Below are 55,361 nucleotides of genomic sequence, written 5' to 3'. Positions count from 1 at the left end.
AACAGCACCACGATCTCGCCGGGAGCCACGTTCATGCTGACGTGTTGCAGGGCCGCGTAAGCTCCGTAGCGGACTTCTAGGTTTTGAATGTCTAAGGGGGGGCGAGAAGCGGTCATGCGGCTCCGTTTTGATTGTTATTTGGTGGGTTGTTGGTGGGTGGGTTGCCCGCTTGTGCCTGCTGGCCGTGTTGCCCGCCGCTGCCGTGCGTGCCGAGGTAAGCGGTAATCACCGCCGGGTTCTGGCTGACCTGCGCGGGCGTGCCCTCGGCGATGAGTTGGCCGTGATGCAGCACCATGATGTGATCGGCCAGCCCCATCACGAGGCTCATTTTGTGTTCGATCAGCGCCACCGTCAGGCCGCCTGTTACCAACTCGCGGATGAGGCGCATCAGTTTGGCGGTTTCTTCGGGGTTCAGGCCCCCGGCGGGTTCGTCGAGGAGCAAGATGCTGGGATTGGTCGCCAGAGCGCTGGCAATCGAGACCCGTTTTTGTTCTTCCTGCGACAGCGAACCGGCGATCAGGTGGGCTTTGTGGTCTAGACCCACCCGCGTCAGGGCGTAGTGGGCAGCCTTGATGCTCACGCTTTCGTCGCGCTGCTCACGGCCTGACCTTAGCAGCGCGTCCCACAGTCCGGCGCGGGTGCGGACGCGGTGGCCCAGCACGGCATTTTCCAGTGCCGAGAGGTTTTTGTAGAGGGTGGTGGTCTGAAAAGTGCGGGCCACGCCGCGCCCGACGACTTCGTGGGTAGGCCGCCCGCTGATCGGCTGTTCATCGAGTGTCACCACACCCGAGGTCGGTTTATAAAAGCCCGAGAGCATGTTGAAAAAAGTCGTCTTGCCTGCGCCGTTGGGGCCGATGATGGCGGTGATCTTACCGGGAGCCAGCGAGCCGCTGACATTGTCCACCGCTTGATTGCCGCCGAAGCGGATTCCTAAATTCTTAAACGCCAGCATCGGTCGCCTCCTGCTGTGAACGGTCGGCGGGGGGCCGGTCTATGGGCGGCTTGCGCCGAGCGAACAGGGTCTTGCTCCACAGGCCCGCGATGCCGCCGGGAGCGAACATCACCATCAAAATCAGCAGCGGCCCGAACACGATGAACTGATAATCACCGAAGTTTTTGAGTTGCTCGCCCAAAAAGAACATCAGCGCTGTGCCGATGAGTGGCCCCGCCAGCGTGCCGACGCCGCCGACCAACAAGTACAGCAGCACCACGAAAGTCTGTGCCACGCCGGTAATCGCCGCGCCCATAAAGCCGATATACACCGCGTAGAAGCCGCCCGCCAGTCCGGCGATTGCGGTGGAGAGCATCATCACCCGCAGTTGGTGGCTAAACACGTTGATGCCCAGCGTGCGGGCCAAGTCCTCGCTGCCCTGAATGGCGATCAAGGAGCGCCCGAACATCGACGACCTGACCCGCGCCACCAAAAAGACCACCACGCCCAAAGTAATCAGGCCCAAGTAAAAGAAAGCCGCGCCACGCCCGAAATCAATGCTGCCGATTTTGGGGGCTTGAATGCCGTTGAGGCCGTCATTGCCGCCGGTCAGCGCGTTCCATTTGTTGATGACCTGGGTGATGATGACGCCCACTCCCAGCGTGAAGATCGGAAAGGTCTCGCGCCCAGTGCGGAAGGCCACCAAGCCCAGCAGCAAGCCCAGCACCGCGCAGAGCGCGACCCCAGCGGGCCAGGCCAGCCAGAAACTCCAGCCCGCCTTGAGGGTCAAAATGCCTACCGTGTACGCGCCTATGCCGAAAAATCCGGCGTGAGCGAGTTGTAAAATGCCCGCGTAGCCCAGCATCACGTTCAGGCCGTAAGCGGCAATCGTCCAGATCATGATGTTGACGGCGACGTCCAGAATGTAGCGGTTGCTGGTGAACACGGGAATCAGGGCCGCCAGCGCGAACACGATCAGCCAGGGCAGGGCCGACTTGAAAGTAATCTGCGGTGTCATGCGCCGCTCCGAAACAGGCCCTGCGGCCTGAACGCCAGCACCAAGACTAAGAGAGCGAAGCCCACGATGTCGGCAAAATCAGCGCCGACGATCACGCCGCCGAAGACCTCGGCCAGGGCCAGCAAAAATGCGCCGACCACCGCGCCCGGCACGCTGCCCATCCCGCCGAGGATGATGATGGCAAAGACTTTGAGGTTCATCACCTCGCCCATCGAAGGCGAGATCAGCGCGGTGGGCGCGTAGAGGGTGGAGGCGACGGCGGCGAGGAGGCCCGAAATGCCGAAGGTCAGCATCGCCACGCCGTTAACGTTGATGCCCATCAGGCGTGCGCCCTCGCGGTTTTGGGCCATCGCCTCGATGGTGGTGCCGACCAGGGTGCGTTTGAGGAAAAAATAGAGCAGGCCCATGATGACCACCGACGCTCCGATAATCAGCAGCCGCTGGGCGGTGATGGTCACGCCGCCGAAACTCACGATGCCGCTCAGAGGCGAAGGCAACTGCAAAAAGTCAGAGCCGAACACGAACGGCAACCGGATGACGGCCTCGATAAAAAACAGCACCCCGACTGCCGCGATCATGGTGTGAACGTGCGAGGCGTGGCGCAGCGGATGAAACACTATCCGCTCCAGCCCGGCAGAGAGCAGCCCCAGCACCACTCCGCTGAGGCCCAGCGCCAGAAAATACGGCAGCCCCAGACTGGTCAGCGCGGCGTAGCTGATATACGCACCGAGCATGTAGAGCGCTCCGTGCGAGAAGTTGGGAATTTTCATGACGCCGTAAACCAGTGTCAGACCCAGCGCCACCAAGCTGTAGACGCCGCCGAGGGCCAGCGCATTGAGCAGTTGCTGAAAAAAGAGAGTGATGGTCATGGGCCTCCGGGGATGAACCGTGAATGAAGTGGTGAATGAAAAGCCGAGGGCCGCTTTGATTGGCAGCGGATCGGAGCAGTTGCTTTGTGGAGTACGCGGCCATGTTGTCAAAGTGTTGGCAGGCTGTCAATCAAAATTTGCGTTCGGGCGGCTTCATGGATTTTTTCTTGCACAATAAGCACTTTATTTCGTCTGAGAGCGCAAAAAAAGAAGGCAAGCCGCGACTCGCCTTTGCCTGTGTTGGGTTTTGTTTTGGTGGCGTTTCAGCCGTCTTCGTTATCCGGCTCGTGGCGCTTGCGGGCTTCGGGATCGTCTAAGCCGCGCAGCCGGGCGCTCATTTCGGTGGGTGATTCGTTGGCACTTTTTTCGGGTCCAGTGTCCACGCCGCTAATCAGGATTTCGCCTTCCCTCTGCCGGGTCTGTTCTGGCTGTGTCATGGCTTACTCTACGCCTTTGCACAGGTTACGGTGCTCGGTAATGGCGAGAGCTTTTAGAGCTACCACTCCGACTTAGGACAAGGTGTTGCTCCCTCCGAAAGCAGGTGTGGTGCTGGGGGTCAGACCGCCGCTCAAATGTGAAGGGCTTCACGGGCTTTCCCCCAAAGTCTTGTGATATACCCCCCAACAAGCTAGGCTAAGCCCATTCATGCGCCGCTCACTTTGGATTTTGCCTCTTCTCTGCGCTGGAGCGCTGAGCGCCTGCGGCACGTCAAGCGGTGTCAGCGGCACTCCCCAGAATGTGGCGGCGCAAATTGGCGGCTTCTGGGGGCAGGTCGCTCCCCTCAAAGCGGCGGTGCAGGCCGAGTTGTCGGGTCAAGCCAGCGCCAGTCAGTCCAGCACGCTCAGTGCAGGCAGTCTGGCTCAACTCAGCGCACTGAAGGCCAAATTGGGCGATAAAGTGCGGCAGGTGCAGGTGGCCGAGGCGGCGCAGCTCATCACGCCTGATCAAGTCCAGAACGTCACGGCCGATTTGCGCGGCGTGCTGGTGCTGAGTTTGCCCGCCGATACCTCCACCGGCTCGACGTGGGCCGCCACCCTGACGCTGGATGTCAAGGCGGGCAGCGTCCTGGCCAGCGTCGTGAATACCGATCTGGGTCAGCCGTATCACCCTGCCAGCCAGAGTTACGCGGCCCAGTCGGGCACTGCGCCGCTGCTGCGGTTTGTGGCCGGAACGCTGGGCGTCTACCCGCCGCGTATTTCGCTCGGCACGCTCAGCGGCACGGTGACGGTCTCGGCGCTGCCTGCTTTGGCCGCCAGCGACACGGCGACGGTGGCCGAATACTCGCCTACGGGCCTGCTGCTGAGCGTCAAGTAAGCCCTAAACTAGGGTATGTCTCTTTTCCCGCTGACCCCTTCCGGCGTGCTGTTCGACATGGACGGCGTGCTGATGAGCAACAACGCTTTTCACCGACAAGCCTGGCAGGAAGTCGCGCTTTCACACTTGAATCTGAGCTTGACCGAGCATGACCTCGACACCAAAGTGGATGGCGGGCGCAACCCTGAAATCATGCAGCGCCTGACTGGACGCGTTCCGACGCCAAGTGAAGCCCTGAACTTCCACAACGTCAAAGAAGAGCGTTACCGCGCCCTGGCACGCGGCGCACTGCGCGAAGTGGCGGGCCTCAGCGCTTACTTGGACGCTCTGAGGGAGCGCCAGATTCCTTATGTTCTGGTGACCAGCGCCGATAAAGTCAATGTGGAGTTTGGGCTGGAAGCTTTGGGGCTGGTCGAGCGCTTTTCACTCAGAATCATGGGCGAGGACGTGACGCGGGGCAAGCCGCATCCCGAGCCGTTTGAGCGCGGCGCGGCGCTGCTGGGCCTGAGCGCCGACGCTTGCCTCGCCCACGAAGACGCGGTCAATGGCGTGCTGAGCGCGGCGGGCGCGGGCTGCACGGTGGTGGCCCTCAGCACCAGCCAGACGGAGGCGGCTTTGCTCTCGGCGGGAGCGGTGCGGGTGGTGCCCGACTTTACCGACTGGGCAAGCTGGCTGGCCTAGCAAGCCGGGTTCGGCAAGGGCGCTAAAAGTAGTCTAGCCCACCCCGCATCTGCCGCCGCGAAGCGGGCGTACAGTAGCGCTATGTCCAGCAGCGGCACGTTCTTTTTCAATGGATTCGGCTTTTTTTATTGGTTCGGAGTTTTCCGGGCTTAAGTCGCGTTGCCGCCGCGCCCCGCCCGGAAATTCGTACCGGACGGGGTTTTTTCGTTGAGAAGCCCTTAAATCAGCACCCGAAGAAGTCCCGAGGAGAGCCATGTCAGATTCAGCAAATACAGTCGCTCCAGCAACTCCAGTCACCGCGCAGCCCATCGCCAACGCCCACGTCACCCGCTTTGAGCCGCTCACCTCGCCGCGTGATCTCAAAGCCGAGCAGCCGCTGAGCGCCGCCGCCGAAGCGACTGTCACCGCGTCCCGCGCTAGCGTGGAGCGCATCGTCAACAAACAAGACCCCCGCTTGCTGCTGATCGTGGGGCCGTGCAGCATTCACGACGAAGCGCAGGCGCTGGATTATGCTGGCCGCCTCGCCGCACTCCGCACCCAGTACGCCGACCGCTTAGAAATCGTCATGCGCGTCTACATGGACAAGCCGCGCACCACCGTCGGCTGGCGCGGCTACCTCAACGACCCGCACATGGACGGCAAAAACGACTTCAACCTGGGCCTCAGCAAAACCCGCCGCTTGATGCTCAAGATCAATGAACTCGGCATGCCGGTGGGCACCGAACTGCTCGATCCGTTCGTGCCGCAGTACATTGACGATCAGCTCAGCTGGGCCGCCATCGGCGCGCGCACCACCGAGTCGCAGACGCACCGCGCGATGGTCAGCGGCATCTCGACTCCGGTGGGCTTCAAAAACGGCACAGGCGGCAATATCAAGCTGGCGGTAGACGCCATTGTCAGTTCAGGCAAACCGCATACTTTTCTGGGCATTACCGACGAAGGGCAAGCGGCAGTCGTTTCGACCAAAGGCAACCCCGACGGCCACGTGATTTTGCGCGGCGGGCGGTTTGGCCCCAACTACGCCGCCGAGCACGTGCAGGAAACGCTGGGGCTGCTGGCCGACGCTGGGGTCACGGCGGGCATCGTGGTGGACTGCTCGCACCACAACAGCAGCTACCAATTTGAAAAGCAGCTCGGCGCTTGGCATGACGTGATTGCTCAGCGGGTGGCGGGCAACGACGCGCTGGTCGGCCTGATGCTGGAAAGCAACCTGATCGAGGGCAAGCAGAGCATTCCCGCCGATCCTGCCGAGCTCAAGTACGGCGTGTCGGTGACGGACGCCTGCGTGGGCTGGCAGACCACCGAGGAGCTGCTCAAGTGGGCCTACGACCAGATGGGCGCGGTGATGGGCCAGCCTGCACCAGAACAGGAAGCCGTCAAGAGCTGAGGATTGGAAATTGAAATGAAAGCGGCCCGCCAAGTTACGAGACTTGAGCGGGCCGCTTTTCTGTTTGGAATACTTTCACTCCACCAACGGCACGCCCTCCAACTCCAAACTTTTGCCGCGCTTGACCGGCGTAAAAGCCGTGTAGCTGTATTCCGAGCAACCTTCCAGCACGAACGGGTCATCCTCAAATAGAGCTTCGAGTTCGGCTTGAGTTTCAGCTTTGGCCAGCAGCACGCCGCCCGCGCCGCTGGGCATCCGGCCTGAGACCAAAAAAGTGCCGGAGCGGTAATGCTGGTCGAGCCAGGTGCGGTGGCGCGGTGTGATTTCAGCAATCAGCTCGGCGGGCTTGAGGTAACGGCTGGTAATCACGAACAGGGTCGGGGCGCTCATGCCCCTGAGTTTAGCACCCGCTTATTTTCGGTCTTGTGTTCCCTACTCAGCGCTAGACTGCCCACATGACCACCCCCCAAATGCCCGATTCACTGCCGCGCTGGCGTACCGATGACCTCTTTGCTTCCGCCGACGATCCCAAGCTGCTCTCGGCCTTCGGGGCGCTGCGGGAAGCACGGACCCGGCTCGGCCAGCACTTCGAGGCGCTGGGGGTGCGTGCCGCAGGTGCCGTCACGCCCGACGCTTATGATCAGGCCACTGCCCTGCTCAACGACCTGCTGCGCCAAGCACGCCCGCCCAGCGCGTTTTTGCAGGCGCTGGTCACCACCGACAGCCACAACGACGCGGCGCAGGCCCGCCAGAGTGAGCTGAGCACCCTGCTGCTGCCACTGCAAAATTTATCGACCCGTTACAAGGCTTGGCTGGGCGGCGCAAATCTGGAAACGCTGCTGGCCGACTCGGAAACCGCCCGCCAGCACGCTTATTCTCTTCAGCGGGCGGTGGAAGAAGCCCGTTACTTGCTGCCCGAAGGCGAGGAGGAACTCGCCAGCGCCCTGCACCCGGCCAGCGGCGGCGCGTGGAACAAGCTGCACGGCAACCTGACCAGCCAGATGCGGGTGCCGTTTGGCGGCCAAACTTTGCCGATGACCGCCATTCGCAACCTTGCCAGCGACGCCGATGAGCAAGTCAGGCAAGACGCCTACGACGCTGAGCTGGCCGCTTGGAAAGCCGCAGAAGTGCCGCTGGCCGCCGCCATGAACGGCGTGAAAGGTGAGGCAGGCGTGCTCAACTTGCGGCGGGGCCATGCCAGCGCCCTCGACGCCAGCTTGCTGATTCACGGCATCGACCGCGCCACGCTCGACGCCATGACCGCCGCCATAGAGGAAAGCCTGCCTGATTTTCAGGCTTACTTTCTGTCCAAGGCGCGGCGCTTGGGTCACCAAAAATTGGACTGGCACAACTTGCTCGCGCCGCAGGGCGAAGCGGGGCGCGAGTGGAGCTACGCGGCGGGCGCGGCCTTCATAGAAAAGCAGTTTCGCAGCTACTCCGACAAGCTGGGTGATTTTGCCGCCCGCGCCTTCAATGAAAACTGGCTGGATGCTGGCCCACGTGACGGCAAGCGCGGCGGGGCTTTTTGCATGACCTGGAAGCCGGAGGTCGGTGAAAGCCGGGTGCTGCTCAACTACGGCGGCACCCTCGACGCGGTGTCTACTGTGGCCCACGAACTCGGCCACGCTTATCACAACTTCTGCTTGAGGCACCGCACCCCGGTGCAGAGCCGCACGCCGATGACTTTGGCCGAGACCGCCAGTATTTTTTGCGAAACCATCGTTCAGGAAGCGGCCCTTAGTGAGGTGGTTGGGCATGAAGCGGGTGAACAGGCAGCGGGCAACTCTGCCGAGCAGCTTTACATTTTGGAAACCCAGCTGATGGGACACGCGCAAGTGGTGGTGGATATTCACTCGCGCTTTTTGTTCGAGCAAGCGGTGTCTGCCCGCCGCACCGAGCGCGATTTGTCGTCTGCCGAGCTGTGCACTTTGATGGAGCAGGCCCAGCGCACCGCTTACGGGGACGCGCTGGGACAGGCGCACCCCTACATGTGGGCCGTTAAGCCGCACTACTACAGCGTGGCCTTTTACAATTACCCCTACACCTTCGGCTTGCTGTTCAGCTTGGGCCTCTACGCCCGCTACCAAGCCGAACCCGAAACCTTCCGCGCCGCTTACGATGAGCTGCTGGCTTCCACCGGACTGAGCAGCCCACAGGAATTGGCGGGCCGCTTTGGGATGAACCTACACGACGTGGGTTTTTGGCGCAGCAGCTTGGACGTGATTCGGCGGCAAATCAAGGTGTACTGCGCCCTCGATTAAACTTCCAGCGGCACGTCCACGCCCAGTTCAGCCAGCACCGTGCGAATGGCCTGGGCGTCCATGCCCGACAGTGCGTGAACTCGCTCCACGCTGGCGTGTTCCTGAAACTCGTCGGGCACGCCCAGCACCCGCACCGGCACACTGAGATTCAGGCGGCTGAGTTCTTCGAGCACTGCCGAGCCGAAGCCGCCCACCACGCTGTTGTCTTCCACCGTTACGATGGCGCGGGCGGACTGGGCCACTTCGCGCAGCATGACGGTGTCGAGCGGCTTGACGAAGCGGGCGTTGATCAAGCCCACTTCCGGCAAGTCCTTGAGGGCGCTTTGGGCGTATTCCAGCGCTTTGCCCGCTGCCAGCACCACCACGCCGCCTACGTCACTGCCGCCTTGCAGCCGCTCCCAGGTGCCCCACGTCAAGTCGGGCCAGGTGCCTTCCGGCACGCGGGGGGTGTTGCCCCTCGGATAGCGGATGGCGACCGGGCCGCCGAGCCGCACCGCTTCTTTGAGCATCCCGCGCAGCTCGTAGGCGTCTTTGGGCAGGCCGATCTTCATGCCCGGCACGCTGCGCAGAAACGACAGATCGAACACGCCGTTGTGGGTGGCTCCGTCCGCGCCGACGACGCCCGCCCTATCAATGGCAAAAATCACCGGCACGTGTTCAATCGCCACGTCATGCATCACCTGATCGTAGGCCCGCTGGAGGAAGCTGGAATAAATCGCCACGATGGGCCGCAGTCCTTGCAGGCCCATGCCCGCCGCCGCCGTGACCGCTACTTCTTCGGCAATGCCGACGTCGAGGTAGCGCTTGGGGTGGGTCTTGCTGTATTCCACCAGGCCTGAGCCTTCGCGCATGGCAGGGGTGATCACGAAGATGCGCGGGTCTTGGTGGGCGAGTTCGCTGGCAGCGTCGCCAAAAGCGTTGCTCCACGAGTAGGTCTGCTTGCCCGCCGCGAACTCGTGCGTCACCGGATCGAACTTGGCCGGGCCGTGCCACTTGATCGGGTCGGCCTCGGCGGTGTCTAGGCCTTTGCCCTTTTTGGTCACGACGTGGAGGATGGTGGGGCCGTCCAAATCCAGCAGTTTTTCCATCAGCCAGGCCATCTCGATCACGTCGTGGCCGTCGACTGGCCCCACGTAGCGCAGGCCCATCGCCGCGAACGGGTTGATGCTGGCCGGATCGAAGAAATGGCGGGTGCTGCTCTTGGCGCGGCTCATCAGCTCGGCCAGCGGTTTGCTGAAAGCGCTGACGGCTTTTTTACCGGCCCCCTCGCCTTCCTGAAACCACTTCTGAACTTGCAAACCGCGCATAAAGCGGTTCATGGCCCCGACATTTTCCGAAATACTCATTTCGTTGTCGTTGAGCACGATCAGCATGTTGGGCTGCTTGTCTCCGATGGTGTTGAGCGCCGCCAGCGCCATGCCGCCGGTCAGTGCGCCGTCTCCGATCACGGCGGCCACTTTGTAATCCTGTCCCAGCGCGTCTCTGGCCATCGCCATGCCCAGCGCGTTGGCCAAGCTGGTGCTGGCGTGCCCCACCGTGATGGCGTCGTGCGGCGACTCGGAGACGCGGGTAAAGCCCGATAAGCCGCCTTCTTTTTTGAGGGTGGTCATCAGGTGCCGCCGTCCGGTCAAGATTTTGTGGGCGTAGGCTTGGTGGCCCACGTCAAAGAGAATCTTGTCGCTCGGCGAGTTCAGCACGTAATGCAGCGCCACGATCAAATCGGTAGCTCCCAGCGAGGAAGCCAAGTGCAGCCCGCCCACGCTGCACACCCGCACGATTTCGTCTCTGAGTTCTGCCGTGAGCTCCGGCAACTGATCCATGTTCAGGTGCTTGAGATCGTCAGGCGAGTCGATCCGGTCGAGCAGCGGCGTGGTGCTGGCCGGTTGAGCCGGCATGGACAGGGCCTTGACGGATTGAGCAGCCGTTTTCGTGGGAGGCCGGAGTGATTCCAGTCTGGGTAACTCTGATCTGAGCAGCTCTGGTCTGGGCAACTCTGGCCTGGACAGTTCTGGTCTGGGCAACTCCTTTTGAAGCGGTTGAAGTGGGGTCTTTTTGGCGCTCATGTCGGCTCCTGTGGTCGTGGGCGAAAAGGGGAGATGGGGCTTAGGTCAGTTGCTTTTTAGTTACTCTTGAAATTGCGCCCGATCAATAGCAGCGCCTCGGCAGTTCGCACTTCGCCCACGTAGGGAGCAAACCAGATGGTCTCGGACGCCGGAAAGAGGCCGCCGAGCGTGTCGGTGAGCTGGCGGTTGACCACCCAGACGCGGTAAGTCTGGTTCGCCACCGTGACTTGGCGCTGCTCCAAGACGTTGTAGCGGTAGGTCACGGTGCCCGATTGATCGACTTGGCCGTCATCCGAGCGCAGGCGGGCGCTGCTCTGGCCGCTCCAGGTCAGCCCCGCCTTCCAAGCGTTTTCTGCGGGCCATTCTTGCCAGGCCGGACTCAGCGTCACGCTCAGGCCGGGTTTGCGGAAGCCCAGCAGCCGCTGGCCGCTGGCGTCGATCTGGCGGTAGGAGGTCTGGTCTGCGCCGCGCCCAGTCAGCTGAAAGGCCGACACCTGCGCGTCTCCAAACACGGTGGGGCCGAGCGCTTTGAGCGAGTACGGCACTCCAGTGCTCTCGCCTTCGGGCGCGTAGTTCCACAGCAGGCCGGTTTCTTTGGGATAAAACGACACCGCGCTGACCGGCGTTTGGGCGGTGATCGGTGTGGGCGTGGCCGTCACGCGCGGCGCACAACTCGCCAGCAGCGTCAGCGGCACGAGTGAGAAGAGCATCCGGCGCATCATGCTCTTTATCTTAGCGGGGCGGCGGGCAGCAATTTGTCAGGGTTGTTGATGTTTGGTTGGTTCTTCTGCTTCTGGGCGGCTTAGCAAATGACTCTTTAAGCAGGTGGTTTGAGCAAGTGATCAGGCAAAGCGGACCAGTCTAAGGTCTGATCGGCCTGCTCGGCCCAGTTCTCTTTGCCGCTCCAGCGCTCAATCGCCAGCGAGTAGACACTGGTGCGGCCCAGTTGCTCATCACTGATCGGCTGCATTTCGGTGCCGGGTCTGACATCGGGAAAAATGTGGGCGCACAGCGTATACAGCGCCCGGCGGGCTTCTTCGCCTTCCAGCAGCCGCGACACCCCGAACGCCATTACGCTGCGGTACTGCACGCTGAATTCCAGCGGATCGTTGCTCGGCAAAAAGCGGCCCATTTCGCTGGCTTCAAAGGTGGTTCGCTGGCTGTTCTCGGTGTTGGCCCTGAGCCGCCCGGCAAGGTTGGAATGGTAGATGAGGTCGTGCGTCTCTGGCCGGTAGACGAAGCTGGTCGGGTTGATGAAGGGAAAGGCCTCGCCGTCTTCGCCTTGCCACAGCGTGCTGATGCGGCAAATTTGAAGGCGACCCAGCAGGTCACGTATCCATTCATCGTCTCGGCGGTTGAGCGGGCGGCGGCTGGTGGCGGGGTTGCGGGCGCGTGGATCGTAGTAAGTCACCGCAAACTCTTGGCGAAATGGTGCGCCGTGATGTCCATCCCCGCTTTGAGGTACAGCCGGTGCGCTCCAAAACGCTGCACGCCCGAATCGAGGTGCAGACTCTCGCAGTTCAGCCGCCCCGCTTCGGCCTCAGCCCAGTCGAGTAGGGCGCGGGCGTGGCCTCTTGCGCGGGCCTGGGGCAGGGTAGAGAGGTCGTCGATGTAGAGCTGACGGCCCGAATACAAAAAGTTCAGCACCCGAAAGCCGCAGACGGCCTGAGCCTGTGCTACTTGCGATTCAAAGGCAGCGGCGAGCCGGTAGCCCTGCGCCGCTTGCTGCGTCACCCAACTTTGAAACGCTTCCGGTGAAGCCAGTGGCGGGCGCTGGCCCCGCAATTCAAACATGGCGGCGTAGCCCAGTTGGATATCTTGTCCGGTCAACTCCCGAATAGTCATGCTGGCTCCTTGTGCTGCTGGCCCGAAACGGTGCGGTCGTCTGATTGCTCGCTTATCAAGGTATACGCTTCACCTTGTAGGTGGGCAGTGGGTGCAGTCCGGCCCTCGGTGTGTCGCGTGTCAAAGACCTGTGCGAGTCGAACGCCGTGATCCATACCAAATAAGTTAAAGCGTAAATGGGCCGCGACCCAACCGCCCTTCTCCCTACACATCGCCTGCGCCCGTATCAGCCATCATGAACCATGTCTTTATCCGTGCGTTCAACGCTCAGCGCCAACGTCGTGGGCAGTGGCCCCAACGGTCTGGCCGCCGCCATCGTGCTGGCGAGGGCCGGTCTGCGCGTGCGCCTGTGGGAAGGCCAAGGCGAGGCAGGCGGCGCGACCCGCAGTGGCCCGCTCACCTTGCCGGGTTTTGTCCACGACCTCGGTAGCGCCATACACCCGCTGGCAATCAGCAGTCCCTTTTTCCGAGAATTGCCGCTGCACGCTTTCGGGCTGCACTGGATTCAGCCGGAGGTGCCGCTGGCCCACCCGCTGCTCGGTGGAGCGGCCCTGCTTCACCGCAGCCTCGACGAAACCGCCGACGGCCTGGGCGAAGACGGCCCGCTGTACCGCCGCTTAATGGCCCCGCTGGTCGAGAACTGGGATGATTTGATGGGCGAGTTTCTCAGGCCGCTGCTGCATCTTCCGGCGCATCCCATTTTGCTGGCCCGCTTCGGGATTCGCGCTCTGCCGCCTATCACACTGCTGGCGAAGCTCTTCCGCACGGAGAAGGCCCGCGCCCTGCTGGGCGGTCTGGCGGCCCACAGCACCCTGCCGCTGACCAGTCCGGCCACGACTGCGTTTGGGTTGATGCTCGGCGGCGCGGCCCACGCACGCGGCTGGCCGTTTCCGCAGGGCGGCGCGGGCGAGTTGGCTTCGGCGCTGCTCGGTTACTTCAAGTTCCTGGGCGGCGAAATCACGCTGGGCCATCCTGTTGACCACCTGCGTGAGTTGCCCACCGCCGACATCACTTTGCTGGACATGGGGCCGCCCGCGCTGCTCAAGCTGGCTGAGGGGCAATTACCGGAGCGCTACGCCGCGCAGCTTCGCCGCTTCCGATACGGCCCCGGAGCCTTCAAAGTGGACTACGCCCTCAGCGGCCCGCTGCCGTGGGTAGATTCGCAGGTGGCCCACGCTGGGACGGTGCATCTGGGCGGCGATTTGGTGAGCCTGACCCGTGCCGAGGCTGCCCCGTCCCACGGCAAAGTCGCTCAGCGGCCCTACGTCCTGCTGGCCCAGCACACCCTCTTTGATCCCAGCCGCGCTCCAGCGGGCCAGCACACCGTCTGGGCGTATACCCACGTTCCCAACGCAAGTTCGCAGGACGTCCTGCCCAAGTTGGAAGCGCAGATCGAGCGCTCGGCTCCCGGTTTCTCGAAGTTGATCTTGCAGCGCTCGGTCAGCACGCCGGCCACCTTGCAAGCGTGGAATCCAAATCTGGTCGGCGGCGACGTGGGCGGCGGGGCCAATAGCTTAGGGCAACTGCTCTCGCGCCCGGTGCTCAGCGCCCAGCCGTACCGCACGCCCGTGAAAGGGGTGTACTTATGCAGCGCCAGTACGCCGCCAGGTGGAGGCGTTCACGGCATGGCGGGCTACTGGGCGGCGCGGCTGGCGCTGCGGGAACTGCGTTTCTAACTGGGCCGCAGCTATAACCGAAAATGCGCTCTAGGCGTCTTGTCACAACCTTTACCGATTGGCTATACTGCTGTTGTCCGCAAAGGCTACAACGGAAGCAATAAGCACTCTTTTCATGTACCCCAATTCGCTGAGGATACTCACGGCGAAGAGACGGGGCTAAAGGTAGGCGCAATCATGGCAGATGTCATTCTGGAACACGTATACAAGCGCTACGGCAAAGACAGCGTCGCCGTTTCCGACTTCAACCTCAATGTGGTTGACGGCGAGTTTATGGTGTTCGTCGGGCCGTCGGGCTGCGGTAAATCCACCACCCTGCGGATGATTGCCGGGCTCGAAGACATCTCTGACGGCATCTTGAAAATCGGCGACCGGGTGGTCAACGACGTGCCGCCCAAAGACCGCGACATCGCCATGGTTTTCCAGAACTACGCGCTCTACCCCCACATGAACGTCTACGAGAACATGGCTTTCGGCCTCAAGCTCCGCAAAACCCCCAAAGACGAAATCGAGAAGCGGGTGCGCGACGCCGCCAAGATCCTCCAGATCGAGCATCTGCTGGGCCGCAAGCCCAAAGAACTCTCCGGCGGTCAGCGTCAGCGCGTGGCGATGGGACGCGCCATCGTGCGCGAGCCGAAAGTCTTCCTCATGGACGAGCCGCTTTCCAACCTCGATGCCAAGTTGCGCGTCGAAGTGCGCTCGCAGATCAGCCAGATTCACCAGCGCCTCGGCACCACCATCATCTACGTGACCCACGATCAGGTCGAAGCCATGACGCTGGGCAACCGCATCGTGGTGATGAAAGACGGCGTGATGATGCAAGTCGATTCGCCGCTCAACCTCTACGATTACCCCCAGAACAAGTTCGTGGCCGGCTTTATCGGCAGCCCCTCGATGAACTTCCTGACCGCCCGCATCCAAAACGGGCAATTCGTGGTGGGCAATTCCAAAGTCTCGCCGCGTGGCCCGCTGGCCCAGAGCATCAAAGCCTACGAAGGCAAGGAAGTCTTCATGGGCATTCGCCCCGAGCATATCGGCGTGCGCGGCATGAGCAATATTCCTGAGGGCGAAAATATGCTTCAGGGCAAGGTGCTGGTCGTTGAGCCGCTGGGCGCACAGACCGACTTCATGCTGGAAGTCAACGGCCAGACCATGGTCGCCAAAGTCGAGGGCCACGCTCACATCAAGCCCGGCGACGTGGTCGACGTGGTGGTCGACAATGTCCGCCTCCACGCTTTTGATACCGTCACCGAGATGGCGATTGACCGTGGTCAGCCGATGGGTACCCGTGGTCAGGCCGACAGCAACGAAGGCGTCGCGGGCCGTGCAGGCAACCAAACCAATATGGCCAACCAGACCAGCCTCACCAAAGAAGTTATCGTCGCTTCAACCGACTAATAGCGTGGTTTGCCGCGCAAACGGCAAAAGGAAGCTGGCCCCCGCGTGGGGTCGGCTTTTTTGAGCTTGAGGTGGGCACATGCGGCGCGGAGCGCTGACGCCCAGCTGATGCGCGGCGCTGCTTTCTCCTCACCGCTATGCGCTAAATTGACGGCGTAACCATTTCTGAGCCGCTCGCCCAAGACAGGGAAGTCGGCTTGGCCCGAATCAGGAGGCCCACTATGAAACGAACCATCCTTGCCCTCACCGCGCTGACCTTACTCGCGTCCGCCGCGCAGGCCCGTACCTGGGATCAGATCAAGGCGTCCGGCACCATCAAAATTGCCACCGAGGGAGCCTTCAAGCCGTTTAACTACTTTGAAGGCAAAAAGCTGACCGGCTTTGAAATAGATTTGGCCGACGCGATTGCCAAGCAGCTCGGCCTCAAAGTCGAGTGGATTACCCAGCCGTTCGACAACTTGCTGATCGGCCTCGGCCAAGACCGCTACGACTTCGTGATCGCCTCGCACGGCATTTCTCCTGAGCGGGCCAAAGCAGTGGACTTTTCAGATCCGCACTACTGCACCGGCGGCGCGATAGTCAGCAAGCCCGGCGGCCCCAAGTCGGCTGCCGATCTGGTGGGCAAAACGGTAGTGGTGCAAGTCGGCACGACTTACCTCGACAATGTCAAGAAGATCAAGGGCATTAAAGATGTCAAGACCTTCCAAAAAGACACCGACGCTCAGGCCGCACTGATGTCAGGCCGCGCCGACGCTTGGGTCAGTGACAAGTTCTTGGGTCTGGACGCCATCAAGTCCGTGCCGGGCAAGCTGGTGCAGGGCGATCTGTTGTTTCAAGAAAAGATTGCGATGGCCGTCAAGAAGGGCAACACGAGCCTCACCAAAGAACTCAATGCCAGCCTGTCCAAGCTTGAAAACAACGGCGTTTACGCCAAGCTCAGCAACCAATACTTCGGTCAAGATATTCGCTGCAAGTAAAGTCAGCGGCACAAGGCTTATCAATTGAAAAGTCGGCGTCTGTTTTCCTTTGTGGAAACGGGCGCTTTTCATTTTTCGCCTAGCGCCTGTGAGATACTGAGCCGAATGAAGAACCACTCATCTCGCGGGAAGCTGTTGTGAGCGCTCCGTCCCCCAGGCCCGCTGCGCCCCGCTCAACGCCTCTCGCCGGCTGGACGTTGGGCGCTTGGCTGCTCGGCGCAGCGGCGGCTTTTTACTTGTTGTTTTTGCTGATCAGCGTGGTGCTCAAGCTGATGCCCGAACCGATTGGCTCACGCGCCAGTTTATTTGTCGACGGCGCACGCATCACCTTGCTGCTGACGGTGGTTTCGGGCGTCATCGGCCTCTTGATTGGCTTGTTGGCTGGACTGATGAAAACCAGCTCGCTTTGGGTGACCCGCGCACCGGCAGGCTTTTTCGTCTGGCTGGTGCGCGGCACGCCGCTGCTGGTTCAGATTTTGTTTGTCTACAACGCTTTGCCGCCCTTGCTGCAAAAGATCGGTATCAATGTGCAGCTCGACGAGTTCTGGTCGGCGGTGGTGGCCCTCTCGCTCAACGTCGGGGCTTACAACGCCGAAGTCATCCGGGCGGGCATTCAGGCTATTCCCAGGGGACAGGGTGAGGCGGCCCGCAGCTTGGGCCTCAACGGAGCGCAGACCATGACGAGCATCATCTTGCCGCAGGCGCTCAGGGTGGTGGTGCCGCCGCTGGTCAACAACTTGGTGGCGCTGCTCAAAGACTCCTCGCTGGCCTCAGCCATCGCGCTGGTCGAACTCACGCTGTCGGGGCAGCGGGTCAGCAGCGAAACCTTCCAGCCGATTCCAGTGCTGACCACGGTGGCGGCCGTCTACCTCGCCCTTACTACCGTCATGACCACCTTCACCGATCAGCTTGAGCGGCGCATCAAGATCGCCGGCCGGTGAAAACGGCTGACAATTTTTAGATTCTGAGCGGCGCAGCGGGGCAAGGCGGGAGCTACACACCCTGCCTTGCCTTTATACTTTCCTGCGATGCCCGATCCTAGCGTTCTTCTCTACGGCCTGCCGCTGGCCTTCCTCGCCGGATTTATCGATGCGGTGGCGGGTGGCGGCGGCACCATCACGCTGCCCACGTTGATTTTTATGGGCTTGCCGCCTGCTCAGGCGGTGGCGACCAACAAGCTGCTGGCCATTTTCGGCTCCGCCAGCTCCACTTGGCAGTACGGGCGCTCTGGGCATATTGAGTGGCCGCTGGTGCTGCGGTTGGTGCCGCTGGCCCTGATCGGCAGCGCGATAGGCGCGTACTTGGTGCATTTCGTCAATCCTGACATCTTCAAGAATCTGGTGGCGGTGATTATTTTGGGCGTGGGAGCGCTGGTTTTGACCAGCAAAAAATTTGGCGTCACTGACAAGTATCCGGGCCTGACCGCTCGGGTCTTGGCTCTCATCTTGCCCGGCACCCTAGTGGTTAGCCTTTACGACGGCTTTATCGGCCCCGGCACCGGCACTTTCTTGATGTTTCTTTTCGCGCTTTCCGGCTTCAACTTGGTGCGGTCATCCGGCAACGCCCGAGCCATCAACTTGGCCACCAACGCGGGCGCGTTTATCTTCTTTTTGATAGGCGGCAAAATGATCTTCTGGATCGGCCTGCCGATGGGCGCAGCCAACGCGCTGGGCGCTTATGTGGGCGCAAAAATGGCGATGCTGCGCGGCAGCGCTTTTATCAAGGTGGTCTACGCTTTTATCGTGTTGGTGGTGGCGGCGCGGCTGTTGATTCACTGAGGGGTGATTCACCAATTCGTGATTCGTTGCTTTGTTTAATTTGCCGCGTCTTCTCTCAGCCAGCGTGCCGCGTCCAGCGCGTGATAAGTCATGATGGCGTCGGCTCCGGCGCGGCGAAAAGCAATCAGGGTTTCGAGCACCGTACGTTTCTCGTCGAGCATTCCGGCGGCGGCGGCGGCTTTGAGCATGGCGTATTCGCCGCTGACGTTATACGCCACCAGCGGCAAGTCAAAGGCGTCGCGCACCACCCGCAGCACGTCCAGGTAAGCCAGTGCGGGCTTGACCATCAAATAATCTGCGCCCTGCTTCACGTCCAAGCGGGCTTCGCGCAGCGCTTCACGGTAGCCGCCCGCTGGGTCCATTTGGTAGCTGGCCCTGTTGCCGACGCTGGGGGTGCTGCCTGCCGCCTCGCGGAAGGGGCCGTAATAACCGCTGGCATACTTGACGGCGTAAGCCATCACCGGAACGTGTTCGAAACCTGCCGCGTCTAGGGCCGTGCGAATCGCGCCCACCTGACCGTCCATCATGGCGCTCGGCGCAACGATATCGGCTCCGGCCCGCGCCTGCGACACAGCAGTTTGGGCCAGCAGCGGCAAGGCGGCGTCGTTGTCGACGGTCCAGCCGCCCTGACCGTCCGGCACCAGCGGCCCACAGTGGCCGTGTTCGGTGTATTCGCAAAGGCAAGTATCGGCTATCACGGTCATCTCCGGGAACCTGACCTTTATTTCGCGGATGGCACGCTGAATAATGCCTTGCTCAGCGTGCGCTCCTGATCCGAGCGCGTCTTTATGTGCGGGTATTCCGAACAAGACGATGCTCTGGATGCCCAGCTCCCAGGCTTCTTGGGCGCGGTTCAAGAGGCCCGCCAAATCGTGGCGTAAAACGCCCGGCATGGTTTGAATCACCTGATCGCCCTGCCCATCATGGACAAACAGCGGCAGGATAAATTGCTCGGCGCTGAGGTGAATTTCGCGTGTCAGGGCGCGGAGAGCGGCTGTGCGGCGCAGGCGACGTGGGCGCTGAAAGGGAGAAGGGGCAGACATGGTTGTTAAGGTAGCGTGCTGACACGTCGAGGGCGTGAGGCGGTTTACTTTGTTGTCAGTTAAATGAAGATGACCACTCAAACAATTAAGAGTGACAAAGCCATTGGGGGTATAAGTGACAACGCTGTGAAGCATTCGTCTTTATACTCCTACAAATGTCTGCTTTGTCTCGCCACTCGTCTGTTATTACGCCCACCATCACTGTTGCCAATCCGGTTGTGCTGGGAGTGCGCGGCGGTGTGCGGCTGGAACGTGGGTGCTGGCAGGGGCATGAGGTTTTCGTCAAGTCGCTGAGCAGCAGCGATCCGGACTTCCGGGTGCGGTTTCATCACGAGGGCCGGGTGGTGCAGCGTTTGATGCATCCGGCGATTGTGCCGCTCCTGGCGCATACCCAAGAACAATTGGTGTTCCCCTTTATTGAAGGGTGCAGCCTGCGCGAGCTGCTCGATTCTCGCCGCTTGAGCGTGGCCGAAGCAGTGTCCGTGACCCAAGGCGTCTTGACGGCCGCCCGATTTTTTCACGCGCAGGGCGTGACCCACCACGATCTCAAACCAGAAAACGTGATGCTGTTGGGCGGTGTGGCCAGCGCCGAGTGTGTGCGCGTCGCCGATTTCGGCATGGCCCACGACAAGCGCCTCAAAGACGATCTTCACGCGGGCACCCGCATGGGTACGCCGCAGTTTATGGCCCCCGAGCAGTTTCAGGGCGTGCGCGGCGATGCCCGCAGCGACCTTTATGCGGCGGGCGGCTTGCTCTTTGATTGCCTGGCCGGTGAGCCGCCGCACCCCGACGCGCTCGGCTGGCTGGTGGGCTTGTCGAGCGAGCGTTTGCCGCTGCCCGGCCCAAATGAGCTGCATCCGGTGATTGAACGGGCTTTGCAGCGCGACCCTGCTCAGCGCCCGCAAACTGCTCAGCAGATGGCGGCGCTGCTCTCAGAAGCTTGGGCTGCCATTTTCTCGCCGAGCACTCTGCACCGTGAACAGCGCCGCCTCAAGAAAACCCACGCATGATCTTGGCGTTTTCGGGCAACCGTTTTCTGATTGAGGAAGCCGCCCGCGAGTCTCTTGCTCAGCGCGGCCTGCATCTGCGCGATTTGCCGCGCCTGGGCGGTGAAGACGTGACCCCGCCGCAGCTCGCTCCGCTGCTGGCTCCCAGCTTGTTTGGTGAATCGGCGGCACTGGTGGATTTAGAAGGGGTGCGCCCTGATAAAGCGCTACTGGAAGTCTTGGCCACGCCCGGCGCATTGGTGGTGGTCCTCGACCCTTTGGGCGCGGCGACCCGCGTCAAGCATTATCAGCAGCACGGCGAACACGTTGCGGTGCCTTCACCCAGCAAAACCGGCGAGGTGGCCGGCTGGGTCACGGCGCGGGCCAAAGCCAGCAACCTCAAACTCGCCAAGGAAGCGGCGCTGTATTTGGCCGAGGTCTTCGGTACGGATCTGGCGGGCATCGCCGCCGAACTTAACAAGCTGGCTTTCCTCGCGGGGCCGCCCAGTGGTTCGTTTGGCCGTGAGCTGGTGCAGCAGGTGGTGGGCCGCGAGACGCCCGGCGATTCGTTTGTCATGTTGGGTGCGGCCACGTCTGGGCGGCCCGCTGAGGCGCTCGGCCAGCTCCGCCGACTGCTCTCCAGCGGCGAAGACCCTTTCAAGCTGATGGGCGTGGTGGTGTGGCAATACAGCTTGGTGGCCCGCAGCGCGGCTTTACTGCAAGGAGGCGGGCGAGTCTCCGAGACGGAAGCGGCCCAGCGGCTGGGCGTCAAGCCTTATCCAGCCAAGAAAGCCCTAGAAGTTGCCCGTAAGCTTACCGAGGGCCAAGTCAGGTCACACCTCAGCCGAATTTTAGAAGCTGACCTTGCCATGAAGCGCGGGCTGGACGTAGAAGCGGTGATGGAGCGGCTGTTGGTGGAGCTGAGCCTTTAGGATTGAAGTCTCTAGTTCAAGACCTTAAGCGCTCAGCCGCCTCGCGCCGCTGCCGGGTTTACCGCGCTTGGCAAAAGCGGCGGCCAACAGCACCACCACACCCAGTACCAAGCCCAGCGTGACTGTCAGCTCCTGCGGGCGGGCCAGATACACGCCGTAGTAAGCCCACAAAATCACGCCCATCACGGCGAAGTCGCGATTGGTCCGCAGCAAAAAGGCTCCTACCCCTGAAGCCACCACGACCAAAAGTGCGGACCACACCGGGCCGCTTAGACCGGCTAGCCCTGCAGTAAAGCCGAGGCTGACCAACCAAGCCGTAACGTTGGCGATGGTGGCCACCGCGATCCAGCCCAGATACAAGCTGGTGGGGATGCCTAGTGCCAGCGCTTCGCCGCCTTTCAAGTCCAGCTCCTTGAGGCGCAGGTACAACCAGATTAGTGACCCCAGCAACGCCAGCATCACCACCACGCTCAGCCCGAAGTGAAGGCTCTGGAAGGCCACCAGCCAGCCGACATTCAGCAGATTGGCCAGCAGATAAGGCCAAAACAGTGCATCGTAACGCGGGCCGCGTTGCCCCGGCAGCGCTTGGTAAACGGCGAAGGCCAGCAGTCCCAAAAAGATCACGCCCCAAATAGCGAAGGTCAGCCCCGCTGGCGTAAAAGCGTTGGGCAGCAGATCGGAAATCTCACCGTTGCTGTTGCCAAACAGGGGCAGCGCATTCGAGAGATAATTCATTAGGAGGGTGAGTAAAGTGGCTAGCACCAAAGTGATTTGTCTGGGGATGCCTATCATACCTAAGTGTAGGGTAGAGATCTCGCCAAGACTGCTGTAAAAGTTGCCGAATCAGCGGTTTTTCTGCATTTCAGCTTCATTGACTACCCAGTGTAGGGGTTGCAGCGACAGATAGAAGATCCTAAAGGGACGGTGCAATGTGCCATCCCGATCTCAGCTTACTGCCCATCTCAGCGTCGCTACAAGTTCTCCAGACTTAGCTCGCTCCGAAGATGCCGCCCAAAGTCCGGCAATCCAACGAAAAAGCCAACGACGCCGAGTTGGTCGCCATCGCCATACTTCAAAAATCCCATAAGCAACCTTATTTCTCGTGCTGGTGGTCATTCATCAAACTCAACTTCTGTCCGCACCTTCCCAGTTTGACGCAGGCAAATGTACGTCTTAAGCGGCTGTTGCCCACCATTGAAAGCCTCTGTGTCGAGGTCGAAGACCTTGACTTTTGCCTGATTGATTCATTTCCATTCCCGGTCTGTCGTTCAAAACGAGCCGCTCGCTGCAAAGTTCGGGCTGCAACCAAGGGGTACGGAACGCAAGGCAGCGTCTACGGCTTCAAATGCCATGCGTGGAGTACGCTCGACGGCAAACTGGCGCAGTACTTGATTCGCCCAGCTCATCAGCATGACTTGATCGCTGGTTATGACCTGAATGGGAATTGGGTGGCCTACGGCGCACCCAAAATCATTGGGGATAAAGCTTATCTGGATGGGGCCAATCTTACGCCACCCGAAAAGAACGCCAAAACCTGTGATCCTCGCTGGAAGGAAGAATACGCAGACGCACGCAAGCGCATTGAGACTGTTTTTTCCGTTTTAATTAGCGCTGGAATTCGCTGGGGACAGATCAAAACGCTCACATCGCTCTGCCTCAAGGTTGCTTTGACGGTCTTTGCATACAATTGGCGCTTTTTCAAGCCCTAAACGAGGTTGACTAGAGTCCACACAATTCACCTTCTCTCAACGTTTGAAGGCTCGCCTTGCTCCCACACTGATACAAGCAGCGGCCAGTGGAGCGAGCGCTAAGGTTTCGCGCCTCAGGAGAGCCAGTCCCAGCGTACCAAGGCTGAGCAGGCGGGCCGCCCGTACCCGCTGCGATGAAACAAGTGTGGGAACTTCGTCACAGCGGCTGCTGATCCGTTCGGGGGCGGTGAGTTGTGCGCCGAGCCCGAGTGCCGCGAGGCTCAGGAGATCGCTCAGAACGCTGCTGCCCGCGCCCGTCGCTGAGGTGGGCAGCGCTCCAGCCGCCGCCACCGCCACACCCGACAGAGGTGGGGCGCTGAAGTCGTCCTCAAATTCGCTTGACCAAGTTAGTGCTGCGCTCGGCATCAAGCTGACGACATGGCCGCTGCTCAGGGCGCTGAGCGCCGCTTGAACACCCAGCGCGGCGGCGTCTTGCGGACTGGTTTTGACGCCTACGGTGGCGGCCAGTGTCCGCGTGCTGCTGAGGGCGGTGAAGGCGGGCAACGCGTGGCGCAGACTGCTCAGCGGCTCAGCTTGGTGGGCTTCGGTACTGCTGGGCCGCGCCAGCAAAGCCAAGAAAGCCAGCGGCATGGCGGCCAGCGCCGTATCTGAAACGTCGGGGTCGAGTTCGCGGGCAATGGCCCAACTGCTGAACGTTCCTAATCCAATGCGGAGGCTGCCCGGCCAAGAGTGTCCCAGCACTTTGGCGGTCAGGATGCCGAGGCCAAGGCCTGCTGCGGCCCAGCGGTTGGAGGGGTAGGCGAAGTCGAGGGGACGGGGGAGGGCAGAGGCTAAAGGCTGATGAGATGAGGCTTGAGACATAACCTAACCTACTCCCCTAAATGGGTGTTTTTTCGTAAGACCTCTTGCGGCATAGTTAAGCCTATGAAGAGTAAGACGCGGGAAGAGGGCGCAGCACTAATCGTTGTTGTCCTGTTGGCTGTACTAATGTTGGCGGCACTACTTGTCGTTTCGGCAAATCTTTCACTCTCGGCACGCCGCACAACAGGTGAACAAAAAGCAATACTGCCTGCTCAATACTCCGCTGAATCGGGTATAGCGTATGCAAAAAGCCTGCTTGATGCATCCCAGCGTATTATGATCACTTCCACATTGCCTGTTGGGACGACATATGGCACGCTTAAAAGCTGGATTGCCAGTCTATGCCAAAACGGCGCAAGTGTTCCGGTCACTGGGTTCGTCAAAGCAAATGCGAGCGATACAATTATTCCTGGCACCAGTGTATCCGTTCCTCAAAGTGCTAAGGTTTGCGATGTTCCCCAATTTTCTATTAGTCAGGCCAACTTTTTTGCACAACTCATATCAAATACTGGTGCAGCGGCGCTGGCCTACACTCAGGCTGGCATCCCGGCGGCAAGCACTGCTGACCGTCAGGCGTTTTTCGACAAGGTCTTTTCCGCGAATCGTGCGACTCTTGTGAATGGCGCACAGGTGCAGGCCGGTTTGAGGCCTGTAACCTTATTGCAGACCGATGAATACGCTTATGCATTGTATTTTCGGGTGGCTGGAGTTGATAGTCTTGGCAAGTCATCCGATTCCAATCGTAGGATTACTGTCAGGGGCAATGAGACTGTTCATGCCTTCACTTTCAAATTCGTGGTACCTGGAGTTCCCCCGACAAATCCGAACTTCACGAGTTTTGGCCAATTCGTCAATCAATGGGGAAGTCACGATGGTTACTATGGATATGGCAATGACTTTAGTGGTCCGTTTCACACCAACTCGATACCCTCTTTCCGTGGAGTATACGGTACCGCAGGAGTGAAGAACGGGTCGAGCATCTCCATCGATGGAGCTTTAACATCTTCTGGCTACTCGACTATTACAACGAATATAGACGCTCAAGGAAATAGAATAGATACGCCGAGCGGTAATCGTGTGAATGGACTTGTAAATGATGTCATTAATGGTAATGACTCTTATATCATGGCCAATGAGATGGGCTCTGGTGGGAGCCAGGGTGCTTACAATCTCTTTGGGGCTACAAAGATCTCAAACAAAGTCGATAAATCTATATATATACAGATAGCATCCGGAAATGGGAACCCAAATCCAAAATTTGATGCTGATTTTATCAATATGCCAATCAATAGCCGAAACCAGAGAGACTTGGCGAGTACAGCTGGTGTTCTGGTCAGTGATCCGCAAAAAATCACCTTGAGCGCGAGTGGTGGGGTACCAGCATCTTATCAAAGCATTGAGATTGTTCCAACTGTTGGAAGCCTCACCTCTCCTATTCGGCTTAGATATGGCCAAGACAAAAAGATGTTCATTGAGACCTATCCTAACTCTAATGTTTTCGTCAATGCAATTAAGAGTTCTGCAACATCTACTGGCTGGATAGCTGCTGGAACCGGAGTTCAGCCAGACGTCTTTAACGGAATGATATACGCTGACGGTGACATTGGGAGCTTGAGTGGGCCAACTCGTTTATCTGCGGCAGCCACTACTGCAAATGGAGGAGCAGCCATCGCGAAATTTGCTGGTATTACTGTCGTTTCACAGGGAAGTACTACGCTGACGGGCGACGTCAAATACGAGACTCGCTGTCCATCAATTAGAGCCTGCACATCTAAGACCAATGGCCAATATGATATCAAGAATATTTTTGGCTTGTATTCAAGCACTGGCGATGTACGACTCGCTTACAATCCGACAACGCTTAATCAAAACACAGCACCTGGAGCTTCCGCAAATGCCCCCAAAAATCTGGAGATTGATGGATTCGTGATGGCGGGTAGAGGGCATATTATTCCTTACAATGCCTCAGCATCGAATCCCTATGACTTTGGCAGTTCGGGAAATGGAAGAGATAAAGGCACGCTTACGGTTCGCGGTGGTGCGATTAAAGATGAAGATGCAATTGTCAAAAGCGGTTCAAGAGGCTGGAGTGAAAACTATTACTTTGATGCCCGTGGTACAGACTATAGCCCACCGGGTTTTCCAACGACCTCCGTTGGTGTGCCCGGCGTGGATCCAACGAATAGCACGTTAGTTGCTGATTGGCAGCCAGCTCTCGGCAAGACCAATCCTGATGGAACGCAGAGCACAGATGTCGATTTCACACTTATGAATGAGTTTAGACAGGAGAAAGCTCAATGAGGTGGCGTTCACAGGGATTCACTCTCATAGAATTACTCGTCATTATCTTTGTAATTGGCATTCTCTTTGCTGTGATCATAACGAATGTGAGAGGAGAGATAGTGTCTAATCAGATTCGTTCTGCGACCTCTCAAATTGCTCTAGATTTAGAGAGAGTCAGAGGCGCATCAATCAAAACGAGCAAGGATTCAAGCTTCACCCTAGCAAACAACGGAGGAGGATATGATCTTAGAGTTTCAGGAGTGCAGTCGACTGATCCGGTCACAAGCATTGCGATTCCCGATAATGTAATTCTGCAAATAGGTGGATCGACTGTGGGAAGCCTTACGTATGGTGCTCCATATGGTGATCTTTCAGCTACTAACCGTACGCTAACCGTGAGTAAATCAGGCGGAAAAACACAGATCTTTTACGTGGTTGGTGTAACAGGTAAGGTGATTCGTTAATGATATATAAGAAAAAGAGTCATCAGGTGGGATTTACGCTAATTGAAACCCTAATCACATTAGCGCTCATAGGAGTAGTTGTCACCGCAATTGCCGTACCATTGATTGGATTCAACAAGGTTAACATCGATTCGCAACGAACGCTGTCTGCTACCGCAGAGGCGCAACGTCAAATCGAAGCTGTAAGGACTTTGGTGACCGCAGATTATGACTACAATCCACCTCTGACTGCTGCTCAGCTCGGTGGAGTTACCTGCACTAATCTCAATGTTCTTGATATGCCGATGAGTCCTAGCGGTTGTGCCCAGCTTTCCAATCCTCCTATGCGGCGTCTGTCTATTACTAGGAATGTGTCAGGTATTAACTCCCCTGTGACTCTCACGCTGGATGTACGTCCATGAAGCTGTTGAGGGATCAGCATGGCTTCACTCTGATTGAGCTTCTGATAAGTATCTTTATCGCTGGAGCACTTTTGGTGGCAATCGGCGCAATTATCAACTCCTCTGCACGCGACTCTAACCGTATCAATCTCAATGCAGATATTATTAAGGAAGGTCAGATAGCGCAACAGATCATCACTGGGAGATTGGGGGAAGCGCTGTATGTGTGGTGGCCTACGGGCTCAGCGACGAGCAATATACTCCTTACCACTACTGGTACAACCGCTAAAAACACAGTCAATGGCAATAATAAGTATCAATGGACCGTAGCCTCTGCAACGGCGCCTGTCCCAAATGTTTTCCTTGCAATGGTTTTGCCTCCGCGTGATCCCATTTATACGCCAGGAACAGATACGATCACTAACTGCAGTAGTAATGATTCCAACTCAAGTAGCTCTTATGGCTGTTACCGGTTTTTTGCTTATTATCCAGTCTTACGCTCGGTGCTAGTGAACGATTCTACATTAGCTGTCAGCTCAAAGCCCAAGGATGACCCCCAGAATAATGATCAGTGGGTTCTCATGGAGTATCGTGCCAATCTTTATGATGGATCAACCGCTTGGTTTCCTAGCTATACTTCTGGAAATGGTATAAATCGTATCCTTACTGTACCGTCTGATCCGTATTTTACAGGCAGATCTGGAGCGATTCTTGTGGATTACATTAAACCTGGTAGTCTGAAGTTTTCTATTACGCGGCCTACTGGGGCGATAGCGGCTGGCACTGTTGCTCGACCTGACGGCACCGTAAATTTTTCATTTGAGATGCAGCGCATTAGTGGTTCAGATTCTCCCTCTATTCGTGCGACTGCTGCTAATAACGAAGTTCTGGGTGCGACTGTTTCGCCGCGCAACTGGGCCTGCCCACGCGTGACGTCCTGCCCCTGAACCACCCCCTGTGCTACTCTGAATTTCCGGAAGCCACTGCGCTCCGGATTTCTTTTTTTGGTCTCACAACTAGGCCGGGCGCAGGAAGCAAAGGGAGAAGCAATGCACACCAAATACATCTTCGTGACCGGCGGCGTGGTGTCGAGCCTTGGCAAGGGCGTGGCCACCGCCTCGCTCGGCGCACTGATGCGGGCACGCGGCTACAAAGTCACGGCCATCAAAATTGATCCGTACATTAATATCGATGCGGGCACCATGCGGCCTTACGAGCACGGCGAAGTCTTTGTGACGGCTTCGGGCGCGGAAACCGATCTCGACTTGGGCAACTACGAGCGCTTCCTCGACCTCGACGTTCCGGCGGGCAGCAACATCACCACCGGACAGGTGTACCTTGAAGTGATTCGCAAGGAGCGGGCGGGCGATTACCTGTCGCAGACGGTGCAGGTCATTCCGCACGTTACTGACGAAATCAAGCGCCGCATCACCGAGGCGGGTGAGCGGGCCGGAGCCGATATCGTGTTGATCGAAGTCGGCGGCACGGTGGGCGACATCGAATCCCTGCCGTTTCTGGAAGCCATTCGCCAGTTCCGTTTCGATGTTGGCGACGAACACACCCTGTATTTGCACCTGACTTTGGTCCCGTACCTGGGCACCTCCAACGAATTCAAAACCAAGCCGACCCAGCATTCTGTTGCCACGCTGCGCTCAGTGGGGATCAGCCCCGACATAGTGATGGTCAGAAGCAAAGAGAAGTTGCCGGAAGACATCACCAAGAAAATCGCGCTGTTCACCAGTGTCAGGGCCAACCGTGTGTTCTCGTCTTTCGATGTTCCGCACGTCTACGAGATCCCGCTGGCTTTGGAAGAACAGGGACTGGGCAAAGCGGTGGAGAGCTTGCTGCAGTTGGAACACATCCACCCCAATCTGGGCGTTTGGCAAAACGCGGTGCGGGTCATCAAAGCGCCGCAGCGGGAAGTCAGCATCGCGCTGGCTGGCAAGTACACCGCTATGCCCGACGCTTACCTGTCGATGATGGAAGCCTTGCTGCACGCTGGAATCGCCAATGACGCCCGCGTCAACATCAAATGGGTCAATACCGAAGCGCTCGAAGAGGGCGGTCAGATCGAGGAGCAACTCGGCGACGTGGACGGCATTTTGGTGCCGGGCGGCTTCGGCGTGCGCGGTATCGAGGGCAAAATCAAAGCAGCCGAGTACGCCCGCACCAACGGTGTGCCGTATCTGGGGATCTGTTTGGGGATGCAGGTGGCGGTGCTGGAGTACGCCCGCAATGTGGTGGGCCTCGCGGAAGCCAACTCCACCGAGTTTGATCCGTATGCTCCTTACAAGGTGATCGACTTGATGCCCGAACAACTCGAAACCGCCGATCTGGGCGGCACCATGCGCCTCGGTGACTGGCCGATGGACCTGGCGGCGGGCAGCAAGCTGGCGCGGCTCTACGGCGTGCCGCAGGGTGGCGAAGTGCAGGAAAGGCACCGCCACCGCTATGAGGTCAATCCGGTGTACGTGCAGCAACTCAAAGACGCGGGCCTGCTGATCAGCGGCGTGACCCCCGGCATGGCCGGACGCGGCGCGGGCTTGGTGGAGAGCATCGAACTCCCCGACCATCCCTTCTTTGTGGGCCTGCAAGCCCATCCCGAATTCAAATCGCGCCCGATGCGCCCCAGCCCGCCGTTCGCCGGATTTATCGCGGCGGCGCTGGAGCGAAAAGGAGTATTACCGAAGCTGTCAGTGCAACCTTAAGCGGTCAGGATCAGCGGCGCGTCCCCAGTAATCATGATGGTGTGTTCAAAATGGGCGGCCAGCCCGCCGTCACGGGTGCAAATTGTCCAGCCGTCGCGCTTGGTTTTGGTTCGCCAAGCTTGGCCGCTGGACAGCATCGGTTCAACGGCCAGCACCAAGCTTTCATGCAGGGGCATGTTGAGGGTCGGGTGGAAAAAGTTCGGTACATTGGGCTTCTCGTGAATGGCCCTCCCTACGCCGTGGCCTTGCAGTTCGCGCAGCAAGGTAAAACGATGCCGAGCGGCTTCTTGCTGAATGGCGTGTCCGATGCGGTTGAGCGGTTGGCCGAGCCGGGCGACTTTGATGGCCTCGGCCAGAGTTGCTTCGGTGCAGGCCAGTAAACGCATGACCACAGGGGAAGCGGGCGGGATAGCTAGGCTGATGGCCGCGTCGGCGACATAGCCCTGCACGTTGGGCGTCACGTCAATGCTGACCAGATCGCCTGCCGCCAACGGCTTTTTGGTGGGCAGGCCGTGAACGATGTCGTCATTAACGCTGATAAAGACATGGACGGGTGCGCCGTATTTGAGGCGTGGTGCAGATTGAGCCCCGTGAGCTTCAAAAACTTCCCCCGCCAAAGCGTCCAGTTCGAAGGGGGTGATGCCGGGTTCTACAGCGTCTTTGAGGGCAGCAAGCGTTTTGGCCACGACCTGCCCGACCCGTTCATCCCGCGTAAATCGCGTTTGTTGGTGACGGTCATAAGCCAGTTTAGCCGTTAGGGGGCTGACCTTTTCCCACAAGTCACTTTCCGTAGCCCAAAAAGCGCCGCCCAATATTCTTCTGGGCAGCGCTTTTTTTGGCACGGGAAGGGAGTAAGCCGGGTTCTGTTCTTCCTTGCGGAAGCCACGATCATCTCTCTGCGAAGGCGCGTCGCCGCGCTCCTGAAGCGACCATCCTGAGCATCAACGGGCGGGCCGCCCTCCGCTGCTGTCGGGTCTTGCACCGGATGGGGTTTACCAGTCACCTCTTATCTCTAAGCGGTCTGGTGCGCTCTTACCGCACCGTTTCACCCTGACTTGCTGCGCCGTGAGAGCGGCCTTGGTGAGCAAGCGGTCTGGTTTCTGTGGCACTGTCCGTCGGCTTCGCGCCTTCCCGTGCGCCTGCTCACGCACAGCGGTTCGCTCGCCGCCCAGCCGTTAGCTGGCATCCTGCCCTGCGGTGCCCGGACTTTCCTCACCTTTTTGCAAAGGCGCGACCGTGTTCCTTCCCGCGCCCGTGAGTATACACGGCCCCGTATCCAGTGCCCTATGCCCCGTGCCGAGCCGTTAAGCTGCGCTTTATGAATGTGCTGTCGTTTCTGGTGATTTTGACGATTGTTTTGCAGGTCAGCGTGCTGGTGTGGGTCAACCGCTCCAGTTTGACGGGCGAACAGATGACGCGCTCGCTGATTCTCATCTGGGTGGCCCTCGCCCTGACCGTGGCCCTCAGCGCCTTTTATATCGTCGCTTTTTTGCACTTGCCGCGCCTCAGTCCGGGCCTGATTTTGTTTGTGCTGAGCTTGCTGGGCGCGGGCTTTCAGCTCTCAGCAGTGGCCAACCGAACGTACAGCGCCCGCCCCATTCGTTTGGGCGCTGGAATCGGGGTGGGCTGCTTCCTGATTTTCTACCTGCTCAATACCTTTTCGGCTTGAGGGGAGCAGTAAAGGGTCAGCACCTCCATCAAGGCTTGTTTGCTATCCCCAGCGCTCCCGTGTCAAGCCCTCTTTGCGGTCCCAGACATTTTCGGGCGTCTTATCGGGGTTTTCCAGATCAAACAGGTCGCGGCTGTCTAACTCGCGCCACTCGCCCGGCACCAAATCTTCCAGCCACAGCCCGCCGAGGCGCACCCGCACCAAGCGCGTGACCGGGTGGCCCACCGCTTCCAGCATCCGCCGGACTTGGCGGTTTTTGCCTTCACGCAGGGTCACGTAGACGCCTTTTCCGGCGCGGTCAACCCGTGAGGGTGAGGTGAAGCCGTCCTCCAACTCGATGCCGTCTTCCAAGGCGTCCAGCGTATCGTTCTCAGGAATGCCGCCGTCGATCCAAGCCCGGTACACCTTGTCGTGGCCGTAACGGGGGTGGGTCAGGCGCAGGGTCAGCTCGCCGTCGGTGGTCAGCAGCAGCAGCCCTTCCGAGTCGCGGTCGAGCCTTCCCACCGGGTGTAAGCCGGGAATCTCGGGCATGTTGTCCATCACGGCGGGGCGGCCCTTTTCGTCGTGGGTGGTGACGATAATGCCCCGGCGCTTGTACATGGCAAAGGTGCGCTGCTCGGTGGGAGCGGCGTCCAGCGCCAGCTCGTCCACCTCGACCAGATCGTCTTCACTGACCGATTGGCCGAGCGTGGCCACTGCGCCGTTGACCGTGACCCGGCCCGCTTTGATCAGTTCCTCGGCGGCGCGGCGTGAAGCGACTCCGGCGCGGGCAAGGCGCTTTTGCAGGCGCTCAGTGGATTTATTTTCAGGGAGCTTAGTTTCAGTGGAACCGAGTTCTTCAGGCACGCCGACCACCTCCGATTAAAGCTAAGATTCCGGCCACGCCCAGCACGGCTGAGACGCTCAGCACCAGGCCGCCGACTGTGCCGACCGACCCCTTCAGCGCCGCCGGAACCAGTGTGCCGACGGCCAGCAAGTTGGCAGCCGCCACACCGTAGCGGGTCACGCTGTCCGGGTGAAAAGCGGCGGCAATCAGCAGGCCGCCCCAAGCGGTCAGCAGCGCCCCGCTGAGACGGGCCAGCCAGAGGGGACTCAGGCTGAGCAGTTGGCTGAGGCTGCTCGGGAAAAAGTACAGCAGCACCCCCAGCGGCAGATAAATCACGGCAGAAAGCCAATACGCGGCACGTAACACGCTCAGCAGTCTACCCCGACTCCCCCACAAGGAGGCGAGGGCTACGCTAGCCGAGTGGGCGCGGGCGTGCTAAACTCTTCGGTTGGGTGCCCCCGCGTTCCCATCCGCCGCGCTCGAGCGTCGCAGCGGAGACTGAGGCGAGTTTTATTTTCATAAACACACTGCCCCGGCACGCAGAAGGCAAACTTTATTTTGAAACGCTCAGGAGAATACATGTCTTATATCGGTATGAAGCAGTTACTTGAAGCGGGCGTCCACTTCGGCCACGAAACCAAGCGTTGGAACCCCAAGTTCAAGCGGTTTATCTTCGCTGAGCGCAACGGTATTTTCATCATCGACTTGCAAAAAACCCTCAAGCAGATCGACCGCAGCTTTGATTTCATCAAAGACCTCTCGGAGCGCGGCGGCACCATCTTGTTTGTCGGCACCAAAAAGCAGGCTCAGGAAATCGTGGAACTCGAAGCCCGCCGCAGCGGCATGCCTTACGTGACCAGCCGCTGGCTCGGCGGCATGATGACCAACTTCCGCACCATCCGCACCCGCATCGACCGCCTCGCCGAACTCGATGAGCTGTTCGAGTCGGGCCGCATTAACGACCGCCCCAAGGCTGAGCGCATCCAGCTCGGCTCCGAGCGCGACCGTTTGCTGCGCTATGTGGGCGGCATCCGCAAGATGACCCGTTTGCCCGACGCTCTGTTTGTCGTTGATCCCACCAAGGAAGTCATCGCCGTGCAGGAAGCCAACAAACTGGGTATTCCGGTCATCGCTTTGGCCGACACCGACTCCGACCCCGACGTGATCGACTACATCGTGCCGGGCAACGACGACGCCATCCGCAGCATCCAACTGATCACCCACCGCATCGGCGACCTCATCGTCGAAGCGCGTGGCGGCGGCGAGGATGTCAGCAGCGAGCGCGTCAGCGAAGACAACGCCGACATCGAAGCGGCCCAGGAACCGATCAGCGACGACGTGGCGATGTTCACCACCCAGGGCGGCATCGGCGGCGCAATGAGCCAGAACGATACCCAGGGCCAGCAGATCGCTTCCGGCGCAGCCGCAGCGATGGACAACGAAATCAAGGGCTAATCGCTGAAGCAAAGAAACGGTGCGGCGGCCCTGAGCGAAATGCTTCAGCGCCCCGCATTTTTCAAGCACCACCCGAACACCCCCTGAATAAATTTCTTTAAACGGAGGCATCAACGATGTTGGAATCAATCAAAAAGCTGCGTGAACTGACCGGCGCGGGCATGATGGACGTTAAAAAGGCGCTCTCTGACGCGGGCAACGACGAAGACAAAGCGGTGGCTCTGCTGCGTGAGCGCGGCATCGTCAAGGCGGCCAAGAAAGCCGACCGCGAAGCCAAAGAAGGCTTGGTGCGCTTCGTGGTCAGCGGCAACAACGCCGCGATGGTGGAAGTCAACAGCGAGACCGATTTCGTGGCCCGCAACGCTGACTTTCAGGCGTTGGTTGAGAGCCTGGCCCAAGCCGCCCTCAAAGCCAAGACCAATGATCTGGCCGAGTTCAAGCAGTTTAAACTCGACAGCGGCGACAGCGTAGAAACCGCTGTGGCGGCGGCGGCGGGTACCATCGGTGAGAATCTGGTGCTCAACCGCGTGGCCTACGTGGAAGGCCAGAACGTGGCCGGATATGTTCACAGCAACGGCAAGATCGGCGTGCTGGTGGACTTGGCCGGCGGGCAGGAGCAGCAGGCCAAAGACGTGGCCCTGCACGTCGCCGCCGAGCGCCCCCAGTACCTCAGCCGCGACGAAGTCAACGCCGAGGACATCGAAAAAGAGCGCGAAATCCTGACCAACAAAGCCATCAACGAAGGCAAGAACCCTGACCTCGCCGCCAAGATCGTGGGCGGTCAAATCGGCAAGTTTTACGAAGAGCGGGTGCTGCCCGAGCAGAAATTCGTCAAGGACAACAGCGTAACCGTCGGCAAGTACCTCGGCGACACCGCCATTCAGCGTTTCGTGCGTTTCGAGATCGGCGCATAAGAGAATGGGGCGTGTGGCTTGTAGCTTGTGGCGTATGGAAGCAGCGATCTATCTGCTGGAGTTTTGATTTACTCTTCCGTTTCCAAAAGTCATTCTCGAGATCAAAGCCACATGCCCGTCTCGCCCAGTAGCCCGTCTGCGGTTGCTGGGCCTTTTTTTGATTCGTTTTTGAGACATTTCCGCTTAAATCCAAGAAATAAGATTTTTTCGCTCACTCTTATCCACAAACTCCAAGCCTAAAAACGAGGTCAGCCATGTATAAACGGGTTTTACTTAAACTCTCCGGCGAATTTTTATCGGGCGAACAAGGCTTTGGAATCGTGCCGGAAGCCACCGATAAGCTGGCCCACGACATCGTTTCGGCGCTGGAAGGCACCGACGTGGAGCTGTCCATCGTGATCGGAGGCGGCAACTTCTGGCGCGGCGCTCGCAACGGTCAGGGCATGGATCCGGCCACGGCAGACTACATCGGGATGCTCGGCACCGTCATGAACGCTATGGCCCTGCAAGACTCGATGGAGCGGGCCGGAAAGCCCACCCGCGTGATGAGCGCCATCCACATGGCCGCTGTCGCCGAGCCGTATATTCGCCGCCGCGCCATGCGCCACATGGAAAAGGGCCGGGTGGTCATTTTCGGCGGTGGCAACGGAGCGCCGTTTTTTACCACTGACACCACCGCCACGCTGCGGGCGCTGGAAGTCGGCGCGGAAGTGGTGCTGTACGCCAAAAACAAAGTGGACGGCGTCTACGATTCTGACCCGCAGAAAAACCCGGACGCGGTGCGCTACGATCAGCTCAGCCACATGGATGTGGTGGAAAAGCGCCTCGCGGTGATGGACGCCACCGCCATTACCCTGTGCATGGATAAAGGCCTGCCGCTGGTGGTCTTTGATATTTTTCAGGAAGGCAATTTGCGCCGCCTGTTCGTGGGCGAGCGGGTCGGAACACTGATTACTTCGTAGCTTCTAAAATTAGCAACCACACACAAGACCAAAGGAGTGAATGCTCATGGACATGAAACAACTTCAAACTGAATCACGTAGCAAAATGCTCAAGGCCATTGAAGCGCTCGATCAAAGCCTGTCGGTGCTCCGCACGGGCCGCGCCAATCCGGGCATTCTCAAAAAAGTGCAGGTGAACTATTACGGCTCCACCATGCCGATTGACCAGGTGGCCAGCATCAGCACGCCGGACGCCCGCACCTTGGTCATCACGCCCTGGGACAGAGGAGCGCTCAACCCGATTGAGAAGGCCATCCGTGATTCGGATCTGGGCCTCAATCCCAACAACAGAGGCGACACCATCTTTATCAGCTTGCCGATGCTCACAGAGGAGCGCCGCAAAGACCTGATCAAAAATGCCCGCAACTACGGCGAGGATGCCAAAGTTGCGGTTCGCAGCTTACGCAAGCACGCGCTAGACGACCTCAAGAAAGTCGAGGGCGTGGGCGAAGACGACATTAAGCGCGGGGAAGCCGACGTCCAGAAGCTGACCGACGAATTTATCAAGCGGGTTGATGATACGGTCAGCGCCAAGGAGCAGGACATCTTAGGGTGAGCAAGGCCCCGGCCACCCCGCCGCCCGCTTTGCCGCCGAGCTTATCGCCCGCGCCAAAGCGGATGGAATCGCTCAGCACCCGCTTTACCACCTCGGTGGTGGGCTTTGCCTTGGTGTGTGTGGCGGTGTATTTCGGCTGGGTAACCCTGCTGCCGTTTTTGTTGCTGATCGGCTTTTTGGCCCTGCGCGAATACATCCACATGGTCGACCGGCGCGACATCGACGTGCGGCGCACCGGGCTGTACCTGTTCGGCGCGGCCATTTTGGTGGCCAGCTATCCGGGCTGGCCTGTGCCCTGGGCGGGCGGCTCATGGCGTGAGGTGGTGCTGACTGCTGCCACCGGGTACCTGCTGGTGGTAGAAGTCATGCAGCCCGGTGAGCGGCCCCTCGAGCGCGTGGTCTACAGCTTGTTTGGCCTGCTGTATATCCCGTGGCTGCTCGGCTACTTTCTGATGCTGCGCTACAGCCCCGACGCGGAGGGCGGCCTGCTGTTCTTCGCCCTGCCGCTGCTGGCCACCTTTGCCGCAGACACCGGCGGCTATTTTTTCGGTTATTTCTTTGGCAAGCGCAAATTGGCTCCCGAAGTCAGCCCTGGCAAAACAGTAGAAGGTGCGCTGGGCGGGTTACTGGTCAGCTTTTTGGTGGTGGTCGTCGTGACCCGCCTCGCCAACATCTGGAGTCTGCCCGACGCCTTTTTGTACGCGGTGATGGTGGCCAGCGCTTCGCAGCTCGGCGACCTCAGCGAGAGTTTGATTAAACGCTCGCTGGGTGCCAAAGACAGCGGCAATACCTTACCGGGTCACGGCGGCATTTTAGACCGCTTGGATTCGCTGCTGTTTGCCGTGCCGATTACCTATGTGTTTTTGAATATCAATGTGTTCTGAAAGCAGTTGACGGATAAGAACAAGGCCCTGAAGCAAATCTCAGGGCCTTCTTATCCTTGAGCGTCAACTGCGTATGGCCCCCAAGTGGTTGAGTTGGTCGCAGAGGCCAGCAGCGTTGCGTTTGACTTCGCCCTCCTGCGCCCACTTATGGTCCAATGGGTCTTATTTGAAGTTGGCGTTGTAATCGGCGATGGCGGCGTCGGCCTTGGTTTTGGCCTCAGCGAGCGCGGCGTCAACCGGTGTGCCGCTCAGCACCCTTTGCAATCCCTCTTCCACCGCACGCCGAACTTGTGGACTCGCTCCGTTGAGCGCTCCGGCGGTGGCGGGGCTGGGAACGGTGTTGGTCTGCTGATTGAAGGCGACGAGTTGCAGCGGCGCTTGCTTGAACCAGCCTTCTTTCCTGAGCAGGGCAATGCTGCTCTGGCGCACCGGATAGTAGCCGGTCAGCTTGTGCCAGTCGGCCATGTTCTGGGCGTTGGTCAGGTAGAGGGTAAAATCCAGCGCGGCCTCGGCCTCAGCCTTGCTGATATTTTTGGCCAGCCAGATGCTCGCGCCGCCCAAAACTACGCCGTTGCGCTTGCTGCCCGTGGGAATCGGCAATTTGCCCACGCCCATCTGAAAGCCCGCTCGCTTGGCACCGTCACCGTTGTTGCCAATTTTGGAAGTCGAAGTGATGTGAAACACCACTTTTTGATTGGTGAAGATGGCGTCACTGCCGTCAAAGTCTTCGAGTCTGCCGGTATAAGAAAAGTATTTGTTGTCTTGCAGCGTCTTAAAAAATTGGAAGATGGTCTTGGCGGCTGGGCTATCCAAGTTGGTGGCGGTGGCACGCCCACTTCTGCCGTTGTCGTTGTTGAGAAACGGCACGCCTTGCTCGGCCATCCAGTTTTCAAAAAACCAGCCGTTGAGACTCATCCCGAAGCAGGTCACGCCGAGGTTGGCCGCTTCGATCTTTTTGCAGTCGGCCAGCAAACCGCCGAATGTGGTGGGCGGTTGTTTGGGATTCAGACCGGCTTTTTGCATCAAGTCTTTGTTGTAATAGAGCACCGGGCTGCTGGAATTAAACGGTAAGCTGTTGACCTTGCCGCCAATAGTGTAATAATTGATGACTGGCTTGATATAATCGTTGAAGTCCACATTCTTAACGGCGCTGACCGGCTGAAAAATGCCGCTGTCTAAGGCGAGTTGGCTGCCGCCTTCAAAAATTTGTGCCAAAGCGGGTGGATTGCCCTGTCTTGCGGCCAGAATGGTGGCTGTAATCAGTTCGCTGTCGTTTCCTTTGGCCACAGGCTTGACCGTCGTTCCGGGGTGCATTTTGTTGTAGTCATCGGCGCGGGCCTGAATCCAATTCCCGCGTTTAGGATCTCCAAAGGTGTGCCAGAATTCGATATTGGTTTGAGCGGCGGCTGTTCCCATCAGAGCGAGTGTCAACATGATTTTTCTCATTGAGTTAAGGTAATTGGTTGGCTACTCGATATTATGTAAGCCGGGATAAGATGCACGAAAATGGTGAGGTTTTGGGCCGCCCAACTTCATTAAGGCCGGGCTGGTTTCGCTTGTACCCTTGAGTTTTGCAAATGAAGAAGCCTGCTGAACCTCAACACGAGATTCAGCAGGCTTCTTCTAAAATTTAGAAGGAAAAGACTACTTGTCTTGTCCGAGGGCAAAGCCTTTGCTGAACTGCTCTTGCAGCAAGGTGAAGACCAGCAGTGGCGGCACCAGAGTGATCAAGGCTCCGGCCATCACCGCGCCCCAATCTGTTTGACCGCCCACGTCGATCAATCGGCGTAGGCCCACCTGCACCACCTGTTTGTCGTCGGACTGCATAATCACCAGCGGCCAGAGGTACTGATCCCAGGCCCCCACGAACTGAATGACCGCCAGCGCTCCGATGGTGTTCCAGCTCATAGGAATCAGGATTTTGCTGAGGAAGGTCATCGGGCCGCAGCCGTCAATGCGGGCGGCGTCGGCCAGCGACAGCGGAATATTCATGAAATGCTGCCGAAACAAAAAGGTGCCGGTGGCTGAGGCCAAAAACGGCACGATGATGGCCGCGTAGCTGTCAGACCATTTGAGGGTGCCCGACACCAGATCAAACAGCGCCACGATCAGCAGCTCGGTGGGCAGCATCAGCGTGAAGAGCACCAGCGCAAATGCCACGCTTTTGAGGGGAAAGCGGAAGTAAACGAAAGCGAGTGCGGCCAGCAGCGACAAGATGGTTTTGCCCACCGTGACGCAGATGGTGACGACAAACGAGTTGAACATGAAGCGGCCCAGGTGGGCGTCGCCCCAAACGCTGGCGAGGTTGTGGAAGAACTGGGTGCCCGGCAAGAGACTCGGCCCGATCACCTGATCGCTGGACTGGGTCGCCTTGATCAGCGCGAACACCAGCGGCGAGGCGATGACAATCACGGCAATAATCAAAACCACATGAACCCACAGGTGGCGGATTGGCGGCTTGCTGGAGCGGGGTTTGGCCGTCTGCGGTAATGAAACGGCTTTAGGCGCCATAGTGCACTCTCCGGTTGCCGTATCTGAACTGCATGACGGTAATCACCCCGACCATGACCAGCATCAGCACCGCTTGGCTGGCGGCCACGCCGGTTTTGAAATTGCGGAAGCCGTCTTCGTAGAGCTGGTAGATCAAAAAGGTGGTGATGCCGGTTTGGCCGTAGACGGGCCCGCCGCGCGTTAGGATATCGACCAAGCCGAAGCTGTCAAACAGCGCGTAGACCAAATTGGTAAACACCAAGAAGAAGGTCATGGGGGAGAGCAGCGGAAAGGTGACTTTCCAAAATGATTGCCAACCGCTCGCGCCGTCGATGGCCGCCGCTTCCGAAACCTCGCCGGGGATGTTTTGGAGAGCGGCCAGATAAAAGACCACGTTGTAGCCCAGTCCTTTCCAGACGGCGGCCAAGACCACCAAGCCGAAAGCCAGGAGTGGGTTGTCCAGCCAACGCGGACGCACGCCGACCAAGGAGGACAGCACGCTGTTGACCACGCCGATTTCAGGATTGAACAAAAACAGCCAGATGGTGCCCGCGATGGCCGGAGACAGCGCGTAAGGATAAATCAGCATGAGGCGGTAAAACTTGGCTCCAGCAATCGGGCGGCTGGCCAGCCACGCCAGGCCCATCGCCGAAAATAAGCCCAAAACGATGACCAGAGCGCAGTAAATGAGGGTCTGCAAGATGACTTGGTGGTACACCGGACTGGACAGCAGCTCGGCAAATTGCGCCAGACCCACGAAACTTTCATTGCCCAAAATGATGTTGGAGCGGAACAAACTCAGCCGCAAGGTTCGGAGCGCTGGGTAATAGAGAAAGATGGCCAAAATGATGAAGGTGGGCAGCAAAAAAAGCCAGGGCAGCACAGGGTTGCGGAAGGTGGCCCGCTCTTCTGGGGCGCTGCTCACCTTGCCTGCTTTGGGTACGCGGCGTTTAGACGTCAGGCTCAAGGGAAACTCCTCCGGCAGGGCGAGTACGAAAGTGGAACTGAGAGGCCATAAAAAAATTTGGCCCAAGCCGACTCAACCTTACACTTGGGCCAATACTATTGATTTTTGTTTAATGTGGAAGTACAAAAATAACCTTTCGGCTGGCGGCTCGGCCCCTCTCCCGGAGCATGAAGAAGAGAGGCGAGTGGGTTCGAGATTCGGAGCTGCGTGAAGGCCAGGAAAGAGAGCAGCCCCCCGTATGGTGGCGGGGGGAGTAGTAGCAAACTCAGGGCGAAACAGAGCCGTTGAGCGGTAAAGGAAAAGCAGCGGTTATTTGAAGTTTTTGTTGTAGTCGGTCAGGGCCGCGTTGATCTGGCTGGCGGTTTCGGCCAGCGTAGCATCGACGCTCTGTCCACCCAGGACTTTCTGGAGGCCCTGCTCCATGATGGTGCGGGTCTGGATCGCCACGCCGTTGAGGCCGCCCGCGCTGGCGGTGTTGTTCTTGGTGGCCAGCAACTGGTTAAAGGCGGTGATTTGCAGCGGTGAGCCGCTAAACCAGCCTTGGCTGCGCAGCGAAGTGATGCTGCTGTTGCGCACCGGGTAATAGCCGGTCAGCTTGTGCCAGTCGGCCATGTTTTTGGTGTTGGTCATGTACAGGGCAAAGTCGAGCGCCGCATCGGCTTGGGGCTTGGTGATGCTCTTGGAAATCCACAGCGAAGCGCCGCCGATGACCACGCCGTTGCGCTTGGTGCCGTCCGGAATAGGCAGCACACCGACGCCGATTTGGAAGCCTGCCGTCTTGGCCGAGGCGATCTGGTTGCCCAAGTCCGCCGTGCTGTTGATGGTAAAGGCGGCCCGCTGGTTGCTGAAAATGGCGTTGGTGCCGTCAGTGTCGGCCAGCTTGCCGGTGTTGGTGATGTAGCCCTTGTCCTGAAGGTCTTTGAAGAATTGGAAAATCTTCTTGCCTGCCGGGCCGTTGAGGGTGGTGGCGGTGGCGCGGGCGGTGCGCCCGTTGCCGTTGTTGAACAAGTCGGCGTTTTGCTCGGACATCCACTGCTCCACAAACCAGCCGTAAAGCGCCAAGCTCATGCATTTGGTGTCGGGCAGCGCCACTTTGAGCTTGTCACAGGCTTTGATGATTCCGCCGAAGGTGGTGGGCGGCGCGGCAGGATTGAGGCCCGCTTTGGTCAGCATGTCTTTGTTGAAATACAAAACCGGAGACGAGCTGTTAAACGGCAAGCTGTTGACCTTGCCGTTGATGGTGTAGTAATTGATGACGGGTTTGATGTAATCGCTGAAATCTACATTCTTAACGGAGCTGACCGGCTGAAACACCCCGGAGTCGAGGGCCAACTGGCTGCCGACCTCAAAGATTTGTACCAGGGCTGGGGCTTTGTTCTGGCGGGCGGCCAAAATGGTGGCCTGCAAGGAGTCGTTGTAGCCTCCTTTGTAGCTGGGCACCACCGTCACGCTGGGGTGGGCTTTGTTGTATTCGTCAGCGCGGGCTTTGATCCAGTCCGCCCGCTTGGCGTCGCCGAAAGAGTGCCAAAATTCAACGGTCGTTTGGGCCGCCGCCATTTGAAAAGCGGTGCCGCCGAGGGCCAGCATCAACATGATTCGTTTCATGAAACTCCTTTTACACTTGAAGCAGGGTCTGCCCATTGACGCGCCCTGGCCCAGACAATAAACGTCTCAGAGCCTAATGAGATTTCGTCAAGTGGTTGTCATCTATTCTAACCTGACATTGACCTGACACAGCTGTTAACAGAGGCGCTGACAGAGCCGCTCATACAGCCGCTTGGCTGCTCATACGCCCGCTCTGGCGCTCAGCAACTCCTCCGGCACGTCACCGATCAGGCCTGCGACGCCCAGGGCCAGCAGCTCACGTCCCTGCACCGCCTCATTGATCGTCCAGGTGTTGACGCGCCAGCCTTCCCGCGCCGCCATTTCCATCAGCTCCGGCGTAATGAGTCTGAAGTGCGGGTGGAGGGCCGCCACCTCCAAGCGCCGCGCCACTTCCGGCACCAAGTCGCAGCCGATGTGGTACGTCCGGTGATACAAAAAGCCGCGCTCGATCTGCGGGGCGTGCTGCTGGGCGGCCAGCAGTTGCAGCGGGCTGAACGAACTGACAAGCACCTGACTTGTCAGGCCGTAGGCCCGCACCAAATCCAACGTTTCCTCGGTGCGCCCGTCGCCCTTGCCCACTTCTGGCTTAATTTCCAAATTGAGGTACGCGCCGGTCTCTGCCGCCCACACCAGCACCTCCGGCAGCAGCGGCATGTAAGCAGGCAAGTCGGCGCGGTTGAGAGCGCTGAGTTTGCGTCCGTCTTTAAGCTGGGCGTCATGGCAAATCACCAAACCGCCGTCGCCCAGCCGCCGAATGTCAGTTTCCACGCCGTCCAGGCCCGCGTCGAGAGCAGCTTGAAATCCGGCGAGCGAGTTTTCGGGGTGCAGGCGGGGTGTGCCTCGGTGGCCGAGTAGCAGGGCAGAAGTCATGCTTCCTAGCCTAGCGAAACTTGCTCCAGAAATGGGGGAGAGTCGGGTGAGGCACACCAAAAACGGCCACCTCCCAGTTGGAAAGGTGGCCGCCCACATCTTGAAGCTCAGTCCAAAAAGTCGCGCAGTTTGCGGGTGCGGCTCTCGTGGTACTTGAGCTTACGCAGCGCTTTGTTTTCAATCTGGCGGATGCGCTCACGGGTAACGTTAAAGCGCTGGCCGACTTCTTCGAGCGTATGCTCGCGCCCGTCCACCAGGCCCTTGCGGAATTTGAGCACCATCGCTTCCCGTTCGGTCAGCTTGCCCAGCGCTTTTTCGAGTTCCTCAGAAAGCAGGGTCTTGGCGGCGTTCTCGACGGGGCTGTCCAGGTTCTCGTCGGGAATGAAGTCGCCGTAGAAGCTATCTTTTTCGTCGCCAATCGGCGTTTCAAGTGACACAGGCTCCTGAGAGACCTTCTGGACTTCTTCGACCTTGGGCGCGTCCCAACCCGGCCCCATCGCCTCGGCAATTTCTTCGTAAGTGGGTTCGCGGCTGAGTTCTTGCTGAAGCTGCCTGGCCGTGCGGGTCAGCTTGTTGATGGTTTCGACCATATGCACCGGAATGCGGATGGTGCGGGCCTGATCGGCAATCGCCCTGTTGATGGCCTGCCGAATCCACCACGTCGCGTAAGTGGAGAACTTGTAGCGGCGGCGGTACTCGAACTTCTCCACCGCCCGGATCAGGCCCTGATTGCCTTCCTGAATCAAATCGAGGAAACCCAGTCCGCGTCCGGTGTACTTCTTGGCGATGCTGACCACAAGGCGTAAGTTGGCTTCGATCAAGCCTTGGCGGGCCGCCGCGCCGTCTTCCATCTGGCGCTTGAGACGGCGCTGGGCACGCTCTTCGAGTTCCGGTTCTTCCTCGTGGGATTTGCGGGCTTCCTCACCTTCTTCGATGCGGCGGGCCAGCGCGATTTCTTCTTCCAAGGTCAGCAGCGGAACCCGGCCAATTTCGTGCAGGTACTGGCGCACCGGATCATTGCTGACGGCGCGGGGCATGTCGTCGAAGTATTTTTCTTCGTCGTCGGCTTCCTCTTTTTCCTTTTCCTCGCCCTCGGCGTCTTCTTCTTCCTCGTCTTCTTCGAGGTCTTGAATTTCGATGTGCTGGCTCTGAATGTAGAGCTGCAAATCTTCAAAGGCGTCCGCAGTTTCGGGGTCGAGGCCGCCCGCTTCCAGGGCGGTGGTCAGGGCGGTGGCAATTTCTTCCGCCGTCAGCGTGCCCGCCACTTTGCCGGTTTTGAGCAGCTCCTGAATGCTGGCGTGCTGGTAATACGGCTTTTCTTGGGCAGCGCTGGCCGATTTGCTGGCTTTTTTGCTCGGCTTGTCGGCGGCTTCACCCGACTTGCCAGCGGCTTTGCCTTTGCTGACCGAATCCGGTTGCGCGGCGTCGGTTTTCTTGGTGCTGGCCTTTTTGGCAGGAGCTTTTTTGGTCGCGGCCTTTGTGGCGGGCGCGGCTTTGGCCGTATCAGCTTTAGCGGTGTCGGCTTTGACAGCGGTGGCAGTGGGCGCAGTGCCCGCATCAGTGGTTTGAGTAACGGCGGATGTCGCGTCGGCAGATTCGGCTCGCTCGCTCAGCTCCAGCGCAGTGGGTTTTTTGACCCGCGATTTGGGCGCAGTTTTGGCGGGCGCTTTGGCCGGTTCGGAAGCCGGCTCAACGGGTGCGGCGGGCGGTTGAATCTTTTTGCGGCGGGCAGTGGGTTGTTCAGCCATGTTTGCTCCAAAGTGACCTCAACGAACAGGCCAGAGGTGGGGCTTGTTGCGGCGAGGAGTGTGACGTAGTCCGGGAAGTGTAGATCAGAAAAGGGTGCGAAAAATAAGAAATTTCAAATTCCTCTTTCTCACTTAACGGGTTAGTCTAGCAGTTGATTCTAAAAAAGCTTCCGTGAGCCTTATCTTTGCGGCGGCGTGGGAAGGCAGACGGGTGGGCAAGGCTGCTCAGAGCGCTCGCCTGCTGGACAACCGGAGCTTACTCAGCTGCCTCTGCATTGAGTTTGGCTGTCTTGGGGCCGCGCCAGCCAAGCGAGTGCCCCAGACATGTCCGCTTCCTGTCCGGGCGAAAACGAAGTTTAACAGTTTTTTAACGCCCTGTAATTTAGGGTGCAATGACACGCCGTCTTAAGCGCCGGTGAAGGGGCAGCCTGCCTCTTTACGCCGGACGCTGGGCACTTGACGTGTGGAGAGGGAGAAGATGAAAAGCGAACTCACCAAGGTTTTACTTGTGGGCACGTTGCTCAGCATGGTGCTGGCGAGCTGTGGAGGGAGCGGCGACTCCAAACCCAAGCCGCCGCCCGATGCGTCTTTGTTTACGGCGGCCAATGCATGGGCTGGCAGCGCCCCCAGCGACGCCACCACACTCACGCCCGACGAGTTTCAGGCCAAAGTCAAGAGCGGCGAGATCGAGCTGATCACCGCCCAAGACCTCAAAGGTCAGGAACAGACCTGGCGCGATCAATATGTCCAAGACCAAGCCTTCCTTAAGGCCATTCCCGCCGATCAGCGTAGCCCCGATGTCGAAGCGCTGCTGAACCAGACCCCTGACTTGCCGATGACCCCCGGCGGCGATTACATCATCACCGTCAAAAACAACGATGGCACCACCTTCAATACCATCACCTTGGGCAAGCAAAGCCAGATGCGCCAGATCGTCGAGAGCTTTAAGCAGGCCAGCAGTCCTGAAAACGCGCTCACGGCTTATCAAGCGGCCTATGACGCTTCGCCCGCCGACATCCAGGGCAAGGTGCCTGCCCCCAGCAGACTCGGCGGCCAGTCTGTGACCGAGATCATGAACGCGCTGGACAATTTGGATGACGCCCTTGCCAGCGTAGAAAACCTGGACAACACCCGCACCGAACCCCAGTCGCTGACTTCCCAAAGCGGCCCCGGCAACGGCGCAGATAATTCTGGTATCTGCACGCCGTCTAATGCGGGCATCACCAAGAATTTCTGGTGGCCGCTCAAACGCTTTACCACGCCGGTCAAGCAGCAAGGCATGCGCGGCAGTTGCTGGGGCTTTGCGGCGGTAGCGGCGCTGGAAAGCCGCGAGATGGTGGTGCGTGATCAGACGCTTAACCTCAGCGAGCAGTACATCGTCAATAAAAATAAGCGCAACTATGCGCCCAGCGATTTTTGGGACGGCTTTAGCGCGGCAGCGGCCCTTAACAATATGCTCAACCACAACGACAAGATCCCCAACGAGGGCGCTTGGACGTACAACCAAGCCTACGGACGCCCCAGCACTGCCTTTGACGCCGGTGTGGCAGGCACCGCCGCTTCGTACAAGAATGCTTGCAACAACTACAGCGGGTACTGCTCGGAAACCGCTCACCAAAGCCCGCGCTCCTGCACCAGTTTCTTATTTATTACCTACTGCGCCTATAACACCGTCACAACCGTAGGCGGCGGAGTGGACGGCAGCGCCACCACCGAGGTCTGGCAAAACCTGTGGGCAACGTCTGCCGCCCACCGCCGAATCAAACACTTTCCGCTCAACACCATCCGGGCGCTGCTGGCCAGTGGTCAGCCCCTGCTGGCATCGTTTGGCGTGTTTCCCGGTTGGGACGGCCCCAGTGTCGGCGGTTTTGTGACCAATTACAGCGGTACCAACGGACGCGGCGGCCACGTCGTGCTCATGACCGGCTATATTTCCAACGCCACTTTGGCCCAGCGCTTGCCGTCTGCGCCGGCTGGAGCGGGCGGCGGCTACTTCATCATCAAGAACTCGTGGGGCTGCGGAGCCGCCGACGCGGGGTACTACTACGTGCCAGTCAATTACGTGACCTTATTTTTCTCCGATCTCACGCGCATGAACATGACCACTTCGCGCTCAGCACGCTGGAACACCGAAGTGGTGCAGGGTAAAGGCAGCGCCGGCCCGCAGGTCAGCTTGACTGCGCCGTTCACTTTTTCTGGAGGCTTCCATCAGCCGTTCTACTTCAATTTCCAAAAAATCCAGACGTTCAGCGCCCGCGTCAATGACGCCACCGACGGTCAGGACTGCTGCTCCAGCAGCCTCGAATGGTTCTCGGCCAAAGCAGGCGTGAATAAAATCGGCAGCGGTAAAACCGTCAACTTGAACTTGGCGGGCAGCGGCGCGAGCGATACCATCACCGCCAAAGCCAAAGACTCGGACGGTAATGTAGGCCAGATCAGTTTTATGGTGTACGACGGCGGCTATCCCATAGTGACCGTTCTCTATCCGCAGCAGGGATCGACCTTGCCGCTCAAGACTCCCACCCTTTTGCAGGCGAACGCCGTGCAGTTTCTGGGCGGCGGTAACCTGGACACGGCTCTGAACTGTGCCGGCATGACCTGGAAGAGCAGCAAAGCCGGTGAAGGCCCGTGGACAGGATGCACGCCCAGCGTGAGCTTTACCACGTCCGGCCCGCGCACCCTGACCGCCAGTCAGACTTACGATGGCCGCACAGACAGCAAAACCGTGAGCGTCACGGTGGCTGAAGCGCCGACCCCGCCGACGCCCACCGTGGTGGTGACCATCACCGCGCCCAAGCTGCCGTATTCAGTCGGAACTTACGGCTCCAGCGTTCTTGTCGACTTCGCGGGCAGCGTGACGCTCAACGGCGTGAGCACGTCGTGCGCGACGCTGGCTTGGAAGGCAGTCAGTGCGACCAAAACATACACCGGCACCGGCTGCGCTCCCAAAATTGATCTGAATGTCGGTGTCTATACCGTGACCGTCACTTACACAAACGGCTCGGCGCAAGGCTCGGCCAGCGGAACAGTGACGATTGTTCAGAAAATAGTTGGTTAGCGTTTAGCACCCGCTGTACTGGCCCGCTTTCCCGACCTGGGGGGAGCGGGCTTGTCTGGTCACAGTCTGACCTGCATCCAGCCGCCCACGTCCACCCGCCCGGCCCGCAGAGCCGCCGTGATCGCACCCTCATTCTCGGCGTGAATGATGCCGATCAGCACGCGGCTTTGATCCGGCAAAGCGCGGGCCAGCAGCGTGCTGAGAAATGTGCCGTAGCCCTTGCCGCGAAATAGCGGGGCCAGAATCAATTCCTGCACCACATAAGCATCCAGGCCCAGCGTATCGGCTGCGAAGTTTTCGGTGCTCCCGATGTATCCGGCCCACTCACCATTGACCAGCACATCGAAGAGCGTTCCCGCTTCGATCAACGCCTGCAAGGTTTCTTCACTTTCGATTTGGGCTTGCTGCGGGTGGTCGGGGTGCCGAGCGTCCACGCTGGCGTAGGCGGCCTGCGCGTCTGGGTAATGCCGTAAGTCCGAGGTGGGCCGGGTACTGAGTTCGGTCGGCACGTCCACCTTTCTGAGCTCCACAATCGGCGCGGCCAGAAAGCGCTTGTCGGGTGAGGTTTCTGGAAAATGTCCGGCAGGCGCGGCGCTCCAGAGTCTCAAATACAGCGGCTTGAATGTTCCGTAGACCTCGCGGGCGACTTCAGCCAGAGCGGGCAAATCCAGCTCAGTCAGCGGGCGGCTGAGCAGACTGGCGTCCACGAAGGGTTTGGCTCTGTCCAGTCCCTCGAATCGGATGCTCAGCATGGCGTGGAGGTCGGGCGGGACATTGACCCAGCGGTTGAGGAACGCTTGTGCGCCTTGGCCCACGTCCAGAAACTCGGCCCGCTTGGCAGCCAAGTCGAGGTCACCAGCAAGTTGTAAATCAAACTCGTAAATCTCCGCGAGGCGCTCTAGACGTGTCTCGTCGGGTTCCCAAATGCGGGTCAGCGGGTGCTGGGCGGCTAAACCGAAGTGGGCCAGCTCTGGAGCGGTGGGTAACTCAGCGGGGAGCAAGTTCCACCTTCACCGCTCCGCTGCGCTCCAAAGCGCTCGCCACCGTCAGCAGTTTTTCGTCGCTGAGTGCGGGGGCGATCAGTTGGATGCCCAGCGGTAAGCGCTTGCCGTCAACCGTCTCGAATCCGGCGGGCACGCTCAGCGCGGGCAACCCTGCCAAGCTGATCGCCACCGTATCCACATCGGCGGCGTACATGGCCACCGGATCGCTGACTTTTTCGCCGCGCTTAAAGGCCGGAAAGGGGCTGGTGGGCGTGATCAGAATGTCGAACTGTCCAAAGGCCCGGTTGAAGTCGTCGGCGATCAGGCGGCGCACTTTCATAGCTTTGCTGTAATAAGCGTCGTAATACCCGCTGGAGAGCGCGTAGGTGCCGATCAGAATACGGCGTTTGACCTCGCGCCCGAAACCCTGTCCCCGCGCCCGACTCATGGACGTGTTCACGTCGCCCGCATCCACCCGCTCTCCGTAGACCATGCCGTCATAGCGGGCCAAATTGCTGCTGGCTTCCGGCGTGGAGATTAGGTAGTAAGCGGCCACCGCGTGCTGGAGGGTCGGCAAGCTGATTTCGCTGACCGCCGCGCCCAAGTCCTTGAGGGCGTCCAGCATGTGCTTCAAAGCCGCTTCCACGCCCGCCGTGTTGCTGCCCAGCGACTCGCTAATCACCCCCACCCGCAGACCCTTAATATCTGCGCCGAGTGCCGCCGCGAAGTGGGGAGCGGCGTCCAAGCTGGTGGCGTCCATCGGGTCGTGTCCGCTGATGGCGTCCAGCATCAGGGCCAAATCTTGGGCTGAGGTAGCAAATGGCCCGATCTGATCGAGGCTGCTGGCGTGCGCCACCAAACCGTAGCGGCTGACGCGCCCGTAAGTCGGCTTGAAGCCGTAGACGCCCGTAAATCCGGCGGGCTGGCGCACCGAGCCGCCGGTATCTGAGCCGAGTGAGAGCGGCACCATACCCGAAGCCACCGCCGCCGCGCTGCCGCCGGAGGTGCCGCCGGGTACGCGGGAGGGGTCCCAGGGATTCTGGGTGGCCCCAAACGCGCCGGTTTCGGTACTCGACCCCATCGCAAACTCGTCCATGTTGGCCTTGCCCACGATGACGGCCCCGGCCCGCTGCACCTTTTGCACGGCGGTGGCGGTGTAAGGACTGACATAGCCCGCCAGCATCCGGCTGCCGCAGGTGGTGGCGGTGCCGATCAGGTTCAGATTGTCTTTGATGACGATGGGCACGCCGGCCAGCGGTAAGGTTTCGCCAGCTTCTAAGCGGCGCGACACCTCGGCGGCTTGAGCGTCTACCTGTTCGGCGCTCAGCACGCTAATCAGCGAACCGAAGACATCCGCTTCAGCGCGGTCGCGGGCGTCTTGGACAAAGCGCTGGGGACTTTGACCGCCCTGAACGGCGGCGGCAATTTGGGCGGCGGTGAGCTGGGTTTTGGGGAGGAGATCGGAGGACATGGGAAGTAGTTTAGGGCTTCGAGGGGGCTAGGGGGTTTTGAGTGCAGGCCACCTCAGGTTGGGCGGCACCTTCAAAACAGCGTATAGCCCCCGTCCATCACCAACACCGAGCCGGTCATAAACGAAGACGCTTCACTCGCCAAAAACACCACCGCTGGCCCCAATTCTTCCGGTAAGGCGGCCCGCTGCTGCGGCGCGTCGTCAATCCAGCGCTGCTTGAACTGGGGATCGTCCACCGGAGCCATATCGGTTTTGACGTAGCCGGGGGCCAGCGCATTGACCCGCACATTGTGGGGTGCCCACTCGGCCGCGAGGCTCTTGGTGAGCTGATGCACGGCGGCTTTGGACGCGTTGTAGCCGGGTTGCCACTGTGGGCGGTTGACGATCTGCGCCGAGATCGAGCCGATGTTGACGATGTTGCCGCCGCCCTGCGCCACCATCTGCCGCCCGAATACCTGCGAGGTGATCCACAGCGCGTCCACATTGACGCTCATGACCTGCCGCCACTCGTCGTCGGTCACGTCCAGCGCCGGGCGGTGAACGCAAGTTCCAGCGTTGTTGACCAAAATATCGGCGCGGCCAAAGCGCTCCAGCGTGGCCGCCAGCAGGCGCTCCACTTCGCTCCGTTCGGTGATCTCAGCCATAACAACCAGCGTCTGGGTGCCGAGTTCGCTCAGTTCGGCTTCCACCTCGCGGGCTGCCGCTTCGTCGCGCCCCACGATCACGATGTTGGCTCCCGCTTCGGCCAGGGCGCGGGCCAGAGCGCGGCCAATGCCCCGCGTGGCTCCGGTGACGACGGCGGTTTTGCCGTCCAAGCGAAACTTAGAGAGGACACCGGCAGCGCGGGCGGATGAATCGGTCATGGTGCGACTGTAAGCCCGGTGAGGCGGGGGCGTCAATGGATCAAGGTGATACTCGCCCCCAGCGCTTTGATCACGCTCCGTCACTCAATTCCTAGAGCAGCTCTTTGTTGGCTTTGTTGATCTTCAAGAACACTGGATTGAAATCCTGTTTCGGTTTGGTCAGGCCCGCCGCCAAGCCCTGCTCCACCACATCCAAAATCTCTTTGACGCTGATGGTAAAGACTCCGGCTTCCTGGCGAATAAAAGCCTCGCGCCACGTCTCATAGCCGCTGAAATCATCTGGCACGAAGGCTTGCTCGGCGCGGAACGTCACACTTTTTTCAAGGGCCTCGGCGCTGATCGGCGTGTGGCCCAGCACGGTCTGAATGCCGTTCTCGGCGCGTGGGTTGGGCAAAATGATGCCCTCGATGCGGATGTGCAGCAGCGCCCGCCCGTTGTTGACTTCGCGCCGCAAAATGCCCAAGGTGGACTGCTCTTCGCCCTCACGGGTGTGGTAGTGCCAACGCTGACCGGCTTCGAAGTCCATTATTTTTCTCCTTGGGTTGGTGTTGGTTCCTGCAAAATGGCCCGCGCCGCTCTCTCCAAATCCCCGCTGCCCGCCAAGCTGCTGCCCACCAACACGGCGTCAGCGCTGCGGCGAATGGTGCTGATGTCGGCGGGCGTCGCGTAACCGCTTTCGGCCACCAGCAAGCCTTCGTACCCGGCGGCGCGGGCGTGGGCAATCATGCGGGGGCTGTTGTGCAAATCGATTTTGAGGGTTCTCAAATCGCGGTTGTTGACGCCGATGATCTCTGCGCCCGCTGCGAGCGCCACTTCCAGCTCGGCCTCGTCATGAACTTCCACCAAAGCGTCCAGGCCCAAGTGGTGCGCCAGTTGCAGGTACTCGCCCACGTCCGGCCCCAGGATGCTGACCATTAAGAGGGCGGCGGACGCGCCCCAATCGGCGGCTTCTTCCAGCATTTTGGGATGAATCACGAAGTCTTTTCGCAGCACCGGCACCTTCACGGCCAAATTGTCCAGCGCCGCCACCACTTGACGCAGCGCCTCGGCTGAACCGTCAAAGTGCCTCGGCTCGGTCAGTACGCTGAGGCAGCTGGCTCCGCCGCGCACGTAGCTTTGGGCCGCCGCTGCCGGATCGAGTTTGGCAATCGCGCCCTGACTGGGGCTGGCTCCCTTGACTTCAGCAATCAGTTGCAGGCCCGCTGCTGCCAGAGCGGCGTGAAAGCGCCGGGCGCGTGGCCGGGCTGCGCCGAGTGTAAAGGACGCGCCCGCGTAATCTTGCGTGCGTTCCGAGACGATGCGGCCCAGTACGCCGGGAGCGGTGTAGGCCTTGGAGGGAGGAGAAAAGCGGTGAGCGGGCGTCATGAACGGAGTATAGGAGGTCGGTATCACCGCAGAAAAGTACTCGCGCCCTGTCCCTAAGCTCCGCCGCCTCACCGTCTGCTAGGCTGGGGCGCATGACCGTGTTTCAACAAAAGCAGCTTCGGCCCAGTGACGGCCCCGTGCAGATCAGCGAAGAGCAGTTGATGGCCCGTGTACGCGAACTCGCCGCTCAAATTCGCCAAGACTACGCCGGACACAATCCGCACCTGATTTGTCTGCTCAACGGCGCGTTTCTCTTTCACGCCGACTTGGTGAGGCTGCTCGATATTCCGCTGACCATCGATTTTATGCAGACCAGCAGCTACGGCGACGCCAAGCAGAGTAGCGGCGAAGTCAAACTGGTCAAAGACCTCAGTTTCCCGATTTCGGGCCGCCATGTGCTGCTGGTCGAAGACATCATCGACACCGGCAGCACCATGGATTACATCCTGCGCTACCTCGGTGAGCGCGGCCCGGCGAGCCTGAAGGTCGCTTCGCTGCTGAGCAAACCCAGCCGCCGCAAAGTGGAAGTGCCGGTGGATTACCTCGGCTTTACCATCCCCGACGCCTTCGTGTTCGGCTACGGCCTAGACCGGGCGCAGCAAGACCGCAATTTGAGTTTCATCACCTCGCAGAAATAAGCGGCGGCCTGGCTCCCTCCGCCCGCCCAATTCCATTCCTTCACACTTTGAATCTGAGTGTCCTTGTATAAGATTTTGTAATGCAAGATTCCCAGAATATAGGCTCGTACATTCTGCGCGGCACGGCGGCGGGCGGCACGCTGCGGGTGGTGGCCATTGACGCCACTCAAATCGTGGAAGAAGCCCGCGTGCGCCACCACCTCAGCAAAACGGCGACGGCGGCGCTGGGCCGCGCCCTGAGCGCGTCGGCGCTGCTGGCCATCATTCTGGGCAAAAAAGTAGACAGCCGGGTCAACCTCCGCATTCAGGGCGACGGGCCGCTGGGCTGGCTGGTGGCCGAGGGCAGCGCCGACGGTTCGGTGCGCGGCTACGTGCGCGAGCCGGAAGCCGATCTGCCGCTGCGGGAGAGCGACGGCAAATTGGATGTCAGCGGTTTGGTCGGCACCAAAGGCGAACTGGCCGTCACCCGCCTCCTCGACAGTGCCGAGCCGTGGACAGGCAGCGTGCAGCTCATCAGCGGCGAAATTGCCGAAGACGTGGCGTACTATCTGGCGTCCAGCGAACAAATTCCCAGCGCGGTGCAGCTCGGCGTCTACGAAGAAGGCGGGCGGGTGGCCAGAGCAGGCGGCCTGATTGTGCAGGCCATGCCGGGAGTGAGCGACGAAACTTTGCAGGCTTTAGAGCAAAACATCGCGGCGATGGGCAGTTTTACCGACAACCTGCGGCTCGTCTCGCTGTTGGAGGTCATGGAGAAGGCGACGGCGGGCCTGAATCTGGTGGCGGCTCCACAGGCCCAAGCCGCCCGCTTCCAGTGCCGCTGCTCACGCGAACGGGCAGTGGCGTCACTGGCCTTTTTCGATATGAGCGAGCGCCAAAACATGATCGAAGACGGTGGGCAAGAAGTGGTCTGTCACTGGTGCAACGAGCATTACCACTTTTCCGTCAGTGAAATCGCCGCGCTGGACGCCGCAGAAGTCCACGCGCGAGCTTAGATGGCTCAGTCTCTTGGAGCTTAGTTTCCTGGGGTCAGCAGCGTGTCGCGAGTGATGTGGCGTGCCAATTGCTGACCTGTATCCGGACAAATGCACTAAACGGTGGCGGGCGTCACTTCATTTAATAAAGCGGGGAGTACAATCCAAGTATGACTCAAACCGATCAAACTCAAGCTGCTCAAGCCCAAGTGTTGGTGGCGCTGACCACCCCCGAAGAAGTCGACACCTTTCTGGCGCAGTATCCACAGGCCGCCGTTTTCAAGGCCGGAACCTGCCACAAGACCATGCAGGGCTTTGGCGTCTTAGAAACTTACCTCGCCAAGCACGACCTTCCGGTGGGCTTTATTCGGGTGGTGGACTGGCGTCCGGCCAGCAACCATGTGGCCGACCTCAGCGGCATTCAGCACCAATCGCCGCAGTTTATTTTGTTTGACCAAGCCAAACCCACCTTTGAAGTCAATAATTGGGAAATCAGCCCTGAGCAACTCGGGCCGGTTTTCGAAAGCAAGGTTCCCAAGCGTGACGGCGCGGTGGCAGTGGCCGAGGGAAATGTCGCGCCTTACAAGCACTTGATGCAGGACTACGTGGACGGCAAGTTGCCTGACTGGCAATTTCAGGAGCGCTACGTCAACATGTTCCGCGACGACGCCAGCCTGCGCAGCCAGCGCGAATTTGAACTGCTCTCCAAGCTGTTCGGAGACCCCGACGCTTATCACGGCGGCCTGCACCAACTCGGCGAGCCGCAGGCCAGAGGCGATCTTAAGGCCCGTGTTCAGGAATTGCTGAGCCAGCTTTAAGCCTTAACCAAGTCGTTTGCTCTGCCCAGCGTTTAAGCCGCTCGGCGGGGCTTTTTTGTGGAGGGCCAAAAAATGTGGTATAAAAAATCCGCCTTCGCGGGCGGCTGCTTTCTTTTGATTGATAGGAAAACTATAGCGCGGTATTGAGCCAAAGTCAAGTTTATGCACCGGACGTTTGCTTGCCCCATCCCTCTGTTCTGTCCAAAGCAAAATGGGAGCGCTACACTCCCGCTATGGTCTTAACCTCCGCTCAGCTCCGCGCTGCTGCTTTGGGCACGCTGGCCGCGCAGCCGAGCCTTCAGGCGGCACTTGACCGGATGGGCTTTTTGCAGGCCGACCCAATCCGTGCTCCTGCCCGTGCTCAAGACTTGGCGCTGATGCAGCGGGTTTCGGGCTACCGAGCGGGCGATTTGGAGCGGCTTTATCCTGCGCTAGACGCTGAGGAAGATATGCTGCCCAATTACGGTTTCGTGCCGAGGCGGGTGCAGGCGCTACTGCATCCGCGCCGAGTGGGGGCGCTCAAAATAGAAACGCAAGCGCCGGGCCTGCTGGCCGAGGTGTTGGCGTTCGTGGAGGCGCACCCCAGCGCTGAAGTGCATCCCCGAGAAGTGCAGGCGGCGTTCGGACCGGTGCGGGTCGGCAACG

At 59.6% G+C, this 55,361-nt stretch carries 54 protein-coding genes, 1 other RNA gene and 2 pseudogenes (2 of these 57 only partly in view); 29 read left to right on the top strand and 28 right to left on the bottom strand.

Features of this window, described 5'->3' with window-relative positions; all coding sequences use genetic code 11:
* The 5 genes from FNU79_RS09070 to FNU79_RS19095 all read right to left on the bottom strand — a co-directional run.
* A protein-coding gene (locus FNU79_RS09070; RefSeq protein WP_143720529.1) for an ABC transporter ATP-binding protein crosses the window boundary here: on the bottom strand, window positions 1–116 show its 5' portion. The gene continues 607 nt to the left of window position 1, outside the view; only the first 116 of its 723 coding nucleotides appear in the window; it begins with the start codon at window positions 114–116; its stop codon lies beyond the left edge, outside the window.
* Window positions 113–952 carry an ABC transporter ATP-binding protein gene (locus FNU79_RS09065; RefSeq protein WP_143720528.1) on the bottom strand — a complete coding sequence of 280 codons (840 nt, stop codon included), beginning with the start codon at window positions 950–952 and terminating at the stop codon, window positions 113–115. Before FNU79_RS09065 ends, FNU79_RS09070 begins: the two co-directional genes overlap by 4 nt.
* Window positions 939–1,949, bottom strand: a complete 1,011-nt coding sequence (locus FNU79_RS09060) for a branched-chain amino acid ABC transporter permease (protein ID WP_143720527.1) — start codon at window positions 1,947–1,949, stop codon at window positions 939–941. Before FNU79_RS09060 ends, FNU79_RS09065 begins: the two co-directional genes overlap by 14 nt.
* Window positions 1,946–2,812: a branched-chain amino acid ABC transporter permease gene (locus tag FNU79_RS09055; RefSeq protein WP_143720553.1), complete on the bottom strand. Its 867-nt coding sequence runs from the start codon at window positions 2,810–2,812 to the stop codon at window positions 1,946–1,948. Before FNU79_RS09055 ends, FNU79_RS09060 begins: the two co-directional genes overlap by 4 nt.
* 269 nt (window positions 2,813–3,081) lie before the next feature.
* The gene (locus tag FNU79_RS19095) at window positions 3,082–3,255 is read right to left on the bottom strand and encodes a hypothetical protein (protein ID WP_185974657.1); all 174 of its coding nucleotides are present in this window, start codon (window positions 3,253–3,255) and stop codon (window positions 3,082–3,084) included.
* Window positions 3,256–3,463: 208 nt separating this feature from the next.
* Between FNU79_RS19095 and FNU79_RS09050 the strand changes: the two genes are divergently transcribed.
* The 3 genes from FNU79_RS09050 (at window position 3,464) to FNU79_RS09040 (ending at window position 6,200) form a co-directional block, all read left to right on the top strand.
* On the top strand, window positions 3,464–4,132 hold the full coding sequence (locus FNU79_RS09050; protein ID WP_143720526.1) for a hypothetical protein: 669 nt from the start codon (window positions 3,464–3,466) through the stop codon (window positions 4,130–4,132).
* A gap of 15 nt (window positions 4,133–4,147) precedes the next feature.
* Window positions 4,148–4,813: an HAD family hydrolase gene (locus FNU79_RS09045; RefSeq protein ID WP_143720525.1), complete on the top strand. Its 666-nt coding sequence runs from the start codon at window positions 4,148–4,150 to the stop codon at window positions 4,811–4,813.
* Window positions 4,814–5,066: 253 nt separating this feature from the next.
* The gene (locus tag FNU79_RS09040) at window positions 5,067–6,200 is read left to right on the top strand and encodes a 3-deoxy-7-phosphoheptulonate synthase (RefSeq protein WP_143720524.1); all 1,134 of its coding nucleotides are present in this window, start codon (window positions 5,067–5,069) and stop codon (window positions 6,198–6,200) included.
* Between the two features lie 75 nt (window positions 6,201–6,275).
* On the opposite strand, the gene FNU79_RS09035 is transcribed toward FNU79_RS09040, so the two are convergent.
* Window positions 6,276–6,590: a YciI family protein gene (locus FNU79_RS09035; protein WP_143720523.1), complete on the bottom strand. Its 315-nt coding sequence runs from the start codon at window positions 6,588–6,590 to the stop codon at window positions 6,276–6,278.
* Window positions 6,591–6,655: 65 nt separating this feature from the next.
* Between FNU79_RS09035 and FNU79_RS09030 the strand changes: the two genes are divergently transcribed.
* Window positions 6,656–8,461: a M3 family oligoendopeptidase gene (locus FNU79_RS09030; protein ID WP_143720522.1), complete on the top strand. Its 1,806-nt coding sequence runs from the start codon at window positions 6,656–6,658 to the stop codon at window positions 8,459–8,461.
* Here FNU79_RS09030 and dxs read toward each other — a convergent pair.
* The 4 genes from dxs to FNU79_RS09010 form a co-directional block, all read right to left on the bottom strand.
* Window positions 8,458–10,356, bottom strand: coding sequence for a 1-deoxy-D-xylulose-5-phosphate synthase (dxs, locus tag FNU79_RS09025; protein WP_143720521.1), 1,899 nt, complete (start codon window positions 10,354–10,356; stop codon window positions 8,458–8,460). The two genes, FNU79_RS09030 and dxs, sit on opposite strands and share 4 nt — an antisense overlap.
* A 224-nt stretch (window positions 10,357–10,580) precedes the next feature.
* A complete protein-coding gene (locus FNU79_RS09020) occupies window positions 10,581–11,246 on the bottom strand; it encodes a hypothetical protein (protein ID WP_143720520.1) in 666 nt (221 codons plus the stop codon).
* 95 nt (window positions 11,247–11,341) lie between these two features.
* Window positions 11,342–11,935 carry a pyridoxamine 5'-phosphate oxidase family protein gene (locus FNU79_RS09015; protein WP_143720519.1) on the bottom strand — a complete coding sequence of 198 codons (594 nt, stop codon included), beginning with the start codon at window positions 11,933–11,935 and terminating at the stop codon, window positions 11,342–11,344.
* Window positions 11,932–12,369: a GNAT family N-acetyltransferase gene (locus tag FNU79_RS09010; protein WP_143720518.1), complete on the bottom strand. Its 438-nt coding sequence runs from the start codon at window positions 12,367–12,369 to the stop codon at window positions 11,932–11,934. The genes FNU79_RS09015 and FNU79_RS09010 overlap by 4 nt, the downstream gene beginning before the upstream one ends.
* A 242-nt stretch (window positions 12,370–12,611) precedes the next feature.
* Here FNU79_RS09010 and FNU79_RS09005 point away from each other — a divergent pair, with 242 nt between their 5' ends.
* From FNU79_RS09005 to FNU79_RS08985, 5 genes are all read left to right on the top strand, one after another.
* Complete coding sequence (locus tag FNU79_RS09005) at window positions 12,612–14,045, top strand: phytoene desaturase family protein (RefSeq protein WP_143720517.1); 1,434 nt, start codon at window positions 12,612–12,614, stop codon at window positions 14,043–14,045.
* A gap of 177 nt (window positions 14,046–14,222) precedes the next feature.
* Window positions 14,223–15,443 (top strand): ABC transporter ATP-binding protein, encoded by a 1,221-nt coding sequence (locus tag FNU79_RS09000; RefSeq protein ID WP_143720516.1) that lies wholly within the window; start codon window positions 14,223–14,225, stop codon window positions 15,441–15,443.
* Window positions 15,444–15,664: 221 nt separating this feature from the next.
* Window positions 15,665–16,420: an ABC transporter substrate-binding protein gene (locus FNU79_RS08995; protein ID WP_143720515.1), complete on the top strand. Its 756-nt coding sequence runs from the start codon at window positions 15,665–15,667 to the stop codon at window positions 16,418–16,420.
* Window positions 16,421–16,557: 137 nt separating this feature from the next.
* Complete coding sequence (locus FNU79_RS08990) at window positions 16,558–17,361, top strand: amino acid ABC transporter permease (RefSeq protein ID WP_404825779.1); 804 nt, start codon at window positions 16,558–16,560, stop codon at window positions 17,359–17,361.
* An 87-nt stretch (window positions 17,362–17,448) separates the two neighbouring features.
* The gene (locus FNU79_RS08985) at window positions 17,449–18,198 is read left to right on the top strand and encodes a TSUP family transporter (RefSeq protein WP_143720514.1); all 750 of its coding nucleotides are present in this window, start codon (window positions 17,449–17,451) and stop codon (window positions 18,196–18,198) included.
* Between the two features lie 35 nt (window positions 18,199–18,233).
* Here FNU79_RS08985 and hemB read toward each other — a convergent pair whose 3' ends face one another.
* Entirely contained in the window at window positions 18,234–19,241 is a 1,008-nt protein-coding gene (hemB, locus tag FNU79_RS08980; RefSeq protein ID WP_143720513.1) for a porphobilinogen synthase, read from the bottom strand.
* Between the two features lie 155 nt (window positions 19,242–19,396).
* Between hemB and FNU79_RS08975 the strand changes: the two genes are divergently transcribed.
* Entirely contained in the window at window positions 19,397–20,251 is an 855-nt protein-coding gene (locus FNU79_RS08975; RefSeq protein ID WP_143720512.1) for a serine/threonine-protein kinase, read from the top strand.
* Complete coding sequence (holA, locus tag FNU79_RS08970; protein ID WP_143720511.1) at window positions 20,248–21,159, top strand: DNA polymerase III subunit delta; 912 nt, start codon at window positions 20,248–20,250, stop codon at window positions 21,157–21,159. Before FNU79_RS08975 ends, holA begins: the two co-directional genes overlap by 4 nt.
* A gap of 24 nt (window positions 21,160–21,183) precedes the next feature.
* On the opposite strand, the gene FNU79_RS08965 is transcribed toward holA, so the two are convergent.
* Window positions 21,184–21,951 (bottom strand): TspO/MBR family protein, encoded by a 768-nt coding sequence (locus FNU79_RS08965; protein WP_143720510.1) that lies wholly within the window; start codon window positions 21,949–21,951, stop codon window positions 21,184–21,186.
* A gap of 137 nt (window positions 21,952–22,088) precedes the next feature.
* On the opposite strand from FNU79_RS08965, the pseudogene FNU79_RS08960 reads away from it, so the two are divergent.
* A pseudogene (locus tag FNU79_RS08960) lies at window positions 22,089–22,868 on the top strand (IS982 family transposase).
* A 36-nt stretch (window positions 22,869–22,904) separates the two neighbouring features.
* On the opposite strand, the gene FNU79_RS08955 reads toward FNU79_RS08960, so the two are convergent.
* Window positions 22,905–23,729 carry a hypothetical protein gene (locus FNU79_RS08955; RefSeq protein WP_143720509.1) on the bottom strand — a complete coding sequence of 275 codons (825 nt, stop codon included), beginning with the start codon at window positions 23,727–23,729 and terminating at the stop codon, window positions 22,905–22,907.
* 63 nt (window positions 23,730–23,792) lie between these two features.
* Between FNU79_RS08955 and FNU79_RS08950 the strand changes: the two genes are divergently transcribed.
* From FNU79_RS08950 to FNU79_RS08930, 6 genes and pseudogenes are all read left to right on the top strand, one after another.
* Window positions 23,793–26,030, top strand: a complete 2,238-nt coding sequence (locus FNU79_RS08950) for a hypothetical protein (protein ID WP_143720508.1) — start codon at window positions 23,793–23,795, stop codon at window positions 26,028–26,030.
* Window positions 26,027–26,098 (top strand): annotated as a pseudogene (locus tag FNU79_RS19785) (prepilin-type N-terminal cleavage/methylation domain-containing protein); the annotation flags it as partial. The gene FNU79_RS08950 and the pseudogene FNU79_RS19785, both read left to right, overlap by 4 nt.
* 33 nt (window positions 26,099–26,131) lie before the next feature.
* Window positions 26,132–26,476 carry a hypothetical protein gene (locus tag FNU79_RS08945; protein ID WP_225429990.1) on the top strand — a complete coding sequence of 115 codons (345 nt, stop codon included), beginning with the start codon at window positions 26,132–26,134 and terminating at the stop codon, window positions 26,474–26,476.
* Window positions 26,476–26,877 carry a type IV pilin protein gene (locus FNU79_RS08940; protein ID WP_143720506.1) on the top strand — a complete coding sequence of 134 codons (402 nt, stop codon included), beginning with the start codon at window positions 26,476–26,478 and terminating at the stop codon, window positions 26,875–26,877. The genes FNU79_RS08945 and FNU79_RS08940 overlap by 1 nt, the downstream gene beginning before the upstream one ends.
* A complete protein-coding gene (locus FNU79_RS08935) occupies window positions 26,874–27,803 on the top strand; it encodes a PulJ/GspJ family protein (protein ID WP_143720505.1) in 930 nt (309 codons plus the stop codon). Before FNU79_RS08940 ends, FNU79_RS08935 begins: the two co-directional genes overlap by 4 nt.
* Window positions 27,804–27,905: 102 nt before the next feature.
* Window positions 27,906–29,564, top strand: a complete 1,659-nt coding sequence (locus tag FNU79_RS08930; protein WP_143720504.1) for a CTP synthase — start codon at window positions 27,906–27,908, stop codon at window positions 29,562–29,564.
* Here the strand turns inward: FNU79_RS08930 and map are convergent.
* Window positions 29,561–30,250 (bottom strand): type I methionyl aminopeptidase, encoded by a 690-nt coding sequence (gene map, locus FNU79_RS08925; protein ID WP_225429985.1) that lies wholly within the window; start codon window positions 30,248–30,250, stop codon window positions 29,561–29,563. The two genes, FNU79_RS08930 and map, sit on opposite strands and share 4 nt — an antisense overlap.
* A 150-nt stretch (window positions 30,251–30,400) precedes the next feature.
* Window positions 30,401–30,814: RNase P RNA component class A (gene rnpB / locus FNU79_RS08920), an RNA gene on the bottom strand.
* Between the two features lie 68 nt (window positions 30,815–30,882).
* On the opposite strand from rnpB, the gene FNU79_RS08915 reads away from it, so the two are divergent.
* Entirely contained in the window at window positions 30,883–31,233 is a 351-nt protein-coding gene (locus FNU79_RS08915; protein ID WP_143720503.1) for a DUF4175 domain-containing protein, read from the top strand.
* 42 nt (window positions 31,234–31,275) lie between these two features.
* Here FNU79_RS08915 and FNU79_RS08910 read toward each other — a convergent pair whose 3' ends face one another.
* A complete protein-coding gene (locus tag FNU79_RS08910) occupies window positions 31,276–32,079 on the bottom strand; it encodes a pseudouridine synthase (protein WP_143720502.1) in 804 nt (267 codons plus the stop codon).
* Complete coding sequence (locus tag FNU79_RS08905; RefSeq protein ID WP_143720501.1) at window positions 32,072–32,425, bottom strand: hypothetical protein; 354 nt, start codon at window positions 32,423–32,425, stop codon at window positions 32,072–32,074. Before FNU79_RS08905 ends, FNU79_RS08910 begins: the two co-directional genes overlap by 8 nt.
* Before the next feature lie 213 nt (window positions 32,426–32,638).
* On the opposite strand from FNU79_RS08905, the gene rpsB reads away from it, so the two are divergent.
* The 5 genes from rpsB (at window position 32,639) to FNU79_RS08880 (ending at window position 36,869) form a co-directional block, all read left to right on the top strand.
* Window positions 32,639–33,514 (top strand): 30S ribosomal protein S2, encoded by an 876-nt coding sequence (rpsB, locus tag FNU79_RS08900; protein WP_143720500.1) that lies wholly within the window; start codon window positions 32,639–32,641, stop codon window positions 33,512–33,514.
* 116 nt (window positions 33,515–33,630) lie between these two features.
* Entirely contained in the window at window positions 33,631–34,428 is a 798-nt protein-coding gene (tsf, locus tag FNU79_RS08895) for a translation elongation factor Ts (RefSeq protein WP_143720499.1), read from the top strand.
* Window positions 34,429–34,682: 254 nt separating this feature from the next.
* Entirely contained in the window at window positions 34,683–35,390 is a 708-nt protein-coding gene (gene pyrH, locus FNU79_RS08890) for a UMP kinase (RefSeq protein WP_143720498.1), read from the top strand.
* A gap of 52 nt (window positions 35,391–35,442) precedes the next feature.
* The gene (gene frr / locus FNU79_RS08885; RefSeq protein WP_143720497.1) at window positions 35,443–35,985 is read left to right on the top strand and encodes a ribosome recycling factor; all 543 of its coding nucleotides are present in this window, start codon (window positions 35,443–35,445) and stop codon (window positions 35,983–35,985) included.
* A gap of 62 nt (window positions 35,986–36,047) precedes the next feature.
* Window positions 36,048–36,869 carry a phosphatidate cytidylyltransferase gene (locus FNU79_RS08880; protein ID WP_143720551.1) on the top strand — a complete coding sequence of 274 codons (822 nt, stop codon included), beginning with the start codon at window positions 36,048–36,050 and terminating at the stop codon, window positions 36,867–36,869.
* A 162-nt stretch (window positions 36,870–37,031) separates the two neighbouring features.
* Here FNU79_RS08880 and FNU79_RS08875 read toward each other — a convergent pair whose 3' ends face one another.
* The 6 genes from FNU79_RS08875 to rpoD all read right to left on the bottom strand — a co-directional run bounded on the left by FNU79_RS08875 (window position 37,032) and on the right by rpoD (window position 44,549).
* On the bottom strand, window positions 37,032–38,303 hold the full coding sequence (locus FNU79_RS08875; protein ID WP_225429984.1) for an ABC transporter substrate-binding protein: 1,272 nt from the start codon (window positions 38,301–38,303) through the stop codon (window positions 37,032–37,034).
* A 210-nt stretch (window positions 38,304–38,513) separates the two neighbouring features.
* Window positions 38,514–39,380 carry a carbohydrate ABC transporter permease gene (locus tag FNU79_RS08870; protein WP_143720495.1) on the bottom strand — a complete coding sequence of 289 codons (867 nt, stop codon included), beginning with the start codon at window positions 39,378–39,380 and terminating at the stop codon, window positions 38,514–38,516.
* On the bottom strand, window positions 39,370–40,326 hold the full coding sequence (locus FNU79_RS08865; protein ID WP_225429983.1) for a carbohydrate ABC transporter permease: 957 nt from the start codon (window positions 40,324–40,326) through the stop codon (window positions 39,370–39,372). The genes FNU79_RS08870 and FNU79_RS08865 overlap by 11 nt, the downstream gene beginning before the upstream one ends.
* Window positions 40,327–40,635: 309 nt before the next feature.
* A complete protein-coding gene (locus FNU79_RS08860; RefSeq protein ID WP_225429982.1) occupies window positions 40,636–41,931 on the bottom strand; it encodes an ABC transporter substrate-binding protein in 1,296 nt (431 codons plus the stop codon).
* Window positions 41,932–42,111: 180 nt separating this feature from the next.
* Complete coding sequence (locus tag FNU79_RS08855; protein ID WP_143720494.1) at window positions 42,112–42,801, bottom strand: glycerophosphodiester phosphodiesterase; 690 nt, start codon at window positions 42,799–42,801, stop codon at window positions 42,112–42,114.
* A gap of 107 nt (window positions 42,802–42,908) precedes the next feature.
* Window positions 42,909–44,549, bottom strand: coding sequence for an RNA polymerase sigma factor RpoD (gene rpoD, locus FNU79_RS08850; protein ID WP_185974655.1), 1,641 nt, complete (start codon window positions 44,547–44,549; stop codon window positions 42,909–42,911).
* A 478-nt stretch (window positions 44,550–45,027) separates the two neighbouring features.
* Between rpoD and FNU79_RS08845 the strand changes: the two genes are divergently transcribed.
* Complete coding sequence (locus tag FNU79_RS08845) at window positions 45,028–47,607, top strand: C1 family peptidase (RefSeq protein WP_143720493.1); 2,580 nt, start codon at window positions 45,028–45,030, stop codon at window positions 47,605–47,607.
* Window positions 47,608–47,666: 59 nt separating this feature from the next.
* Here the strand turns inward: FNU79_RS08845 and FNU79_RS08840 are convergent, their stop codons facing one another.
* From FNU79_RS08840 to trpC, 5 genes are all read right to left on the bottom strand, one after another.
* Window positions 47,667–48,608, bottom strand: coding sequence for a GNAT family N-acetyltransferase (locus FNU79_RS08840; RefSeq protein ID WP_143720492.1), 942 nt, complete (start codon window positions 48,606–48,608; stop codon window positions 47,667–47,669).
* Window positions 48,595–50,061, bottom strand: coding sequence for an Asp-tRNA(Asn)/Glu-tRNA(Gln) amidotransferase subunit GatA (gene gatA / locus FNU79_RS08835; protein ID WP_143720491.1), 1,467 nt, complete (start codon window positions 50,059–50,061; stop codon window positions 48,595–48,597). The genes FNU79_RS08840 and gatA overlap by 14 nt, the downstream gene beginning before the upstream one ends.
* Before the next feature lie 71 nt (window positions 50,062–50,132).
* Window positions 50,133–50,924 (bottom strand): SDR family NAD(P)-dependent oxidoreductase, encoded by a 792-nt coding sequence (locus tag FNU79_RS08830; RefSeq protein WP_143720490.1) that lies wholly within the window; start codon window positions 50,922–50,924, stop codon window positions 50,133–50,135.
* 91 nt (window positions 50,925–51,015) lie between these two features.
* Window positions 51,016–51,450, bottom strand: coding sequence for a hypothetical protein (locus FNU79_RS08825; protein ID WP_143720489.1), 435 nt, complete (start codon window positions 51,448–51,450; stop codon window positions 51,016–51,018).
* Entirely contained in the window at window positions 51,450–52,289 is an 840-nt protein-coding gene (gene trpC, locus FNU79_RS08820) for an indole-3-glycerol phosphate synthase TrpC (protein WP_143720488.1), read from the bottom strand. The genes FNU79_RS08825 and trpC overlap by 1 nt, the downstream gene beginning before the upstream one ends.
* 92 nt (window positions 52,290–52,381) lie before the next feature.
* Here trpC and hpt point away from each other — a divergent pair, with 92 nt between their 5' ends.
* The 4 genes from hpt to FNU79_RS08800 form a co-directional block, all read left to right on the top strand.
* Window positions 52,382–52,927 (top strand): hypoxanthine phosphoribosyltransferase, encoded by a 546-nt coding sequence (gene hpt / locus FNU79_RS08815; protein WP_124868696.1) that lies wholly within the window; start codon window positions 52,382–52,384, stop codon window positions 52,925–52,927.
* An 80-nt stretch (window positions 52,928–53,007) separates the two neighbouring features.
* Complete coding sequence (gene hslO, locus FNU79_RS08810; RefSeq protein WP_143720487.1) at window positions 53,008–53,919, top strand: Hsp33 family molecular chaperone HslO; 912 nt, start codon at window positions 53,008–53,010, stop codon at window positions 53,917–53,919.
* Window positions 53,920–54,068: 149 nt separating this feature from the next.
* On the top strand, window positions 54,069–54,716 hold the full coding sequence (locus tag FNU79_RS08805) for a monothiol bacilliredoxin BrxC family protein (protein WP_143720486.1): 648 nt from the start codon (window positions 54,069–54,071) through the stop codon (window positions 54,714–54,716).
* 233 nt (window positions 54,717–54,949) lie between these two features.
* Window positions 54,950–55,361 carry the 5' portion of a DNA glycosylase AlkZ-like family protein gene (locus tag FNU79_RS08800; RefSeq protein ID WP_185974654.1) on the top strand. It continues 680 nt past the right edge of the window, so 412 of the gene's 1,092 nt are visible here — the first part of the coding sequence; its start codon is at window positions 54,950–54,952; the stop codon falls past the right edge of the window.

This window comes from Deinococcus detaillensis (assembly GCF_007280555.1).
Lineage (GTDB): Bacteria > Deinococcota > Deinococci > Deinococcales > Deinococcaceae > Deinococcus > Deinococcus detaillensis.
The sequence above is the reverse complement of the archived record's forward strand: the minus strand, read 5'-3'. Positions and strand labels throughout refer to the sequence as shown.

What these genes read in the sequence shown, in the direction of transcription:
- hemB (WP_143720513.1), bottom strand. Translation starts at nt 19,241, where the DNA reads ATGTCTGCCCCTTCTCCCTTTCAGCGCCCACGTCGCCTGCGCCGCACA.
- FNU79_RS08860 (WP_225429982.1), bottom strand. Translation starts at nt 41,931, where the DNA reads ATGAAACGAATCATGTTGATGCTGGCCCTCGGCGGCACCGCTTTTCAA.
- FNU79_RS08825 (WP_143720489.1), bottom strand. Translation starts at nt 51,450, where the DNA reads ATGGACTTCGAAGCCGGTCAGCGTTGGCACTACCACACCCGTGAGGGC.
- rpsB (WP_143720500.1), top strand. Translation starts at nt 32,639, where the DNA reads ATGTCTTATATCGGTATGAAGCAGTTACTTGAAGCGGGCGTCCACTTC.
- FNU79_RS08975 (WP_143720512.1), top strand. Translation starts at nt 19,397, where the DNA reads ATGTCTGCTTTGTCTCGCCACTCGTCTGTTATTACGCCCACCATCACT.
- FNU79_RS08870 (WP_143720495.1), bottom strand. Translation starts at nt 39,380, where the DNA reads ATGGCGCCTAAAGCCGTTTCATTACCGCAGACGGCCAAACCCCGCTCC.
- FNU79_RS09040 (WP_143720524.1), top strand. Translation starts at nt 5,067, where the DNA reads ATGTCAGATTCAGCAAATACAGTCGCTCCAGCAACTCCAGTCACCGCG.
- FNU79_RS08805 (WP_143720486.1), top strand. Translation starts at nt 54,069, where the DNA reads ATGACTCAAACCGATCAAACTCAAGCTGCTCAAGCCCAAGTGTTGGTG.
- FNU79_RS19095 (WP_185974657.1), bottom strand. Translation starts at nt 3,255, where the DNA reads ATGACACAGCCAGAACAGACCCGGCAGAGGGAAGGCGAAATCCTGATT.
- FNU79_RS08830 (WP_143720490.1), bottom strand. Translation starts at nt 50,924, where the DNA reads ATGACCGATTCATCCGCCCGCGCTGCCGGTGTCCTCTCTAAGTTTCGC.
- FNU79_RS09060 (WP_143720527.1), bottom strand. Translation starts at nt 1,949, where the DNA reads ATGACACCGCAGATTACTTTCAAGTCGGCCCTGCCCTGGCTGATCGTG.
- FNU79_RS09020 (WP_143720520.1), bottom strand. Translation starts at nt 11,246, where the DNA reads ATGATGCGCCGGATGCTCTTCTCACTCGTGCCGCTGACGCTGCTGGCG.
- FNU79_RS09005 (WP_143720517.1), top strand. Translation starts at nt 12,612, where the DNA reads ATGTCTTTATCCGTGCGTTCAACGCTCAGCGCCAACGTCGTGGGCAGT.
- FNU79_RS08965 (WP_143720510.1), bottom strand. Translation starts at nt 21,951, where the DNA reads ATGATAGGCATCCCCAGACAAATCACTTTGGTGCTAGCCACTTTACTC.
- FNU79_RS08915 (WP_143720503.1), top strand. Translation starts at nt 30,883, where the DNA reads ATGAATGTGCTGTCGTTTCTGGTGATTTTGACGATTGTTTTGCAGGTC.
- FNU79_RS08875 (WP_225429984.1), bottom strand. Translation starts at nt 38,303, where the DNA reads ATGTTGACACTCGCTCTGATGGGAACAGCCGCCGCTCAAACCAATATC.
- FNU79_RS09030 (WP_143720522.1), top strand. Translation starts at nt 6,656, where the DNA reads ATGACCACCCCCCAAATGCCCGATTCACTGCCGCGCTGGCGTACCGAT.
- FNU79_RS08955 (WP_143720509.1), bottom strand. Translation starts at nt 23,729, where the DNA reads ATGTCTCAAGCCTCATCTCATCAGCCTTTAGCCTCTGCCCTCCCCCGT.
- hpt (WP_124868696.1), top strand. Translation starts at nt 52,382, where the DNA reads ATGACCGTGTTTCAACAAAAGCAGCTTCGGCCCAGTGACGGCCCCGTG.
- frr (WP_143720497.1), top strand. Translation starts at nt 35,443, where the DNA reads ATGAAACAACTTCAAACTGAATCACGTAGCAAAATGCTCAAGGCCATT.
- rpoD (WP_185974655.1), bottom strand. Translation starts at nt 44,549, where the DNA reads ATGGCTGAACAACCCACTGCCCGCCGCAAAAAGATTCAACCGCCCGCC.
- FNU79_RS08995 (WP_143720515.1), top strand. Translation starts at nt 15,665, where the DNA reads ATGAAACGAACCATCCTTGCCCTCACCGCGCTGACCTTACTCGCGTCC.
- trpC (WP_143720488.1), bottom strand. Translation starts at nt 52,289, where the DNA reads ATGACGCCCGCTCACCGCTTTTCTCCTCCCTCCAAGGCCTACACCGCT.
- FNU79_RS08930 (WP_143720504.1), top strand. Translation starts at nt 27,906, where the DNA reads ATGCACACCAAATACATCTTCGTGACCGGCGGCGTGGTGTCGAGCCTT.
- FNU79_RS09045 (WP_143720525.1), top strand. Translation starts at nt 4,148, where the DNA reads ATGTCTCTTTTCCCGCTGACCCCTTCCGGCGTGCTGTTCGACATGGAC.
- tsf (WP_143720499.1), top strand. Translation starts at nt 33,631, where the DNA reads ATGTTGGAATCAATCAAAAAGCTGCGTGAACTGACCGGCGCGGGCATG.
- FNU79_RS09000 (WP_143720516.1), top strand. Translation starts at nt 14,223, where the DNA reads ATGGCAGATGTCATTCTGGAACACGTATACAAGCGCTACGGCAAAGAC.
- FNU79_RS08985 (WP_143720514.1), top strand. Translation starts at nt 17,449, where the DNA reads ATGCCCGATCCTAGCGTTCTTCTCTACGGCCTGCCGCTGGCCTTCCTC.
- FNU79_RS08935 (WP_143720505.1), top strand. Translation starts at nt 26,874, where the DNA reads ATGAAGCTGTTGAGGGATCAGCATGGCTTCACTCTGATTGAGCTTCTG.
- FNU79_RS08880 (WP_143720551.1), top strand. Translation starts at nt 36,048, where the DNA reads ATGGAATCGCTCAGCACCCGCTTTACCACCTCGGTGGTGGGCTTTGCC.
- FNU79_RS08855 (WP_143720494.1), bottom strand. Translation starts at nt 42,801, where the DNA reads ATGACTTCTGCCCTGCTACTCGGCCACCGAGGCACACCCCGCCTGCAC.
- FNU79_RS08845 (WP_143720493.1), top strand. Translation starts at nt 45,028, where the DNA reads ATGAAAAGCGAACTCACCAAGGTTTTACTTGTGGGCACGTTGCTCAGC.
- pyrH (WP_143720498.1), top strand. Translation starts at nt 34,683, where the DNA reads ATGTATAAACGGGTTTTACTTAAACTCTCCGGCGAATTTTTATCGGGC.
- dxs (WP_143720521.1), bottom strand. Translation starts at nt 10,356, where the DNA reads ATGCCGGCTCAACCGGCCAGCACCACGCCGCTGCTCGACCGGATCGAC.
- FNU79_RS09010 (WP_143720518.1), bottom strand. Translation starts at nt 12,369, where the DNA reads ATGACTATTCGGGAGTTGACCGGACAAGATATCCAACTGGGCTACGCC.
- FNU79_RS09035 (WP_143720523.1), bottom strand. Translation starts at nt 6,590, where the DNA reads ATGAGCGCCCCGACCCTGTTCGTGATTACCAGCCGTTACCTCAAGCCC.
- FNU79_RS08940 (WP_143720506.1), top strand. Translation starts at nt 26,476, where the DNA reads ATGATATATAAGAAAAAGAGTCATCAGGTGGGATTTACGCTAATTGAA.
- FNU79_RS09065 (WP_143720528.1), bottom strand. Translation starts at nt 952, where the DNA reads ATGCTGGCGTTTAAGAATTTAGGAATCCGCTTCGGCGGCAATCAAGCG.
- hslO (WP_143720487.1), top strand. Translation starts at nt 53,008, where the DNA reads ATGCAAGATTCCCAGAATATAGGCTCGTACATTCTGCGCGGCACGGCG.
- FNU79_RS09050 (WP_143720526.1), top strand. Translation starts at nt 3,464, where the DNA reads ATGCGCCGCTCACTTTGGATTTTGCCTCTTCTCTGCGCTGGAGCGCTG.
- FNU79_RS08950 (WP_143720508.1), top strand. Translation starts at nt 23,793, where the DNA reads ATGAAGAGTAAGACGCGGGAAGAGGGCGCAGCACTAATCGTTGTTGTC.
- gatA (WP_143720491.1), bottom strand. Translation starts at nt 50,061, where the DNA reads ATGTCCTCCGATCTCCTCCCCAAAACCCAGCTCACCGCCGCCCAAATT.
- holA (WP_143720511.1), top strand. Translation starts at nt 20,248, where the DNA reads ATGATCTTGGCGTTTTCGGGCAACCGTTTTCTGATTGAGGAAGCCGCC.